Origin of the sequence: Curtobacterium sp. MCPF17_051 (genome assembly GCF_003234595.1) — a bacterium.
Lineage (GTDB): Bacteria > Actinomycetota > Actinomycetes > Actinomycetales > Microbacteriaceae > Curtobacterium > Curtobacterium flaccumfaciens.
Window position 1 is genome coordinate 1 of record NZ_QKSE01000017.1, and the last position, 57,671, is coordinate 57,671.

51 protein-coding genes (1 of these 51 running past the window's edge) are annotated in these 57,671 nt (G+C 71.3%); 44 read left to right on the plus strand and 7 right to left on the minus strand.

The genetic code is table 11. The annotated features are described in order from the left end of the window. From DEJ35_RS13510 to DEJ35_RS13530, 5 genes are all read left to right on the plus strand, one after another. Positions 1-929: NUDIX domain-containing protein (locus tag DEJ35_RS13510; RefSeq protein ID WP_258378487.1), on the plus strand; the 929-nt coding region annotated here is incomplete at its 5' end. A gap of 107 nt (positions 930-1,036) precedes the next feature. Then, entirely contained in the window at positions 1,037-1,783 is a 747-nt protein-coding gene (locus DEJ35_RS13515; protein WP_111192941.1) for a phosphotransferase enzyme family protein, read from the plus strand. Beyond that, a complete protein-coding gene (locus DEJ35_RS13520) occupies positions 1,780-2,856 on the plus strand; it encodes a winged helix DNA-binding domain-containing protein (protein ID WP_110860112.1) in 1,077 nt (358 codons plus the stop codon). The genes DEJ35_RS13515 and DEJ35_RS13520 overlap by 4 nt, the downstream gene beginning before the upstream one ends. 113 nt (positions 2,857-2,969) lie before the next feature. After that, the gene (locus tag DEJ35_RS13525; protein ID WP_111192942.1) at positions 2,970-3,905 is read left to right on the plus strand and encodes a DnaJ domain-containing protein; all 936 of its coding nucleotides are present in this window, start codon (positions 2,970-2,972) and stop codon (positions 3,903-3,905) included. Next, the gene (locus DEJ35_RS13530) at positions 3,905-4,279 is read left to right on the plus strand and encodes a hypothetical protein (protein ID WP_181435587.1); all 375 of its coding nucleotides are present in this window, start codon (positions 3,905-3,907) and stop codon (positions 4,277-4,279) included. The genes DEJ35_RS13525 and DEJ35_RS13530 overlap by 1 nt, the downstream gene beginning before the upstream one ends. Here DEJ35_RS13530 and DEJ35_RS13535 read toward each other — a convergent pair. Continuing rightward, positions 4,273-4,635, minus strand: coding sequence for an RNA-binding S4 domain-containing protein (locus DEJ35_RS13535; protein ID WP_111091075.1), 363 nt, complete (start codon positions 4,633-4,635; stop codon positions 4,273-4,275). The genes DEJ35_RS13530 and DEJ35_RS13535 overlap by 7 nt on opposite strands. 33 nt (positions 4,636-4,668) lie before the next feature. Here DEJ35_RS13535 and DEJ35_RS13540 point away from each other — a divergent pair, with 33 nt between their 5' ends. Further along, the gene (locus DEJ35_RS13540; protein ID WP_258378488.1) at positions 4,669-4,926 is read left to right on the plus strand and encodes a hypothetical protein; all 258 of its coding nucleotides are present in this window, start codon (positions 4,669-4,671) and stop codon (positions 4,924-4,926) included. Between the two features lie 137 nt (positions 4,927-5,063). Next, entirely contained in the window at positions 5,064-6,221 is a 1,158-nt protein-coding gene (locus tag DEJ35_RS13545) for a hypothetical protein (protein WP_111192943.1), read from the plus strand. 19 nt (positions 6,222-6,240) lie between these two features. Here the strand turns inward: DEJ35_RS13545 and DEJ35_RS13550 are convergent, their stop codons facing one another. Beyond that, positions 6,241-7,725 (minus strand): trypsin-like peptidase domain-containing protein, encoded by a 1,485-nt coding sequence (locus tag DEJ35_RS13550; RefSeq protein ID WP_258378489.1) that lies wholly within the window; start codon positions 7,723-7,725, stop codon positions 6,241-6,243. Between the two features lie 159 nt (positions 7,726-7,884). On the opposite strand from DEJ35_RS13550, the gene DEJ35_RS13555 reads away from it, so the two are divergent. From DEJ35_RS13555 to DEJ35_RS13575, 5 genes are all read left to right on the plus strand, one after another. Beyond that, positions 7,885-8,919 carry an iron ABC transporter permease gene (locus DEJ35_RS13555; protein WP_111192944.1) on the plus strand — a complete coding sequence of 345 codons (1,035 nt, stop codon included), beginning with the start codon at positions 7,885-7,887 and terminating at the stop codon, positions 8,917-8,919. Beyond that, a complete protein-coding gene (locus DEJ35_RS13560; RefSeq protein ID WP_258378490.1) occupies positions 8,916-10,019 on the plus strand; it encodes an iron ABC transporter permease in 1,104 nt (367 codons plus the stop codon). The genes DEJ35_RS13555 and DEJ35_RS13560 overlap by 4 nt, the downstream gene beginning before the upstream one ends. Before the next feature lie 135 nt (positions 10,020-10,154). Continuing rightward, complete coding sequence (locus DEJ35_RS13565; RefSeq protein ID WP_051596676.1) at positions 10,155-10,634, plus strand: FHA domain-containing protein; 480 nt, start codon at positions 10,155-10,157, stop codon at positions 10,632-10,634. Next, the gene (locus DEJ35_RS13570; RefSeq protein ID WP_111123942.1) at positions 10,634-11,338 is read left to right on the plus strand and encodes a MerR family transcriptional regulator; all 705 of its coding nucleotides are present in this window, start codon (positions 10,634-10,636) and stop codon (positions 11,336-11,338) included. The genes DEJ35_RS13565 and DEJ35_RS13570 overlap by 1 nt, the downstream gene beginning before the upstream one ends. 184 nt (positions 11,339-11,522) lie before the next feature. Continuing rightward, positions 11,523-12,083: a MerR family transcriptional regulator gene (locus DEJ35_RS13575; protein WP_027465231.1), complete on the plus strand. Its 561-nt coding sequence runs from the start codon at positions 11,523-11,525 to the stop codon at positions 12,081-12,083. Between the two features lie 1,061 nt (positions 12,084-13,144). On the opposite strand, the gene DEJ35_RS13580 is transcribed toward DEJ35_RS13575, so the two are convergent. Further along, on the minus strand, positions 13,145-13,957 hold the full coding sequence (locus tag DEJ35_RS13580; protein WP_027465232.1) for a ParA family protein: 813 nt from the start codon (positions 13,955-13,957) through the stop codon (positions 13,145-13,147). Positions 13,958-14,017: 60 nt separating this feature from the next. On the opposite strand from DEJ35_RS13580, the gene DEJ35_RS13585 reads away from it, so the two are divergent. From DEJ35_RS13585 to DEJ35_RS17600, 3 genes are all read left to right on the plus strand, one after another. Continuing rightward, complete coding sequence (locus tag DEJ35_RS13585; RefSeq protein WP_110860125.1) at positions 14,018-17,428, plus strand: pyruvate carboxylase; 3,411 nt, start codon at positions 14,018-14,020, stop codon at positions 17,426-17,428. Between the two features lies 1 nt (position 17,429). Beyond that, the gene (locus DEJ35_RS13590) at positions 17,430-17,933 is read left to right on the plus strand and encodes a peptide deformylase (RefSeq protein ID WP_110860127.1); all 504 of its coding nucleotides are present in this window, start codon (positions 17,430-17,432) and stop codon (positions 17,931-17,933) included. A 143-nt stretch (positions 17,934-18,076) separates the two neighbouring features. Beyond that, complete coding sequence (locus DEJ35_RS17600) at positions 18,077-18,208, plus strand: hypothetical protein (protein WP_258369867.1); 132 nt, start codon at positions 18,077-18,079, stop codon at positions 18,206-18,208. Positions 18,209-18,395: 187 nt separating this feature from the next. Here DEJ35_RS17600 and DEJ35_RS13595 read toward each other — a convergent pair whose 3' ends face one another. Beyond that, positions 18,396-20,381: a long-chain fatty acid--CoA ligase gene (locus DEJ35_RS13595; RefSeq protein WP_111091077.1), complete on the minus strand. Its 1,986-nt coding sequence runs from the start codon at positions 20,379-20,381 to the stop codon at positions 18,396-18,398. A gap of 121 nt (positions 20,382-20,502) precedes the next feature. On the opposite strand from DEJ35_RS13595, the gene DEJ35_RS13600 reads away from it, so the two are divergent. The 3 genes from DEJ35_RS13600 (at position 20,503) to DEJ35_RS13610 (ending at position 23,724) form a co-directional block, all read left to right on the plus strand. Next, positions 20,503-21,456, plus strand: coding sequence for an ROK family glucokinase (locus tag DEJ35_RS13600; RefSeq protein WP_017886608.1), 954 nt, complete (start codon positions 20,503-20,505; stop codon positions 21,454-21,456). A 50-nt stretch (positions 21,457-21,506) separates the two neighbouring features. Further along, positions 21,507-22,232 carry a 1-acyl-sn-glycerol-3-phosphate acyltransferase gene (locus tag DEJ35_RS13605; protein ID WP_027465236.1) on the plus strand — a complete coding sequence of 242 codons (726 nt, stop codon included), beginning with the start codon at positions 21,507-21,509 and terminating at the stop codon, positions 22,230-22,232. A 106-nt stretch (positions 22,233-22,338) separates the two neighbouring features. Further along, positions 22,339-23,724 carry a class II 3-deoxy-7-phosphoheptulonate synthase gene (locus DEJ35_RS13610; protein WP_110860131.1) on the plus strand — a complete coding sequence of 462 codons (1,386 nt, stop codon included), beginning with the start codon at positions 22,339-22,341 and terminating at the stop codon, positions 23,722-23,724. A gap of 98 nt (positions 23,725-23,822) precedes the next feature. Here DEJ35_RS13610 and pknB read toward each other — a convergent pair whose 3' ends face one another. Both pknB and DEJ35_RS13620 read right to left on the minus strand, forming a co-directional pair. Beyond that, positions 23,823-25,895 carry a Stk1 family PASTA domain-containing Ser/Thr kinase gene (gene pknB, locus DEJ35_RS13615; RefSeq protein WP_111192960.1) on the minus strand — a complete coding sequence of 691 codons (2,073 nt, stop codon included), beginning with the start codon at positions 25,893-25,895 and terminating at the stop codon, positions 23,823-23,825. Positions 25,896-25,977: 82 nt separating this feature from the next. Next, positions 25,978-27,264 (minus strand): LysM peptidoglycan-binding domain-containing protein, encoded by a 1,287-nt coding sequence (locus DEJ35_RS13620; RefSeq protein WP_258378491.1) that lies wholly within the window; start codon positions 27,262-27,264, stop codon positions 25,978-25,980. 172 nt (positions 27,265-27,436) lie between these two features. Between DEJ35_RS13620 and DEJ35_RS13625 the strand changes: the two genes are divergently transcribed. Continuing rightward, positions 27,437-27,793, plus strand: coding sequence for an Rv2175c family DNA-binding protein (locus DEJ35_RS13625; RefSeq protein WP_173033316.1), 357 nt, complete (start codon positions 27,437-27,439; stop codon positions 27,791-27,793). 74 nt (positions 27,794-27,867) lie between these two features. Here DEJ35_RS13625 and DEJ35_RS13630 read toward each other — a convergent pair whose 3' ends face one another. Then, complete coding sequence (locus DEJ35_RS13630; RefSeq protein ID WP_111192945.1) at positions 27,868-28,986, minus strand: polyprenyl synthetase family protein; 1,119 nt, start codon at positions 28,984-28,986, stop codon at positions 27,868-27,870. Positions 28,987-29,082: 96 nt separating this feature from the next. On the opposite strand from DEJ35_RS13630, the gene DEJ35_RS13635 reads away from it, so the two are divergent. The 25 genes from DEJ35_RS13635 to nrdR form a co-directional block, all read left to right on the plus strand. Beyond that, positions 29,083-29,478, plus strand: a complete 396-nt coding sequence (locus tag DEJ35_RS13635) for a DUF3040 domain-containing protein (protein WP_111192946.1) — start codon at positions 29,083-29,085, stop codon at positions 29,476-29,478. Between the two features lie 525 nt (positions 29,479-30,003). After that, positions 30,004-30,435, plus strand: coding sequence for a division/cell wall cluster transcriptional repressor MraZ (gene mraZ, locus DEJ35_RS13640; protein ID WP_017886616.1), 432 nt, complete (start codon positions 30,004-30,006; stop codon positions 30,433-30,435). 106 nt (positions 30,436-30,541) lie between these two features. Then, positions 30,542-31,507: a 16S rRNA (cytosine(1402)-N(4))-methyltransferase RsmH gene (rsmH, locus tag DEJ35_RS13645; RefSeq protein WP_110860137.1), complete on the plus strand. Its 966-nt coding sequence runs from the start codon at positions 30,542-30,544 to the stop codon at positions 31,505-31,507. Position 31,508: 1 nt separating this feature from the next. Further along, positions 31,509-32,222, plus strand: a complete 714-nt coding sequence (locus tag DEJ35_RS13650) for a hypothetical protein (protein WP_111192947.1) — start codon at positions 31,509-31,511, stop codon at positions 32,220-32,222. A 49-nt stretch (positions 32,223-32,271) separates the two neighbouring features. Further along, positions 32,272-34,041: a penicillin-binding protein 2 gene (locus DEJ35_RS13655; protein ID WP_110860141.1), complete on the plus strand. Its 1,770-nt coding sequence runs from the start codon at positions 32,272-32,274 to the stop codon at positions 34,039-34,041. 14 nt (positions 34,042-34,055) lie between these two features. Beyond that, a complete protein-coding gene (locus DEJ35_RS13660) occupies positions 34,056-35,702 on the plus strand; it encodes a Mur ligase family protein (protein WP_111192948.1) in 1,647 nt (548 codons plus the stop codon). Further along, positions 35,699-37,207, plus strand: coding sequence for a UDP-N-acetylmuramoyl-tripeptide--D-alanyl-D-alanine ligase (murF, locus tag DEJ35_RS13665; RefSeq protein ID WP_111192949.1), 1,509 nt, complete (start codon positions 35,699-35,701; stop codon positions 37,205-37,207). The genes DEJ35_RS13660 and murF overlap by 4 nt, the downstream gene beginning before the upstream one ends. Next, on the plus strand, positions 37,204-38,307 hold the full coding sequence (gene mraY, locus DEJ35_RS13670) for a phospho-N-acetylmuramoyl-pentapeptide-transferase (protein WP_110860147.1): 1,104 nt from the start codon (positions 37,204-37,206) through the stop codon (positions 38,305-38,307). The genes murF and mraY overlap by 4 nt, the downstream gene beginning before the upstream one ends. Before the next feature lie 4 nt (positions 38,308-38,311). Further along, positions 38,312-39,847: a UDP-N-acetylmuramoyl-L-alanine--D-glutamate ligase gene (gene murD, locus DEJ35_RS13675; protein ID WP_111192950.1), complete on the plus strand. Its 1,536-nt coding sequence runs from the start codon at positions 38,312-38,314 to the stop codon at positions 39,845-39,847. Beyond that, positions 39,810-41,075, plus strand: a complete 1,266-nt coding sequence (gene ftsW, locus DEJ35_RS13680; RefSeq protein WP_027465248.1) for a putative lipid II flippase FtsW — start codon at positions 39,810-39,812, stop codon at positions 41,073-41,075. The genes murD and ftsW overlap by 38 nt, the downstream gene beginning before the upstream one ends. Continuing rightward, positions 41,072-42,169, plus strand: a complete 1,098-nt coding sequence (gene murG / locus DEJ35_RS13685; RefSeq protein WP_111123949.1) for an undecaprenyldiphospho-muramoylpentapeptide beta-N-acetylglucosaminyltransferase — start codon at positions 41,072-41,074, stop codon at positions 42,167-42,169. The genes ftsW and murG overlap by 4 nt, the downstream gene beginning before the upstream one ends. Continuing rightward, the gene (gene murC, locus DEJ35_RS13690; protein ID WP_111091086.1) at positions 42,166-43,587 is read left to right on the plus strand and encodes a UDP-N-acetylmuramate--L-alanine ligase; all 1,422 of its coding nucleotides are present in this window, start codon (positions 42,166-42,168) and stop codon (positions 43,585-43,587) included. Before murG ends, murC begins: the two co-directional genes overlap by 4 nt. Further along, positions 43,584-44,858, plus strand: a complete 1,275-nt coding sequence (locus DEJ35_RS13695; protein WP_111091087.1) for an FtsQ-type POTRA domain-containing protein — start codon at positions 43,584-43,586, stop codon at positions 44,856-44,858. The genes murC and DEJ35_RS13695 overlap by 4 nt, the downstream gene beginning before the upstream one ends. Positions 44,859-45,004: 146 nt before the next feature. Continuing rightward, positions 45,005-46,165, plus strand: a complete 1,161-nt coding sequence (gene ftsZ / locus DEJ35_RS13700; RefSeq protein ID WP_027465251.1) for a cell division protein FtsZ — start codon at positions 45,005-45,007, stop codon at positions 46,163-46,165. A gap of 7 nt (positions 46,166-46,172) precedes the next feature. After that, on the plus strand, positions 46,173-46,895 hold the full coding sequence (locus tag DEJ35_RS13705) for a YggS family pyridoxal phosphate-dependent enzyme (RefSeq protein ID WP_111091088.1): 723 nt from the start codon (positions 46,173-46,175) through the stop codon (positions 46,893-46,895). Positions 46,896-46,936: 41 nt separating this feature from the next. After that, on the plus strand, positions 46,937-47,521 hold the full coding sequence (locus tag DEJ35_RS13710; RefSeq protein WP_110860160.1) for a cell division protein SepF: 585 nt from the start codon (positions 46,937-46,939) through the stop codon (positions 47,519-47,521). A 68-nt stretch (positions 47,522-47,589) separates the two neighbouring features. Next, on the plus strand, positions 47,590-47,886 hold the full coding sequence (locus tag DEJ35_RS13715; protein WP_017886631.1) for a YggT family protein: 297 nt from the start codon (positions 47,590-47,592) through the stop codon (positions 47,884-47,886). A 185-nt stretch (positions 47,887-48,071) separates the two neighbouring features. Next, positions 48,072-48,749, plus strand: a complete 678-nt coding sequence (locus DEJ35_RS13720; protein WP_181420046.1) for a DivIVA domain-containing protein — start codon at positions 48,072-48,074, stop codon at positions 48,747-48,749. 2 nt (positions 48,750-48,751) lie between these two features. Continuing rightward, positions 48,752-49,420, plus strand: a complete 669-nt coding sequence (lspA, locus tag DEJ35_RS13725; protein WP_258378493.1) for a signal peptidase II — start codon at positions 48,752-48,754, stop codon at positions 49,418-49,420. Next, entirely contained in the window at positions 49,417-50,346 is a 930-nt protein-coding gene (locus DEJ35_RS13730; RefSeq protein WP_111192951.1) for an RluA family pseudouridine synthase, read from the plus strand. Before lspA ends, DEJ35_RS13730 begins: the two co-directional genes overlap by 4 nt. Positions 50,347-51,406: 1,060 nt before the next feature. Then, entirely contained in the window at positions 51,407-54,886 is a 3,480-nt protein-coding gene (gene dnaE, locus DEJ35_RS13735; RefSeq protein WP_375231872.1) for a DNA polymerase III subunit alpha, read from the plus strand. Positions 54,887-54,897: 11 nt separating this feature from the next. Further along, the gene (locus DEJ35_RS13740) at positions 54,898-55,248 is read left to right on the plus strand and encodes a DUF2200 domain-containing protein (protein WP_110860168.1); all 351 of its coding nucleotides are present in this window, start codon (positions 54,898-54,900) and stop codon (positions 55,246-55,248) included. Further along, on the plus strand, positions 55,245-56,099 hold the full coding sequence (locus DEJ35_RS13745; RefSeq protein WP_110860170.1) for a hypothetical protein: 855 nt from the start codon (positions 55,245-55,247) through the stop codon (positions 56,097-56,099). The genes DEJ35_RS13740 and DEJ35_RS13745 overlap by 4 nt, the downstream gene beginning before the upstream one ends. Beyond that, on the plus strand, positions 56,096-57,403 hold the full coding sequence (gene hisD, locus DEJ35_RS13750; protein WP_111192952.1) for a histidinol dehydrogenase: 1,308 nt from the start codon (positions 56,096-56,098) through the stop codon (positions 57,401-57,403). Before DEJ35_RS13745 ends, hisD begins: the two co-directional genes overlap by 4 nt. Before the next feature lie 13 nt (positions 57,404-57,416). Beyond that, on the plus strand, positions 57,417-57,671 hold the 5' portion of the coding sequence (gene nrdR / locus DEJ35_RS13755) for a transcriptional regulator NrdR (RefSeq protein ID WP_110860175.1). It continues 246 nt past the right edge of the window; the window shows 255 of its 501 coding nt (coding positions 1-255); its start codon is at positions 57,417-57,419; the stop codon falls past the right edge of the window.

A 57,671-nucleotide genomic window follows, 5' to 3' on the forward strand; every position in this document is an offset into this window, starting at 1 on the left:
CACCCGGCCCCCGCGACCCCGGCGACGCCTGGGCGGTCGGCCCCGACGGCACCAAGGCATGGGGACGCTTCGGCGCCGCCGGCCTGCTCGTCGACGACGGCGCCGGCCGCGTGCTCCTGCAGCACCGCGTCGAGTGGAGCCACCACGGCGGCACCTGGGGCATCCCCGGCGGCGCACGGCACCAGGGCGAAGCAGCCGTGACCGCCGCCCTCCGCGAATCCGCCGAGGAAGCCGGTGTGCCCGACGACGCGATCGCCCTGCGCCACACGGCACTGCTCGACCTGGGGTTCTGGACCTACACGACCGTCGTGGGGCGCGCCTCCCGACCCTTCGAACCCGTCATCGCCGACCGCGAGAGCCTCGCCCTGTCGTGGATCCCGATCGACCAGGTCGACGACCTGCCCCTGCACCCCGGCTTCGGCAGGTCCTGGCCGGCGCTCCGTGCCACCGTCGCGACCACGCCGCACGTCGTCGTCGACGCGGCGAACGTCGTCGGCAGCGTGCCCGACGGCTGGTGGAAGGACCGAGCCGGCGCTGCGTCACGCCTGCTCGCACAGGTGTCGGCGCTCGCCGCGGGCGGGGTGTCCGCGTCGTTGCTCGACCTGCCGTTCGCGCGGTGGTGGCCGCGGTGGACCGTGGTGCTCGAGGGGGAGGCCCGGGCCGCTGCGGACGGTGGGGGCGCGAGCGTCGAGCGCGGTGCCGACGGAGACGCCGTAGCCGCCGCAGACCGCGGTGCCGCCACCGGCGCTGTCGACGTCGTCCGTGCTCCGGCCTCCGGCGACGACGCGATCGTCGAGTCCGTGCGGGCCGCGGTGCAGGCCGGCGACGGGCCGGTCGTCGTCGTGACGGCCGACCGCGAGCTCCGCGACCGCGTCGAGGCCCTCGGCGCGACCGTCCACGGGCCGTCCTGGTTGCGCGACCAGCTGTAGTCACCGCGCTGGGGCCGATCGTGTTCCGGATGGACTGGGACGCATGCCGGTCCTGATCGGTACGCTGGCCCTTCGTCAACGGAGACGCAACACGCAGGAGGTTCCCCTTGGAGCGCATCACCAGGGCCGACGACCGAGTCCACCGCCCCGCCGGGCCGTGGACCCCCACGGTGCACCGGCTGCTCGCCCACCTGCACGAGCAGGGGTTCGTCGCAGCCCCCGAACCGATCGCCCTCGGTGACACCCTCGAGACGGTCTCGTTCGTCCCGGGCGTCGCTGGGGAGTACCCCTGGACCGAGGACATCGCCAGCGAGGCAGCCCTCGTCACCAGCGCCCGCCTGCTCCGCCAGTTCCACGACGCCGGTGCCAGCTTCCCGCGCAGCGCCGCCGACGACCTCTGGTCGCAGGCCGAACGTGCTCCGGTCGAGACGATCGTGCACGGCGACTTCGCCCCGTACAACTGCGTCTACGACGGCATCGCCGCCGTCGGCCTGATCGACTTCGACACCGCACACCCCGGTCCCCGCGTCTGGGACGTCGCGAGTGCCGTCTACCGGTTCGCGCCGTTCACCACCGGCGCTGTCGAGGGATCGACCACCCCCGACCTCGACGATCGGCTCGCACGTGCCGCCGAGTTCTGCCGCGCCTACGCGCTCGACGACCGCTCCCGCAGCGTCCTGGCCGAGACGATGATCGCGTCCCTCGTCGCGCTCGTCACGACGATCGAGCACGAGGCCGCCGCCGGCAACCCGAAGTTCGTCAGCGACCTGCAGCACGGCCACGCCGACCTGTACCGCGCCGACGTCGCCTACCTGGAGCAGCACGCCGACGCCGTCACCGCCGCCGTCGCGTGACCACCAGCCCCGCGCGGCTCCGCTCGGCGCGGTTCGCGGCGCAGGGCATCGCGGCGCCCGGGCTGCGCCCCACGGAGGTCGTCGAGCGGATGCTGGGGGTGCAGGGGCAGGACCTCGGCCAGGTGCTCTGGGCCATCGGGGTCCGCGCTCCCGGGTCGACGCGGGACGACGTCCGCGGGGCCTTCGACCGCGGGGAACTCGTTCGCTCGTGGTCGATGCGCGGCACCCTGCACGCCCTGCGCCCCGACGACCTGCGCCTGCTGCTCTCGCTCACCGCTGAGCGGACCCTCCGCACGATCGCCCGACGCGCCGCCGAGCTCGGCATCGACGACGCCCTGCTCGGCCGGGCCCGTGAGGCGACGATCGCGGCCCTCGAGGGCGGCCGTGCGCTGGTCCGGGACGACCTGTTCGCGGCGTACCGCGCTGCCGGCATCGACCCGGCCGGAGGTCGCGGCTACCACCTGGTCCTGCAGCTCGCGCAGGAACGCCTCGTCGCCTGGGGTCCCACCGCCCGCGTCGGGCAGGGGCTCGTGCTGCTCGACGAGTGGGCACCCGCCACCGCTGAGCCGCCGGACCGCGACGAGGCCCTCCGCCGGGTCCTGCTCGGGTACCTGCGCGGCCGTGGCCCCGCGACCGAGGCCGACGCCGCGAGCTGGACGAAGCTGCCGCTCAGTGACCTCCGCCGGGCCCGGGCCGTGGCGGGGGACGCGGTCGAGGACCTCGGCGACGGGCTCCTCGCCCTCGCCGACCGGCCGACGGCCGCGCGCGTCCCCACCGGGCACCTTCTCCCCGGCTTCGACGAGTACCTGCTCGGGTACGCCGACCGGTCCGCGCAGCTCGACCCCGCCCACGCCGACCGCGTCGTCCCCGGAGCCAACGGCGTGTTCCTGCCGATGGCCGTCGTGCGGGGTCGCGTCGTCGGCACCTGGAAGCGCACCGAGCGCCGGGCCGAGCACCTCGTCACCGTCGCACCCTTCGGCACCCTCGACGCGTCGTCCGTCCGTGCGCTCGAGGCTGCGGCCGCGCGGTACGCGGCGTTCCTCGGAGCGCCGGTCGTGACCACGGTGGTCTGACGCGACCACCTGCGGACCGTGTGCCGAGGCAGCCCGGCCGCACCGCTCCTCCAGAGTGCACCCAGCAACCATGCGGCGGACTCCGACACTGCCTCCGGTAATGTCGCAGGGCCATGACGGACAGCCCGGCCGACGCCACCCCCTACGAAGTCCTCGGCGTCCCCGCGACGGCTGACGACGACGCGCTCCGCCGCGCCTACCGGCGGGCGGCCCGCGAGACGCACCCCGACCTCGGCGGCGACGCCCAGCGCTTCCGCCAGGTCCAGATCGCATGGGAGCGCATCGGCACGCCGGAAGCCCGGCGCGCGTACGACGTCGGGTCCCGCGCGTCCGGTTCGTTCGGTGCTTCCGGCTCCACCGGCAGGGGTGGCACCGGTCGCGACGCCTACGCACCCCCGGCAGCGCGTCGCGACACGCGCCCCCGGGCGCGGTCCCACGGACACCCCGGCGGTCGGTCGCGCGAGGTCTTCCTGCAGGCCGAGCGCGAGTGGGTCGGCCTCGGCGACCCCATCGAGGACCCCTACGACCCCACGCTCATCCGCTCCGCGCCCCGACACATCCGGCGGCTGCTCGCCGAAGCCCTGGCCGAAGAGGCAACCGCCCTGATCGTCTCCGACATGGGGATCGGCGTCACCGTGTGGCACGATCTCGACGCCGGGGCCGAGGGCAAGCTCGACCACGCCGTCCTGACCCCGAGCGGACTCTGGGCCGTCGAGTCCATCGACTGGGGCGCTCCGGTCCGCGTCGAGCACGGCGAGATCGTCGGCGAGACGCTCGCGCCGGGGGAGCGACCCGTCAAGGAACTCGTCCGCGCCGCCCGCGCCGTGCAGAAGCAGACCCGGGTGCGGTTCTCCGGCCGGCTGCTCGTCGTGCCGGACGCCGCCGTCACCGAGGACGTGCAGCTCGTCGGCTCCCCGAAGAAGCCCACCGCGCTCGTCGTCCGCCGCAGTGCGCTCGCCCAGGTGCTGGGCGGCGTCTGGTCGCCGGCCGGTTCGGTCGACGTGTTCGAGATCCGCGACCGCCTGCAGCAGACCGTCCGTTTCGTCTGATGTCCGCGTCGCACGTCGTGGTCGAGATCGGGGGCTGGGAGCACGAGTGCTGCGGCCCGGCGGTGGAGATCGGCGACGTCGTCGAGTACTGGGTCGTCTCCGCGGACGGAGCACGGCGGTTCGGCGAAGTCCGACACGACTCGGCGCGGACGCAGGCGATCCGTGGACGGGTCGTCGAGCTGTACGCGGTCGGCCGTGACGGACGGGTGGCGATCGAGCGGGTGCCGAGCGGTTCGGCCCTGTGCGGCTCCGACGAGGACGACGACGGTCACCTCGAGGCCCGCTGGACCGGGCAGCCGGTCACCGTCGAGTGGGACGGCGAGGCCGAGTTCGAAGTCGTCATCGACCCCTACGGCAAGCCGAAGCGTCAGTAGCCGCGGAGCTTCTCGAGGTCGCGACGCTCCCGCTTGCTCGGCCGTCCGGCACCGCGCTCGCGCATCGGGACGAACCCGGCCTCTTCCTTCGACAGCCGCGGCGGGGTCTTGTCCTCGAAGTGCTTCGCGGCCTCGGGGGCGCTCGTCCGCTTCAGGATGATGCCGGTCACCACGACGACGCGGTCGAAGCCGTTCTGGCGCACCCGCACCTCGTCACCGGGGCCGATCGGCTGCGCCGGCTTCGCGCGCTCCCCGTTCACCCGGACGTGACCGGCCTTGCACGCGGCAGTCGCGGCCGACCGGGTCTTCGTGATCCGGACGGCCCAGATCCAGCTGTCGACCCGGGCCTTCTCCATGTCGACACTCTAGGCGGCCCGTACCCTGGGGTGGTGCATGCGGACGAACAGGCGGTGATCGCCCGGGCCCGTGCGCTCGGGGTGCTGCACGACGCCGCGCTCGGCGACCGCCTGGTGGTCCGGGCGCACCACGGGGACGGCGCGCAGGACGCCCTCGGTGACCTGGTCGCCCGGACACCCGACGTCGTGACGATCGCGACCCGCCGCGGCCCGGTCGAGGTCCGGCTCGACGACGTCGTCGCCGCGAAGCCCGTCCCGCCGCCCCCGCCCGCGCGGCCTGCTCGGCGCTGACGCACGGTGCGAGCCCAGCACCTCGCACGGTGCGAGCCCAGCACCTCGCGCGGTGCGAACCCAGCACCTCGCACGGTGCGAGCCCAGCCCGGCGAGCCGCGGGCCCACGCGCCCCGCTCCCGACATACGCTCATCCCATGGCAGTCCCCGTCCCGCTCGGCACCGAGGACCGCACCGCCCGCCTCACCCTCCGCCGCCCGGACTCCTGGCGCCGCGAGGACACAGCCCAGGCGGACCTGCGCGTCACCGGCGACGACGTCGTCCTCACCGTCCGATCCCGACCCAGCGACCGCGCGATCGGCGACGAGAACACCGGCCTGCTCGCGCGGCTGCCCGGCTCGGTCGAGGGCCTGCTGCTCGTCGGCTGCGACCCGTGGACCACCGCCGGCGCCCCGGCCCGGCTGGTCGAGTACGTCCGGCCCGACGAACACGGCGACGTCGCCGGCACCCACCTGCTCTTCGTGACCGGTCGGCACCGGGTCGACCTGACGATCGAACGCCCGCTCGCCCGGCTGCTCGAGACCGACGACCTCGTGCTCGCCGTCCTCGAGAGCGTCCGCGCCACCGAGACGGTCCCGGTCCGCCCCGAGCGCGACCTCGAACCCCTGCCGGCCCCCGCCCCGACGACACCGCTCGAGGGCCCCCGGCTGAGCACGGACGCGATCGGCACCCTGCAGAGCCTCGCCGGACGCCGGTGGAACCCCACGCTCCTCCGCACCGCGGCGGGTCGCGAACTCATCGAGGCGGGCCTCGTCGGTCGGCTCGGCACGCTGCCGGAGTCGACCCAGACCCTGCTCGAACCCTGGCAGGGCGATGCCCAGCCGGTCACGCTGGAACAGCACCTGCCCGACGGGGGCGAGTCGCGCCTCCAGGCCTGGTCGCAGACCGTCGTCGACGGGACCGACGCGGCGGGCGCCGTGGTCGCGTCCGTCACGCCCGACCGGGCCGTCGCGTTGATGGCCGGGAGGCTCGGCATCGGTCCGACGTGGACCTTCCCGTTCCGCACGGGGTCGCTCCCAGGGCACCTGCTCGGCCGCAAGCTGGCCGGCGGTCCGGACGCACCGGACCTGCCGGAGGCCCTCGCCGAGGCGGACCCGCGCCTCGCGCGGTTCTGGGCTGCGCCGTGGACCGTCTCGTACCTGCGTCGACCGGGCAAGCCGAAGCCGATCACGATCGTGCGGGCCGAGGGACACGGATTCGCGCGCGTGGGCACGACGAGGGCCGGGGAGACCGCCTTCCGGACGGACTCCCCGGCCAATGTCTACCGGTCGGTGGTGCGGGCGCTGCTGGGCTGAGCGCGCCTGCGGTCTCCCGCTACGCGGCGGGGCCGGCGGTCAGGGTGACGGTGACGGTCTTCGCGGCGCCGGTGCTGTCGGTGTAGCGGACACTCACCTTGTCACCCACCGAGTGCGACTGGACGACCTGCGTCAGCTGGTCCGAGCTCGTCACGGCGGTGCCGTCGATGCTCGTGATCGTGTCCCCGGCGGCCAGGCCGGCGCTCGCGGCGCCGGAGCCCTCGACCGTGCCGGCGACGGCGACGCCGCCCGTGGTGCCGGTGGTGTTGCTGACCTGAACCCCGAGGAACGCGGGCAGCCCGATGGTGATCGTGCCCGACGACTCACCGTCGAGGATCTTCTCGGCGATGGTCTTCGCGGTGGTGATCGGGATGGCGTAGCCGGTGACGTCGGCCGTGCCCGAGGACGCTGCCGTGGCCATGCCGACGACCTCGCCCTCGCTGTCCAGCACCGGTCCGCCGGAGTCACCGGAGACGATGTCCGCCGAGATCTCGATCAGGCCGGTCAGGGACTCGGTGCCGGTGCCGGACTCGCTCTGCACTTGGATGTCCTGGTCGATCGCGGTGACGGTGCCCTCGGCGGCGACGAGGTTGCCGGTGCCCTCGGCGTTGCCGACGTCCTTGACGGTGTCACCGGTGCTCGGCTCACCGTCGTCGTCCAGTGTGACGGTGGACAGCCCCGAGGCGTTCTCGAGCTTCAGCACGGCGACGTCGTTGGTGGCGTCGGCCCCGACCACGTCGGCCTTGTACTCCTTGCCGGTGGTCTCGTCGGTGACGGTGATGCTCGTCGCGCCCTGGATCACGTGGTTGTTCGTCAGGATCGTGCCGTCGGAGGTCAGGACCATGCCGGTGCCGGCCGCCTGCGACGACTCGTCGTAGTTCAGGACGGTGTTGATCGTCACGACGCCCTTCTTGTCGGCGGCCGTCGCCGCGGTGGCGGGGGACTGGGTCGTCCCGGTGCCGCTGTCGCTGTCGCTACCGGTGCCGTCGCCGGGCACCGTGAAGCCGTTCGTGCCGTCGCTGCTGCCGGTGCCGCCGGTGCCGTCGGTGCCGGATCCGGTGCCGGGCAGCGTGGTGGTGCCCTGCGACTGGCTCGACGTCGTGGTCGTCCCCTGCGAGGACAGGCCGAGGGCGGTGCCGCCGGCCGCACCGACGATGGCGAGTGCGGCGATGCCGGAGCCGATCATCAGTCCCAGGCGACGCGGGCGCTTCGTCGTACCGGGGTGGTTCGCGGTCGCCGCCGAGGACGCCCAGGCGTGGTTCGCGCCGGCGAGGGCGGGGCTGCCGATCAGGTACGGGCCGCGGCCGTCCGGCGTGTAGGCGTAGGGGCCGGAGCCGTCGGGACCGTAGAGGTAGGGACCGGAGCCGTCGAACGCGTACGCCGGGCGCAGGGAGGCCGGGTCGGCGTGTGGCGCCTCCCAGTGCATGCCCGGAGCCTGCTGCTGCGCGGCGGGGGTGCCGTTCTCGTCGTGGTCGGCGGCTGCGGGGTTCGGGGTCTCGTTCATCGGTGCTCTCCGGTCGTCCCTCGACGGCCCGGTCGGGCGTCGATGGAGACCAGTACAGAGCGCTTCCCCATGACGAGCCTATGAACGAACCCTGCGCACGCTCCGGGCTTGCTCGGGGGACGCCGAGTGGGGCTCCGGCGTTAGGGTGGCCTTACTTCCATGTCTCCGTCGACGTCCACGCCCCCGGCTCCCAGCTCCGTCCCCCGACTCGTCGGTGCGACCGTGCTGGTGGTCGTCGTCCTCGCCGTGGCGTGTTCGCTGTCGATCGCGTACGGCTCGCGGCCGATCCCGCTCGGCACCGTCCTGGACACCGTCCTGCACCCCGGGCGGAGCGACGAGGTCGGGCTCATCGTGCTCGGCAACCGGGTGCCGCGCACCGTCGTCGGACTGCTCGCCGGGGCGGCGCTCGGGGTCGCCGGGGCGGTCATGCAGGGCGTGACACGGAACCCGCTCGCCGACCCGAGCGTCCTCGGCATCAACTCCGGTGCGACCCTGGCCGTGGTGGCCGGGATCGCGGTCTTCGGCGTGAGCGGCACGGCCGCCTACCTGCCCTTCGCGTTCGTCGGGGCCGCCCTCGCCGCACTGCTCGTGTACGGGATCGCGACCGTCGCCCGTCGCGGCCTCTCACCCGTCGGACTCGCCCTCGCCGGAGCCGTGGTCGCCGCAGCGCTGTCGTCGGTCACCACCGCGGTGCTCGTGACCGACCAGAGCCTGCTCGACCAGCTGCGGTTCTGGCAGGTCGGTGCCCTCGCCGGCAAGGACCTCGGCACGGCGGGGATCATCACGGCGCCGGTGCTCGTCGGGCTGGTGATCGCGTTCGGTCTCGGTCGGTCGCTGAACACCCTCGCGCTCGGGGACGAACTCGCGGCGTCGCTCGGGCAGCGGGTCGTGCTCGTCCGCGCGGTGGGCGGTCTGGTCGCGGTGCTGCTCGCCGGGTCCGCGGTGGCCGCCGCCGGGCCGATCGCCTTCGTCGGACTCGCCGTTCCGCACGCGGTCCGTCGGTTGAGCGGCCCCGACCACCGCTGGACCATCCTGCTGTCGGCGATCGTCGCCCCCGCGCTCCTGCTCGTCGCCGACGTCATCGGCCGCGTCGTGGCGTACCCGGGGGAGCTGCAGGTCGGCATCGTCACGGCGCTCATCGGGGCGCCGGTGTTCATCGCGCTCGTGCGCTCGAGGGTGGTGCGGGGACTGTGAGGCAGCTGTTCGGCTCCTCGCGTCCCCGGTCGGCCGGGCTGGGCCGTTCGGCCGGCATGCGCCGTTCGGCCGGGGTGCGCCGGTTGGCCGGGCCGGGCCGTTCGGCCGGGCTGGGCAGCTCGGCCGGGCTGCGCCGCGAGGTCGCGGTGCTCGTCGCCGTGGTCGTGGTCGTCGTGGTGCTCGTCCTGGTCGGGCTCGGCGCCGGTTCGATCCCGCTCACCCCGGGCCAGGTGCTCGCCTCCCTGTTCGGCCAGGGGGACCGGATCTCGGACTTCGTGATCGGGCAGCTGCGCGGGCCGCGGGTGCTCGGTGCCGTCCTCGTCGGCGCCAGCCTCGGCGTCGCCGGCGCGATCGTGCAGAGCGTCGTGCGGAACCCGATCGCGAGCCCCGACGTCATCGGGATCACCTCGGGGGCCAGTGCCGCCGGACTCACCGCCATCGTGCTGTTCGGTGCCAGCGGTGGCACGCTCTTCTCGGTCGTGCTCGTCGGCGCAGTGGTGGTCTCGCTCGTCATCGCCGGGCTCGCCTGGCGACGGGGGATCACCGGCAACCGGGTCGTCCTCGTCGGCATCGGTGTCGCGGCGATCTGCCTGAGCATCACCGGCTGGATGCTCACGAGCGGCACCGTCACCCAGGCCGGCACCGCGCTGCTCTGGCTCTCCGGCAGCCTGAACGCCGTCGACCGCGACCTGGTCGGGGTGCTCGGCGTCGCGTTCGTCGTGCTCGGCGTGCTCGCGCTGCTGCAGTCCGCCCGCCTGCAGGTGCTGAGCCTCGGGGACGAGGTCGCCGCCGCACTCGGGCTCCGGCCGGACCGGGCGAAGGTGCTCCTGCTCCTCACCGCCGTGTGCCTGACCGCCGCAGCCGTCGCCACGGCGGGGCCGGTCTCGTTCGTGGCGCTGATGGCCGCGCCGATCGCCAGACGCCTGGTCGGCGGCGGACGGGTCGCGCTCGCGCCGGCCGCCGCCGTCGGTGCCGCGATCACGCTCGGCAGCGACCTGCTCGCCCAGTTCGCGATCCCCGGCAACGCGCTGCCGGTGGGGGTCGTGACGGGTGTCGTGGGGGCGCCGTACCTGCTCTGGTTGCTCGCGCGGGGTCGGTGACGCCGGGTCGCACGGGTCGCTGACGCCGCTCCCGCGTTCGCGGATCGCGGAAGTCCCTCCACAGTCCCAGATCGGGGCTGCCGCTCGGGCCTTCGTTTCCGATACGCTGATGGGCCAAGAGGAGGAGGTCCACCGATGCCAGATCCAGTGGTCCCGCAGCCGGGCGGTCAGAAGACCCCGGAGCAGCGGCTGGTCGACACCACGCTGACCTTCAGCATGGACATGGGCGCGGCGCTCACCGCCGAGTCCGGTGTCTCGACCGAAGAACGTGAAGCCGTCAACGCCCTGCCCTCCGGGTCGGCGTTGCTCGTGGTCCGTCGTGGCCCCAACGTGGGTGCGCGGTTCCTCCTCGACTCCGACGTCACGACGGCCGGTCGACACCCCGACGCCGACATCTTCCTCGACGACGTCACCGTGTCGCGCAAGCACGCGCAGTTCCTTCGCCACGGCACGAGCTTCAGCGTCAAGGACAACGGCTCCCTGAACGGCACATACTTCGACGGTGTCCGCATCGACGAAGCGCTGCTCACCGACGGGGCCGAGGTCCAGGTCGGCAAGTTCCGCCTGACGTTCTACGCATCTCGGGTCGACCTGGCGCGCCTGGCGAACGCGTAGTGGCCGCACGGTCCGCTGCGGCCCGGGCGGGGTCCGCGGCACCGGACCTGCTCACCATCGGGCAGGTCCTCGCTCGCCTCAAGCCCGAGTTCCCGGACCTGTCGAGCTCCAAGCTACGGTTCCTCGAAGAGCGCGAGCTCGTCACCCCGATCCGCACGGCCAGTGGGTACCGCAAGTTCTCCGCGGCCGACGTCGAGCGGCTCCGTGTGATCCTCGGGCTGCAGCGTGACCACTACCTGCCGCTCAAGGTCATCAAGGACTACCTGGCCGACCTCGATGCCGGGCGCGAACCCGTCCTGCCCGGCGGTGGAGACGCACCGAAGCCGTCGATCCTCGGACGCGAGCGCCGGTACACCCGCGACGAGACGGTCCGGGCAGCCGGCGCCTCACCGATGCTCCTCGCCGACGCGGTCTCGGCCTCGCTGCTGCCGGCCACCGACACCTACGGCGACGACGGCGTCTCCGTGCTGAAGGCCCTGGTCGAACTGCAGCGCACCGGTATCGAGCCGCGACACCTCCGCACGCTGCGCAGCACTGCCGAGCGCGAGGTCGGTCTCATCGAGTCCGCCCTCATGCCGGTCTCACGCCGGGGCGACGCGACCTCGCGGGCGAAGGCCACCGAGCTCGCGCGCGAGATCGCCGGGCACCTCGAGATCATCCGGTCGAACCTCATCCGCCAGGCCATCGGCCGTCTCGACGCATGACACCGTCCGTTGCTCTGACAGGGCTTGTGTGTCAGTGGCCGAGGCGTATCCTCGACACGCCGGACGCGCCGGGTCGGATGTCCCGCGCGGGAGCGGTCGGAGTCGCTACCGTGGACCTCGGAACAACTCTCAACCCGTCGTTGAAGCTTCGGGTGGGAGCTCGATCGTCGTGGAAGGCAAGCTCATGAGTGGGAACGACACCCCTGGCACCGAGTCTGATGTGACCCGGTACGACCTCGGGCTGCTCTTCACCGATGGTCTGCCCGAGCACGACGAGCAGAACGGCTACCGCGGCACCGTCGCCGCACGGGCAGCCGGCATCTCGTACCGACAGCTCGACTACTGGGCCCGCACCGAACTCGTGCAGCCGACGATCCGTGGGGCGGCCGGCTCCGGTTCTCAGCGCCTGTACGGGTTCCGCGACATCCTCGTGCTCAAGCTCGTGAAGCGGCTGCTCGACACCGGCATCTCGCTGCAGCAGATCCGCACCGCCGTCAACCAGCTCCGCGAGTCCGGCGTCTCCGACCTGGCACAGACCACGCTGATGTCCGACGGCGCCTCGGTGTACCTCTGCACCTCCGACGACGAAGTCATCGACCTCGTGTCCCGCGGCCAGGGTGTCTTCGGCATCGCGGTCGGCAAGGTCCTGCGTGAGGTCGAGAGCTCCCTGGTCGAGCTCGACGCCACCGCGGCGGCCGATCCCTCCGACGAGCTCGCCGCTCGTCGCGCTTCCCGCGCTTCCTGACCATCCGGGTTCGGGTCCAGTGGTCGCGACCCGTCGCCTGCGCGTCGCCGAGTGGTCACGAACTGTTGCCTGCGACGTTGCCGGCCGACAGTTCGTGACCACTCAGCGGACGTGAGCGGCATGTTGTGACCGTTGGGCGAGCCGGAGCCGGGCGTGTCGAGCGGGGCGTGTCGAGCGGGGCCGGGATGAGCCTCCGGCCGGTCGCCGCGTGGTCGTGACCCGTCGCCTGCGCGTCGCCGAGTGGTCACGAACTGTTGCCTGCGACGTTGCCGGCCGACAGTTGGTGACCACTCGGCGGACGTGAGCGGCATGTTGTGACCGCTGGGCGAGCCGGAGCCGGGCGTGTCGAGCGGGGCCGGGATGAGCCTCCCGGCAGTCGCCGCGTGGTCGTGACCCGTCGCCTGCGTCTCGCCGTGTGGTCACGAACTGTCGGCTGCGACGTTGCCGGCAGACAGTTGGTGACCTCTCGGAGGACGTGAGCGGTGCGTTGTGACCGTTGGGCGGGCCGGAGCCGGGCGTGTCGAGCGGGGCCGGGATAAGCCTCCCGGCAGTCGCCGCGTGGTCACGACCTGCCGCCTGCGTCTCGCCGTGTGGTCACGAACTGTCGCATGCGACGCTGCCGGCTGACAGTTGGTGAGCACTCGGCGGATGCGCGCGGTGCGTTGTGACCGTTGGGCGAGCCGGAGCCGGGCGTGTCGAGCGAGGCCGGGGTGGGCCTCCCGGCAGTCGCCGCGTGGTCGTGACCCGTCGCCTGCGCGTCGCCGAGTGGTCACGAACTGTCGGCTGCGACGTTGTCGGCCGACAGTTGGTGAGCACTCGGCGGATGTGAGCGGTGCGTTGTGACCACTGGGCGAGCCGGAGCCGGGCGTATCGAGCGGGGCGTGTCGAGCGAGGCCGGGGTGGGCCTCTCGGCAGTCGCCGCGTAGTCACAAATCGCCGCCTGCGCGTCGCCGAGTGGTCACGAACTGTTGCCTGCGACGCTGCCGGCTGACAGTTGGCGACCTTTCGGGCGACGTGAGCGGCATGTCATGCGACCGCGCCGCGACCGCACGAGCACCGACCTACGCGGCGCCACCCTCGGCGTACGGACCGATCTTGCCGGTGCGCATGATGCGCTCGAGCAGCTGGTCGAAGTTCTTCGCCATCTCCTGCGCGGACTCGCCGGGCCACACGTGCAGCGGCTTCGCCGCACCCTGCGCCTGCTGCAGCGACGTGCGCTCCGGCAGCTGTGGGGAGAGCACGAGCGGGCCGAACATGTCGCGGAGCTCCTTGATGCGGAACTGGTGCTCGAGCGACTGCACGCGGGCACGGTTCACGATGATGCCGAGGGGCTGCAGGCGCGGGGAGAGCCCACGGCGGATCTCCTCGATGGCGCGCAACGCACGATCGGCGGCGGCGACGGAGAACAGGCCGGGCTCGGTGACGACGGTGACGCGATCGGACGCGGCCCACGCGGTGCGCGTCAGGGCGTTCAGCGACGGCGCGCAGTCGATGAGGACGAGTTCGTAGTCCTGCTCGACGTTGGCCAGGGCCTCTTCGAGCTTCCAGATGTCGCGGATCGACGGGTGCGGCCCGTCGAAGTTGATGGCGGAGGGCGACCCGACCATGACGTCGATCTTGCCCTGCGACCCCTTCGTCCAGCCCGAGGGGGCGATCGCCTGACGGACGATCTTCTCCTTCGGGTTCTCGAGGACGTCGGCGACGTTGAGGTGGCCGGCGAGGTTGATGTCGAGGCCCGTGGAGACGTCGGACTGCGGGTCCAGATCCACCACCAGCGTGCGCAGTCCCTTGGCGAACGCGGCCGAGGTCAGGCCGAGCGTCACCGTCGTCTTGCCGACACCACCCTTGAGGGAGCTCACGCTGAGTACATGCACGTTGAGCAACGTTACCGCCACTAGGGTTGTCTCACCTCAACCCGGGCTGAAAGGGACGTCGTGTTCACGAAGATCCTCGTTGCGAACCGTGGCGAGATCGCCATCCGCGCGTTCCGTGCCGCGTACGAGTTGGGGGCCCGTACGGTCGCCGTCTACCCGTACGAAGACCGGAACTCCCTGCATCGTCTCAAGGCCGACGAGGCCTACCTGATCGGGGAGCGGGGCCATCCGGTCCGGGCGTACCTGGACGTCTCCGAGATCATCCGCGTCGCCCGCGAGTCGGGGGCCGACGCGATCTACCCGGGGTACGGGTTCCTGTCCGAGAACCCGGAGCTCGCCGCGGCAGCAGCCGCGAACGGCATCACCTTCATCGGTCCGGGCGAGCACGTGCTCGAGATGGCCGGCAACAAGGTCACCGCGAAGGAGCACGCGATCGCGGCCGGCGTCCCGGTCCTCGCGAGCACCCCGGCGAGCCGCGACATCGACGAACTGATCGCCGGCGCCGATGCGATCGGGTTCCCGGTCTTCGCCAAGGCCGTCGCCGGTGGTGGTGGCCGTGGCATGCGCCGTGTGGAGACGAAGCCCGAGCTGCGCGACGCCCTCGAAGCGGCCATGCGCGAGGCCGACAGTGCGTTCGGCGACCCGACGATGTTCCTCGAGCAGGCCGTCATCCGTCCGCGCCACATCGAGGTGCAGATCCTCGCCGACGCGACCGGCACCGACGCGGGCACGATCCACCTGTTCGAGCGGGACTGCTCGGTCCAGCGGCGCAACCAGAAGGTCGTCGAGATCGCGCCGGCGCCGAACCTCGACCCCGCGGTCGCGCAGGCACTGCACCGCGACGCCGTGGCCTTCGCCCGGTCGATCGGGTACGTCAACGCCGGCACCGTGGAGTTCCTGCTCGACACCGAGGGTGAGCGTGAGGGGCAGCACGTCTTCATCGAGATGAACCCGCGCATCCAGGTCGAGCACACGGTCACCGAAGAGGTCACCGACGTCGACCTGGTGCAGTCGCAGATGCGCATCGCCGCGGGGGAGACCCTCGCCGGCCTCGGCCTGTCGCAGGACACCGTCGCCGTGCACGGCGCCGCGCTGCAGACCCGCATCACGACCGAGGACCCGACGCAGGGCTTCCGTCCGGACACCGGCCGGATCAGCACCTACCGCAGCCCCGGCGGCGCGGGCGTCCGGCTCGACGGCGGCACGGTCGCCACCGGCGCGCAGATCAGCCCGCACTTCGACTCGATGCTCGCGAAGATGACGTGCCGCGGCCGCGACTTCCCGGCGGCGGTGTCCCGGGCCAAGCGTGCCCTCGCCGAGTTCCGCATCCGCGGCGTCAGCACGAACATCCCGTTCCTGCAGGCCGTGCTCGAGGACCCGGACTTCGCCCGCGGCGACGTCTCGACGAAGTTCATCGAGGAACGCCCGCAGCTCTTCGGCGGCCACGTCTCGAAGGACCGCGGCACGAAGGTGCTCACCTGGCTCGCCGACGTCACGGTGAACAAGCCGAACGGTGAGCGGTCGCCGCTGGTCACCGACCCGGCCGACAAGCTCCCGGCCACCGACCTGACTGCGCCGGTGCCCGAGGGGCAGCGCGACCGCCTGCTGGCGATGGGGCCGGCCGAGTGGTCGAAGGCCCTGCGCGCCCAGACGGCCCTCGCCGTGACCGAGACGACGATGCGGGACGCCCACCAGTCGCTCCTCGCCACCCGGGTCCGCACGAAGGACCTCGTCGCCGTCGCACCGCACGTCGCACGGCTCACTCCGCAGCTGCTCAGCGTCGAGGCCTGGGGTGGTGCCACCTACGACGTCGCACTCCGGTTCCTCGGTGAAGATCCTTGGGAGCGCCTGTCCTCGCTGCGCGAAGCCATGCCGAACATCCCGATCCAGATGCTGCTGCGCGGCCGTAACACCGTCGGGTACACGCCGTACCCGACCGAGGTCACCGACGCCTTCGTCGACGAGGCGGCTCGGTCGGGCGTCGACGTCTTCCGCGTGTTCGACGCGCTGAACGACGTCAGCCAGCTGCGTCCCGCCCTGGAGGCCGTGCTCGCGACCGGCACGGCCGTCGCCGAGGCGGCGCTCTGCTACACCGCCGACCTCCTCGACCCCGCCGAGGACCTCTACACGCTCGACTACTACCTCCGCCTGGCGGAGCAGATGGTCGAGGCCGGCGCGCACGTCATCGGCATCAAGGACATGGCGGGGCTGCTCCGTGCCGGTGCGGCCGAGAAGCTCGTCACCGCCCTGCGCGAGCGCTTCGACCAGCCGGTGCACGTGCACACCCACGACACCGCCGGCGGTCAGCTCGCGACCCTGCTCGCCGCCTCGCGCGCCGGGGCCGACGCCGTCGACGTGGCCGCCGCACCCATGGCCGGCACGACCAGCCAGCCGAGCATGTCCGCCCTGGTCGCAGCCCTGGCCCACACCGAGCGCGACACCGGCCTGTCCCTCGACGCCGTCGGGGACCTCGAGCCGTACTGGGAATCGGTCCGTCGCGTGTACGCCCCGTTCGAGTCCGGGCTCGCCGGGCCGACCGGGCGTGTCTACAAGCACGAGATCCCCGGTGGTCAGCTGTCGAACCTCCGGCAGCAGGCGATCGCCCTCGGGCTCGGCGACCGGTTCGAGCAGGTCGAGGACTGGTACGCCGAGGCGAACCGGATCCTCGGTCGGCCGACCAAGGTCACGCCGTCGTCGAAGGTCGTCGGCGACCTCGCGCTGCAGCTCGCCGCGGTCGGTGCCGACCCGGTCGACTTCGAGCAGAACCCCGACAAGTACGACATTCCGGACTCCGTGGTCGGGTTCATGGCCGGCGAGCTGGGCGACCTGCCCGGCGGCTGGCCCGAGCCGTTCCGCTCGAAGGTCCTGGCCGGTCGCGACGTCCGACTCGAGATCACCCCGGTGCCCGCGGACGAACGCGCGCACCTCGAGACCCCCGGACCCGAGCGCCAGCAGGCCCTCAACCGCCTGCTCTTCCCGCAGCCGACGCAGCAGTTCCAGCGCGTGCGGGAGCAGTACGGCGACCTGTCCGTCGTGCCGACCGTCGACTACCTGTACGGGCTGCGACCCGGGCAGGAGCACAGCGTCCCGCTCGGCAAGGGCGTCGACCTGTTCGTCGGGCTCGAGGCGATCGGCGAGGTGGACGCCAAGGGCATCCGCACGGTCATGGCGACGATGAACGGGCAACTCCGCCCGGTCGCCGTCCGCGACCGTTCGGTCGAGGTCGAGACGAAGGCGGCCGAGAAGGCCGACGCGTCCGACCCCAAGCACGTGGCCGCGCCGTTCTCCGGCGTGGTGACGCTCAAGGTCGCCGTCGGTGACGTCGTCGAGGCCGGTACGCCGGTGGCGAGCATCGAGGCGATGAAGATGGAAGCGGCCATCACGGCGCCCGTGGCGGGCACCGTCGGCCGACTCGCGATCCCGGTGACCCAGCAGGTGGACGCCGGCGACCTCCTGGTGGTGCTGCAGTAAATTGACCGTTCGTCCCATCCGCCTGTTCGGCGACCCCGTCCTCCGTTCGCCGGCCGACCCGATCCGCCCCGAACTGCTCGGGAGCGCCGGGGTCCGTGACCTCGTGCAGGACCTCATCGACACCGTCAAGGAACCCGGTCGTGCCGGAGTGGCCGCGCCCCAGATCGGCGTCGGGCTCCGTGCGTTCTCGTACAACGTGGACGGCGAGGTCGGCTACGTCCTCAACCCCGAGATCGTCGAGGTCTCCGGGCAGCCCGAGCTCATGGAGGAAGGGTGCCTCTCCGTCCCGGGGCTCGGCTACCCGACCCGTCGGTACCCGTACGCGAAGGTCCGCGGCGTCGACGTCGACGGCGACGAGGTCGTCCTGGAGGGCACCGGCCTGATGGCCGAGGCGCTCCAGCACGAGTGCGACCACCTCGACGGAACCGTCTACGTGATGACGCTCGACCCCGAGGTCCGCCGTCAGGCCCTGCGCGACATCCGTGCGCAGGCCTGGTTCCACTGAGCGCTTGCACAGGCCCGGGTTCGCGGGCTGTGAACAGTGGTGTGACACCCCCACGGGGGATTGTCGCTTTGTCCTGACGAGGAGGTACCGTGCTGCTGTCGGCCTCCCACCGACGACCATCCCATCCCCCCCAGGACTCCCGCATGACCAGTCAGAACGACGAGCTCAGCTCGCACCGCACCCGCACCAACCGTCGACCTGCCGAGACCACCGTCGCGACCGGTTCGACCGCCGTCCTCGACGCCCCCGCGACGGAGCAGTCGCAGGAGGCCTGAGCCCCGCAGGCGCCCCCGGCGCCCGCTGAACGGCCTGGAGGCCCGGATCGCGTCCGACGGACGTGATCCGGGCCTCCAGGCTGTTGCGTCCACACCCGCGCGCACCTGCCGGAATCGGGCGTACCTGGTCGGAAGAACCGACCTGGTACGCCCGAATCAACCCGGTACGCCCGGAACGACCAGGCGGCTACGCGCGGTTGCGCCGCCGACCCTCGATCACCGGGGTCGCCGTCGTCTGCACCTTCGACCCGGAGTAGATGTGGTCGATGTCCGCGGCGAAGTCCTTCAGGATCACCGACCGCTTGATCGTCAGCTTCGGCGTGAGGTGCCCGGAGGCCTCGGTCAGGTCCGTGTCGAGGATCGTGAACGACCGGACCGACTCGGCGCGGGAGACCCGGCCGTTGGCGGCGTCGATGGCCTCCTGGACGGCGGAGAGCACGCGCTCGTCGTACGCGGCCTCGTGCCCGCTCAGTGCCGGGGTGATCCCGCGGGACTCGCACCAGCCGGGCAGCATCTCGCGGTCGAGCGTCACGAGCGCGGCGACGAACGGCTTGCCCTCACCGACGACCACGACCTGGCCGATGAGCGGGTGCTCGCGGATGCCGTCCTCGAGCGGTGCCGGGGCGACGTTCTTGCCGCTCGCGGTGACGATGAGCTCCTTGGCGCGTCCGGTGACCGTGAGGACCCCGTCGGCGTCGAGCCGGCCGAGGTCACCGGTCCGGAACCAGCCGTCGGCGAAGGCGTGCTCGGTCGCCTCGTCGTTCCGCCAGTACCGGTCGAAGACGTCGACGCCGCGGATCAGGATCTCGCCGTCGTCGGCGATCCGGACCTCGATGCCGGGCAGCGCGCGGCCGACGGTCCCGATGCGGAGTTCGCGGGCGCGGTTGACCGTGGCGGGTGCCGTGGTCTCGGTCAGGCCGTAGCCCTCGAGGATGAGCACTCCGATCGAGCGGAAGAAGTGCGAGAGCCGCGGGGAGAGGGGTGCCGAACCGCTGACGGCGTACCCGACCCGGCCGCCGAGGGCGTCGCGGAGCTTGGCGTACACGAGCCGGTCGAACAGCTTGAACTTCAGGCCGAGCAGGAACGGCACCCTGCCGGCTGCGAGGGCCTCGGAGTGGGCGACCGCGGTGTCTGCGGCCGCGCGGAAGATCCTGCCCTTGCCACCGAGGTCGGCCTTCTGCTCCGCTGAGTTGTAGATCTTCTCGAACACCCGGGGGACCGCGAGCAGGAACGTCGGCTTGAAGGTCGACACCGCGCGCATCAGGTCCTTGGTGTCCGGCTCGTGGCCGACGAGGACGCCGGCGGACACCGACATCGCGGCGATGAACCTGGCGAAGACGTGGGCGAGCGGGATGAACAGCAGGGTCGAGGCGCCGTCGGCGACGACCTCGGGCATCGCCTCGCTCGCGCCCTCCACCGTGGCGGTGAAGTTGTCGTGCCGCAGGACGCAGCCCTTCGGCCGACCGGTGCTGCCCGAGGTGTAGATGATCGTGGCGTCGTCGTGGCCGTGCACGTTCGCGGTCCGGGCATCGAGTTCGTCGTCGGTGACGTCCTCGCCGAGCCGGGTCAGGTCGTCGAGGCCGCCGCCGTCGATCGTCCAGTGCTGGCCCAGGGAGGGCAGGTCGGGTGCGATGGAGGCGACGCGGCGCGCGTGCTCCTCTTGTTCGACGACGATCGCGACCGACTCGGAGTCGGACAGGATCCAGCGCACCTGGTCGGGGGAGCTCGTCTCGTACACGGGCACGGAAACCAGGCCGGCTGTCCACACGGCGAAGTCGACCAGGGTCCACTCGAGCCGCGTGCGCGACAGGATCGCGACGTGCGCGCCCGGTTCGAGCCCGGCGGCGACGAAGCCCTTCGCGATGCCGCGCACCCGGGCGAGCGTCTGGGCCGCGGTGAAGGTCGTCCAGGTGTCGCCGTGGCGCTGGGCCAGGATCGGACGGTCGGGCGTCAGCCGGACGCGGTCGCCGAGGAGCCGCGCCGCCGAGCCGTGGTCCGGGGCGACGGGACCGCCGTGGCCCGCGGAGACCGGGCGGCCCTGGGCCGGAGCGGCCGGGCCGGCGCCGGGCGGTGTGGCGTGCCTGCCGGCCGACGGCGTGGTCCCGGTGGCGGCGCTGCCAGCGGTGGACGTGTCGGTGGAGGCGCTGCTGCGTGCAGGACGCTGATCGTTCACGGTGACTCCCTTGTCTGCCGGTTCGACTCGAGTGCGCCTCAACACCGAGGCGACACCGCCAGCATAGGACGCGTCACCGGGCGTTCCGTGACTTCGCGGCGAACCGGTAGGCTCGTTGCTCGTGCACGCCATCGGAATCGACATCGGGGGCACCAAGATCGCGGGTGCGGTCGTGACGGAACTCGGCGAGATCGTCGCCGAGGACCGCGTGGCCACCAACGCTGCGGACCCGAACGCCATGCTCGACGACGTCGTCTCGATGGTCGAGCGACTCAGCTCGCTCCACCAGGTCGGCGCCGTGGGGGTCGCCGCCCCCGGGTTCATCGACGCCTCGCAGTCGATCGTCTACTACACGCCGAACATCCGGTGGCGGAACGAACCGCTCCGGCAGAAGCTGCAGCAGCGCCTCGGCGACCTGCACATCACGGTGGACAACGACGCGAACGCCGCTGGCTGGGCCGAGTTCCGGTTCGGCGCCGGTCGGCTCGTGTCCGACATGACGATGCTCACCATCGGCACGGGCGTCGGCGGTGCCATCGTGACCGAGGACCGCCTGTTCCGCGGGGGCTTCGGAACCGGCGGCGAGATCGGCCACCTGCGCATCGTCCCGAACGGGCTGCCCTGTGGCTGCGGTGCCCGCGGCTGCATCGAGCAGTACGGCTCGGGTCGTGCCCTGCAGCGCATGGCGAACGACGTCGCCGACGCCGGTGGCATCGGCTCGGCCCTGGCCGACGCCCGCGCCGACAACGGCGGCCAGCTCGACGGCAAGATCGTCGGCGACCTGATCCTGGCCGACGACCCGGGTGCCCTCGCGGCCCTCCGTCGGCTCGGTCGGCACCTCGGCGAGGCGTGCGCGTCGCTGTCCGCGGTGCTCGACCCGCAGCTCTTCGTGTTCGGCGGCGGCGTCGCCAGTGCGGGAGACCGGCTGCTCGATCCGATCAAGCAGGCGTACCTCAACAACCTGCCGGCCCGCGGGTACCACCCCGAGCCGGACTTCGTGATCGCCGAACTCGTCAACGACGCCGGCGTCGTCGGTGCCGCCGACCTCGCCCGCATCCACGCCCGCACGGCGTAGGGTCGGGCCACCCACCCGGGCCAACACCTTCTCACCACCTGGAGTCGTCGATGACCTACTGGCTGCTGAAGAACTTCGTGCTCGGCCCGCTCATCCTCACCCTGTTCCGGCCGTGGGTCGTCGGCCGCGAGCACGTGCCCGCCAAGGGCCCGGTCATCTTCGCGTCGAACCACATCTCGTTCATCGACTCGGTGATCCTGCCGGCGGTGCTCGACCGTCGACTGTCGTTCCTGGCGAAGAGCGACTACTTCACCGGCCGCGGGCTGAAGGGCTGGGCGACGAAGACGTTCTTCAACGCCATCGGCCAGCTGCCGATCGACCGCTCCGGCGGCAAGGCGTCCGAGGCATCGCTGCGCACCGGCCTGCAGGTCCTGGCGCGCGGTGAGCAGCTCGGCATCTACCCCGAGGGCACCCGCAGCCCCGACGGCAAGCTCTACCGCGGCCGCACCGGCATCGCCCGGATGATCCTCGAGGGGCGCGTGCTCGTCGTCCCCGTCGCCATGGTCGGCACGCGCGAGGTGCAGCAGATCGGGCAGCGCTTCCCGAAGATCAAGCGCGTCGGGGTCGTGTTCGGCAAGCCGCTCGACTTCTCGCGGTTCCAGGGGTTCGAGACCGACCGCTTCATCCTGCGCAGCGTCACGGACGAGGTCATGCACGAGCTCGCCGGCCTGAGCCGACAGGAGTACGTGGACGTCTACGCCACCAGCGTGAAGGAGCGGGCGAGCTCCGCGCGCGAGGCCGTCATGCGGGAACGGAAGTCGACGCCTGCACGTTAGGCTCTGATGGTCCCGGCACCCCGCCAGGACGCCCATCGTGCGACGCGCGGCCAGGTGCCGCTAGCGCGTCGGCGGGCCGCCCGCACAGAACACCGAGGTAACGCCCTTGTTCGAGTCGACCGACTTCGTCGCCCTGCAGGATCCGGACGTCATCGAGGGGCTCGACTATTGGCGGACGCTCCCGATCAAGCAGCAGCCGACCTGGCCGGACGCCGCCGCTGCTGAGGCCGCGTCGGCCGAGATCGCCACGCTCCCGCCGCTCGTGTTCGCGGGCGAGGTCGACAAGCTGCGCGAGCGGCTCGCCGCGGCCGCCCAGGGCAAGGCCTTCCTGCTGCAGGGCGGTGACTGCGCCGAGACCTTCGCCGGTGCCACCGCCGACTCCATCCGCGACCGGGTCAAGACGATCCTGCAGATGGCCGTCGTGCTGACCTACGGCGCCTCGATGCCCGTCATCAAGATGGGGCGCATGGCCGGGCAGTTCGCCAAGCCCCGCTCGAGCGACTTCGAGACCCGGGGCGACGTCACGCTGCCCGCCTACCGCGGCGACATCGTGAACGGCTACGACTTCACGCCGGAGAGCCGGACGGCCGACCCGCGCCGCCTGGTGCAGGGGTACCACACCGCTGCTTCGACGCTGAACCTCGTCCGGGCCTTCACGCAGGGGGGCTTCGCCGACCTGCGGCAGGTGCACTCGTGGAACAAGGGCTTCGCCTCGAACCCCGCGAACGCCCGCTACGAGCACCTCGCCAAGGAGATCGACCGCGCGATCCGCTTCATGGACGCCTGCGGCGCCGACTTCGAGGCGCTCAAGCACGTCGAGTTCTACGCCTCGCACGAGGGGCTGCTCATGGACTACGAGCGCCCGATGACCCGCATCGACTCGCGCTCCGGCCTGGCGTACGACACGTCCGGTCACTTCATCTGGATCGGTGAGCGCACGCGCGACATCGACGGCGCCCACGTGGACTTCCTGTCGCGGGTGCGCAACCCGATCGGCGTGAAGCTCGGCCCGACGACGAGCGTCGACGACATGAAGGCGCTCGTCGACAAGCTCGACCCGAACCGTGAGCCGGGTCGCCTGACCTTCATCACGCGGATGGGCGCGGGCAAGATCCGCGACGAGCTGCCCAAGCTGCTCGAGGCGATCAAGGGCATGGACGCCAACCCGCTGTGGGTCACCGACCCGATGCACGGCAACGGCCTGACCACGCCGACGGGCTACAAGACCCGCCGGTTCGACGACGTCGTGGACGAGGTCCTCGGCTTCTTCGAGGCGCACCGCCAGGTCGGCACGTACCCGGGTGGCATGCACGTCGAGCTCACCGGTGACGACGTCACCGAGTGCCTCGGCGGCTCGGAGCACATCGACGAGGCCACGCTCGCCACCCGCTACGAGTCGCTGTGCGACCCGCGCCTCAACCACATGCAGTCCCTCGAGCTCGCCTTCCTGGTGGCCGAGGAACTCGGCGCGCACCAGCCCGACCGCTCGTAACGCAGGAACCCCCGGACAGGAGGCCCGGTGCCAGCTGGCACCGGGCCTCCTGTCCGTCGTGTCCACACGTTCCGGGCCGCGGGAACTGCCCGGCGGAACTACTGGTCGTAGGACAGGGTGACCGTGTCGCCGCGGTGGACCGTTGCGCCGGCACCCGGGTCGGTGCCGGTGACCGGCAGCTTCGACTTCCAGTCGTAGAAGCCGCAGAGGATGTTCGTGCAGTCGGGCACGGAGACCTTCAGCCCGAGGTCCTCGAGGGTCTTCGTCGCCTCGTTGATCGTCGCCCCGACGACGCCGTCCTCCGGCACGGTGATCGGCGTCGGACCCTTCGACACGACGACGTCCACCGCCGACCCGCGCACGGCGGGGGAGTCCTGCACGGCGGCGGAGACGATCTGGCCCGCGGGCACGCTCTCGCTGTACTCCTCGGTCCGGGCGCCGAGGATCAGTCCGACGTCGTCGAGTGCGGCGGAGGCCTCGTCGACCGTCTTGCCGACCACGTCGGGCACGGGGCCGAGCGAGACGGTCAGCGTGACCGGCCCGGTCTCGCCGTAGGCCTTCACCGTCGTGAGGTCGAGCGGCTTGCCGCCGGACACCCGACCGGTCGCCGCGACCACGGTGTCCTTCGGGGCGTCGGCGGAGAACTCGTACCGGTCGTCCTGCAGCTCGAAGTCGTCGTCGAGCGCGGCCGTCACGGTGGAGAGCGGCTGGCCGACGATCGCCGGCAGCGGGATCATCCGGGGGCCGTTCGACACGACGATCTGCACCGCCGTGCCCTTCTGCACCTCGCGCTCCGCGGCCGGCTTCGTCGTGGAGACCTGCCCCTTCGCGACGACGGCGTCGAACCGTGTCCCGGTCTTCGACGCCGCCTGCAGGCCCTGTGCTTCGAGCAGCTGCCGGGCCTGCGAGACCGACTTGCCCGTGACTTCCGGGATCCGCACGTTGCCACCCGGCCCCGGGCCGAAGTACCAGCCGAAGCCGGCTCCGATCAGCGCGAGCACGACGACCACGGACAGCAGGATCCAGCCGCGCTTCCGGCGCTTCGCCGACTGGTCGGCGAGCCGCTGTCCGGCGGGGGAGAGCACGCCCGGCTGTGCCCCGGTCCGACGGGGGCCCGGGGCGTTGCCGCGCGCACGGGCGGGTGCTCGACCGCGGTCGCCGGTGTCCCGGTCGCCGGACCGGTCGATGATGGCGGTCTCGTCGGCGGCTGCTCCGGCGGCCCCGACGGATGCTGCGGCCGCTGCGGCGCCGAGCGTGCCGGCGCCACCGGAGGGCAGGATCGCGGTCCCGTTCTCGGGGCGCAGGACGGCGGTGCGGTACTGGCCGGTCGCACGCTGCTGGTTGCCCGACATGTGGTCGAGCATCTCGCGGGCGTCGCGGGGACGGTCCTCGGGGTCCCGTGCGGTCGACCAGGCGACCAGCTCGTCGAGCTCCGGCGGCACCCCGGACACGGCGGCACTCGGTGCCGGCACGGAGTCGTTGGCGTGCTGGTAGGCGATCTGCATCGGCTGCTCGCCCTTGTAGGGCTGCTCGCCGGTGAGCATCTCGTAGAGCATGATGCCGAGTGCGTAGATGTCGCTGCGCGAGTCGGCGGCGCCGCGGGTCACGAGCTCGGGGGACAGGTAGGCGATCGTGCCGAGCAGGGCCGCGCCGGTCGCCGTGTTCGCGGTCGTGGCACGGGCCAGGCCGAAGTCGCCGAGCTTGATGCGGCCGTCGTCGGCGAGCAGGACGTTCTCGGGCTTCAGGTCGCGGTGCACGATGCCGGCGCGGTGGGCCGAGGCGAGTCCGGCGAGCACGGCGCGCAGGATGTCGGTCGCCTGCTCGGGCGTCAGGGCGTGGTGCTCCTGCAGCAGGTCCCGCAGCGTGATGCCGGGGATGTACTCCATGACGATGTAGGCGATCTCGCCCTCGGCACCCTGGTCGTAGACGCCCACCAGGTTCGGGTGCGACAACCGGGCCGCCGACCGGGCCTCCTGGATGAAGCGCTCACGGAAGGCCTGGTCGTCGGCCAGGTGCCCGTGCATGATCTTGATCGCGACGCGTCGCTCGAGGCGCACGTCGGTCGCGAGGTAGACGGTCGCCATGCCCCCGCGCGCGATGCGGGAGCGGACGCGGTACCGCTGATCGATCATGCGACCGATCATCGGATCCGTGGCGGCGTTGGTGGTCATCGGCGGCATTCTACGAATCGGAACCGCACTCGGGCGCACCGGCGCACCGCCCGTGACCCAATCTCGATCTTCCGGATGAGGCTCAGAGGGTCGCCAGCCAGCCCTGGGCGGCGCTCGCCCAGTTGGCGTAGGCCTTCGGGTAGGCGGAGAGCTGCACGGCCTGGGCCGCGTCGGTGATGCTCATCGAGGACCAGCCGGGCACGTCGAGCAACCCGCGGGTCTTGCCGGCGTTCGGGTTGTTCCGCCCGCCGAAGAACAGCGCGGTGGCGTGCGCCGGGTCCTGCAGCTTCGCCGCGCTGCCCCAACCCTGGCTCGGACGCTGCTGGAACAGGCCGACCGAGTCGCGGTCGCCGTGCGGCAGGTTCCGGAGGCTCGACTCCTGCATCGCGGCGGCGAGGGCCACGACGATGCCGCGGTCGGGGACGCCCAGCGATCGACCGACGGAGACGATCGTCGCCGCGTTCTGGCGCTGCTCGGCGCTCAGGCCGACGGCACCGCTGACCGCCGCACGCGCGGGGACCGCAGGCGCGGCGGTGGCGTTCGATGACGGGATGACGAGCGTCTTGCCGGCGTAGATCGTGCTCGTGTACGACAGGCCGTTCGCCGACAGGAGCGACTTGACGGAGACGTGGTGCGCGGCGGCGATCGAGGCCACGGTGTCGCCGGCGCTGATCTTCACGCTCGTCTTCGTCGACGGGGCCGAGGCGGTGGAGACCGACGGCGTCGAGGACGAGCCGTGCGGCACCCGCAGCGTCTGCCCCGGGTAGATGACGCTCCGCTGCGACAGCTTGTTCGCGCTGAGGAGCGCCGTGGTCGACACGCCGACGCGGGACGCGATGCCGGAGACGGTGTCGCCCTGCTTCACGTGGTAGCTCGAGGTGTCCGAGCCGGAGCCGCCGGTCGACCCGGAGGTCCGCACCGCGGCGGTGGTGACGGCGGGCGTCGATGCCAGGTGGAGCGTCTGCCCGGGGTGGATGATCGTGTTCCAGCCGAGGCCGTTGCGCACGAGGATCTCCTGCGCCGACAGGCCGAAGCGGGCGGCGATGTCCGAGACCGTGTCGCCGTGGTGGACCGTGTAGTTCGTGGGCACAGCCGTGGTGGTGGCCGTCGTGGTGGCGGCGACCGTCCGCACGACGGTCTGCGTCGGCCGCGCGACGGCGGTGCCGAACACCGGACGGTCGGTCACGGCGCGGTCCTGGTCGACGTGGCGCTTGTGGTTCGCGTCGGCGTCGTCGTGCCGCGGCTCGGCGTGGGCGATCGGGCCGGTGAGCCCGGCGGTCACGGCGATCGTGCCCGCGAGGACGATGGGCATGGTGGCGAACCGGGCGGATCGTGCGCGCCGGGCGACTTCGTCTGCAGCGTGGTCCACGGGTTTCTCCTGATCTCGACTGAGCCGTGCGCACGCATGCGCGCACTCACAGGTGCCACAACGCTGGCACGGCCTGATTCCCAAGTCAACCAGAGAGTCGGATGGGGGGGATGTGACGAATGTGACGAACGAGGCGCATTCACTCCGGCGGTCACTCTGGCACCATGGGCGTGTGAGTGCCGCACCCGCCGACGACCTGTCCCTCTCCGAACGCTGGCTGACCGTCCCCGAGCTGGTGGACATGTTCAGCACGAGCCCCGGACGGATCCACCGACTCTTCGAGCAGAAGACCCTGCTGGCAGCCCGCGTCGGCGGTGTGCTGCGCGTGCCGGTCGAGTTCCTCGAGGACGGGGAGCCGATGCCCGAACTGCGTGGCACGCTGATCGTGCTCGGCGACAACGGCTTCACCGACGACGAGGCGGTGCGCTGGATGCTCACCGTCGACGACGCGATGGGCACCACGCCGATCGCGGCGCTGCGCGCCGGTCGCAAGGCCGAGGTGCGTCGCGTCGCCCAATCGCTGCTCTAGACGCGTTCCGGACGGACAGGAGGCCCGTGGCGGTGTCGCCACGGGCCTCCTGGCGCGCCCTGTGTGGAACGCGTCTAGGACGTCCGGCGGCTGACCGTGTCGGCCAGCGACGCGAGCTGCTCGCGGGCCGACGGTGTCAGCGGCGAGGCGTCGAGCGCCGCCTTGGCGCGCTGGACGTGCCGCTCGATCGACCGCTCCACGGCGGCCACGGCGCCCGACTCGGTGAGGGTCGCGCGGAGCATCTGCACCTGCTCCTCGTCGAGGTCGGGGTCTCCGAGGAGCTCGTCCAGGAGCTGCCGCGGGCCGCTCGCCAGCGTCTTGCGCGCCGAGGCGATGAGGACGGTCCGCTTGCCCTCGCGCAGGTCGTCGCCGGCCGGCTTGCCGGTGACCTCGGGATCGCCGAAGACCCCGAGCATGTCGTCGCGCAGCTGGTACGCCACGCCGAGGGGGAGTCCGAAGGCGCGGAGGCCCTCGAGCTGGGAGTCGCTCGCGCCGGCGACGAGGGCACCGATGACCAGCGGGGCCTCGATCGAGTACTTCGCCGACTTGAAGACGATGACGCGCTGGGCACGGAGCAGGTGCTCGGACTCGTCGATGACCGGCCAGGCGGTCTCCTCGTGCACGTCGAGGTACTGCCCCGCCGTGACGTCGAGGCGCATCGCGTGGAACTCCTGACGGACGATGCGGGCCCGCACCGGGTCGAGGAGCGCGAGGCCCTCGTCGAAGACCGAGTCGCTCAGCGAGAGCAGCAGGTCGCCGAGGAGCAGCGCGGAGTTCGTGCCGTACTGCCCGCGGTCGCCGACGAAGCCGGACTCCTCGTGCAGGGACTCGAAGCGGCGGTGCGCGGCCGGACGCCCACGGCGGGTGTCCGAGCGGTCCATGATGTCGTCGTGCACCAGGGCGGCGGCGTGGAAGACCTCGAGCGCGGCGGCGACCGTGACGATCGCCTCGGCGGTGGTCTGCCGGGACCCCTCGGCCAGCGGGTCGAACGAGCCCGAACGGCCCGCCACCGACTGCCATCCCCAGTAGCAGAACAGTGCCCGGAAGCGCTTGCCGCCGGACAGCAGGTCTCGGGCGTACCGGTCGAACGGCGCGAGGTCGGGGCTGATCGCGAGGAGCCGTTCACGCTGCTCGTCGAGTGCCCGGTCGATACGCGCCGATACGAGGTCCACTAATCGCGTACTCTCAGCCACGATCCCTACCCTAGTGGAGTGGTCGAGGCATAGAATCGGTCCACTCAACCCGCGTTTTTCAACCCCGCGTCGATCCCAGGAACAGAGGGAACCAAGATGCCGCTCTCGGAACAGGAGCAGCGCCTTCTCGAAGAGATGGAGCGCAGCCTCTACCAGAACGATTCCGATTTCGTGGCTCGTGTCACACGTCGACAGGGTCGTCCGACGTACACAGCCATCACACTCGGGGTCCTCGGCGCACTCGCCGGGGTCGCCATCGTCATCGTCGGCCTCGTCATCAAGGCGCCGCTGTTGGGCATCCTCGGCTTCGTCGTGATGCTCGCCGGTGTCCTGTTCGCGTTTCGCCCGGGTATGCGTGCCCCGAAGGCGAAGCCCGCTCGGCCGGGCAAGCCCGCATCCGGTGGGTCGGCGCGTCCGTCCACCGGTGGCGGCGGGTCCTTCATGGACCGGATGAACGAGCGCTGGGACAAGCGCAACGACCAGAGTCAGTAGCTGACGGGAGTCATCAGGACTCCCTCCACACTCCTCCACGGGGTCGACCTTCGGGTCGGCCCCGTTTCGTGTTTCCGGGGGCGGGGGCTCTTGTTGCGGCGTCCGGGCGTGGACGTGCCCGCGAGTGGTCACGACATGCCGTGCGGTTGATGCCGAGGGTGCAGGAACTGTCGGCTGGGGCCCGCGCGAGCGACGGTTCGTGACCACTCGGCGTCGCGGCGGCGGCACGTCTTGACCGTGCGCTGACCGGCGGCCGGGCGTGGTGGAGCCGACCGTGATCCCGCGGCGCGCCCTGACGTGCTCCACCGGCTGCGAAAGTCCTCCACTTTCCTCCACGCAGCCCTCGGCGCTGTCGAACCGCATGATTCCGGGCCTGCGAGGTCATCGCTGCGGAGTGCATTCCAGTCTGCATGCCCCCAGTAGGGGTGTCGCGGGCCGAAAAGGGAGTGGAATCCTGGGCGCGGGGAGGGGAGTGGAGTAAAGTGGGGCTCGCAACGGTCCGGTGGAGCGGAGGGGAGGCCCGACGTGCTGCTCGGTACTCATGCCCCGAAGCTCGACGAGAAGGGTCGCGTGATCCTCCCCGCCAAGTTCCGGGACGAACTGTCCGGCGGGCTCGTGATGACCCGCGGCCAGGAACGCTGCGTCGTGGTCTTCAGCGCCCGGACGTTCGAGGAACTCCACGAGCGCATCCGGACCGCCCCGATGACGTCGAAGCGCACCAGGGACTACATGCGTCTGTTCCTCTCGGGGGCCAGCGCCGAACAGCCCGACAAGCAGAACCGCGTGACGATCCCGCAGAACCTCCGCGAGTACGCGGGGCTCGAGCGGGACCTCACGGTCATCGGCAGCGGTGACCGTGCCGAGATCTGGTCCACCCCCGCGTGGGAGGCCTACTACGCCGAAGCCGAAGAGGCATTCGCCGACAACGACGAGGAGGTGATCCCGGGGATCTTCTGATCCGCGGATCGGGACTCCCAGCCGTGAAGCCCTGACGCCACTTCCCCGGTGTCAGGTCGCATGGATGGGGATCCGGACCCACGGCCCAGGAGACGAGGGGCTGCACATGGCCGACAACGACAACGAGACGCCACGCTTCCCGCACACGCCGGTGATGCTCCAGCGCATCGTCGACCTGTTCACGCCGACGCTCGAGGGCCCGGGCAAGGTCGTCGTCGACGCCACGCTCGGCATGGGCGGCCACTCCGAGGGCCTGCTCGAGCGCTTCCCGGAGCTCACGCTCATCGGGCTCGACCGCGACACCGACGCACTCGGCATCGCGGGGGAGCGCCTGGCCCGCTTCGGCGACCGAGTCCGGCTCGTGCACACCGTGTACGACGGCATCGTCGACGCGATCGAGGGCGAGGGCTTCACGAAGGTCGACGGCGTGCTCTTCGACCTCGGCGTGAGCTCGCTGCAGCTCGACCGGGCCGAGCGCGGGTTCGCGTACAGCCAGGACGCCCCGCTCGACATGCGGATGGACCGGACCGAGGGGCAGACCGCCGCCGACGTCCTGGCCACCTACGACGAGGGCGAACTCCGCCGCATCTTCCAGCGCTACGGCGAGGAGAAGCTCGCCGGCCGCTACGCCCGAGCGATCGTCGAGCGGCGGGAAACGAAGCCGTTCGAGATGTCCGGCGACCTGGTCCAGGTGCTGCACGACGCGACCCCGGTCGCCATCCAGCGCCAGGGGCACCCTGCCAAGCGCGTCTTCCAGGCACTCCGCATCGAGGTCAACGCCGAACTGAGCGTGCTCGAGCGAGCCATCCCGGCGGCGCTCGACGCCATCGCGGTCGGCGGTCGGATCGTCGTCGAGTCGTACCAGTCCCTCGAGGACCGCATCGTCAAGCGGGCACTGGTGGAGCGCACGAAGTCGAGCGCTCCCGCCGGCCTGCCGGTGGAGCTGCCCGAGCACGCCCCCACCTTCTCCCTGATCGTCAAGGGCGCCGAGCTGGCCGACGAGGCCGAACGCGCCGCCAACCCCCGAGCAACCCCCGTGCGCCTGCGCGCGGCCGAGCGGATCCGGAACTGACATGAGCACGAACCTCGCACTCGTCGACCCCGCGGTCGTCCCGTCGCGGGCCCCGCGCCCCGACCGTCAGCGCCGCCCCGAGCTGGTCGAGGTCACCCCGACCGCGGCCCAGCGTCGGGCACGCCCCCGCATCGGGTACGCCGTCGTGGCCGTCGCCGCGCTCGGGATCCTGCTGCTGGCCCAGCTCGGCATCAGCATGGTGCTCAGCCAGGGCGCCTACACGCTCAACTCGCTGTCCGCCGAGCAGACGAACCTGTCCCGCACGCAGCAGTCCCTGTCCGAGCAGCTCCGGGTCCTCGACTCGCCGCAGAACCTGGCACGCAACGCCCAGTCGCTCGGCATGATCGCCAACTCGACGCCGGTGTACCTCGACCCGAAGACCGGTCGGGTGTACGGCACGCCGACCCCGGCGAAGCCCGACGAGGCCACGGCGTCCACCGAGAACCAGGTGCCGAACTCACTGCTGAACGACGTGCCGCTGGCCACGAAGCCGGGCGACACGTCGACGAGCAAGGAGACGGGCACGACGGGCACGTCGAGCGCGAAGGACACGTCGGGCACCAAGGACACGTCGGACGCCGCGGGCACCACGGGATCCACCGACGGCACGGCCACGTCTGAGAAGACGAGCGGCGCCAGCGCGTCGGACCAGGGGACGGCGAAGTCGTCCGTAGAGTCCGACGCGAACCCGCTCCAGGCGCCCTCCACCCGGTGACCGGCGGGTCCGCCGCACCCTCAGCACCGCCCGGGAAGGACCGCACCGCGTGACGAAGACGATCCGCAACCGACGCCTGCGCTACAGCATCGTGATGCTCGCCGTGATCGCCCTCGTCGGGGTGTTCGTGGTGCGGCTCGTCGACATCCAGGTCGTCCAGGCGTCGGAGCTGAACAAGGCGTCGGCCCAGAAGCGCAGCATTCCCGTGACCATCTACGGCACCCGCGGGTCGATCGTGGACCGCAACGGCACCGAACTCGCCGACAGCGTCACGCGCTACAACATCACGACCTCCCCGCGCCTGGTGAAGGGCTTCAAGGGCAAGCTCGGCGGCACCCGCATCAAGGACGTCAGTGTCGGCACCGCCCTGAGTGCGCTGGCGAAGGCGTCCGGCGGTGACGTCGCGACCATGCGGAAGAACATCGCCGCGAACCCGAAGTCCGACTTCGCGTACCTGGTCAAGGGCCTCGACGTGCAGCACTACGAGGCCGTGCGTGCACTCGGCATCCCCTGGCTGTACCCGGAGCCACAGGCGGCGCGGGTGTACCCGACGGGTGCGACGACGGGCAACCTGACCGGCTTCATGGGCACCGACGGCGCCCAGGCCGGCCTGGAGTACTCCTACAACCAGTGCCTGGCGGGCACCAACGGCTCGGAGACCTACGAGCGCGGCGAGGACGGCGTGCAGCTCCCGGGCAGCACCGTGACGACGAAGAAGGCCAAGGACGGCGGCACGCTCGAGACGACCATCGACAGCGACCTGCAGTACATGGCGCAGCAGACCATCGCGTCCGCCTCCAAGACCCTGCAGGCGGAGTCCGCGACGGCGACGGTCACGAGCGTCAAGACGGGTGAGCTGCTGGCGGTCGCCGACTACCCGACGGTCGACCCGAACGACGTCGACGCCACGACCGACAAGGGCGCCTTCGGTTCCCGTGCCCTGACGGCGTCGTACGAGCCGGGCTCCACGATCAAGGCCGCCATCGCCGCCGCGCTGCTCGACCAGGGCAAGTCGAGCCCCACCGACCAGGCCGTCGTGCCGTACTCGCGCACGTTCCCCTGGGGCGGCACGATCCACGACTCCGAGTTCCACGCCACCGAGAACCTCACGCTCACCGGCATCCTGCAGAACTCGTCGAACGTCGGCATCACCGAGCTCGGCGCGCGGCTGACATCCCAGCAGCGCTTCGACTACATGAAGAAGTTCGGGCTGTTCGAGCCGGAGACGGCCATCGACTACCCGGGCCAGCCCTCGATGGACTACGGCACCAGCCCGAACTGGGACCAGCAGACGAACATCAACTCGATGTTCGGTCAGGGCATCTCGACGACAGCGGTGCAGGTCGCGAGCGTCTTCCAGACGATCGCGAACGACGGTGTCCGGATCCCGCTGCACTTCGTCAAGGGCTGCACCACGGCGGACGGCAAGACGATCGACGCGCCCGACGTGCAGAAGCAGCGGGTCGTCTCCGCAGCCGCCGCCACGCAGGTCACCGGCATGCTGCAGAGCGTCGTCACGGGTGGCACGCTGGTGGGCATGAAGCCGATCTCCGGCTACAACATCGCCGCGAAGACGGGGACCGCCGAGGTGGCCGAGGGGTCGCAGGGATACGGCGGTCAGCGCATCACGTCGGTGGCCGGAATGGCACCCGCCGAAGACCCCCAGTATGTTGTCACGGTGACGTTCACGAAGCCGCAGACCAACAAGTGGTCCAGCGGAGCGGCTCCGGCGTTCCGCACACTCATGTCCCAGGTGCTCGAGAAGTACCGAGTAGCCCCCTCCGCGTCCGAGGCGAAGCTCTACCCGTCCACGTGGTGAGGAAGAAGGAACACTTGTCCGCACGGATCCCCCCGGTCCTCCGACCCGAACACCCGACCCCGAGGGCCGTCTCCGAACTCGCCAACGCGTTCGGTCTGCGAGTCGTCGGCTCGGTCGACAGCATCGAGACCGCCGGGGTCACCCTGAGCGCCACCGAGGTGCAGCCGGGTGACCTGTTCGTCGGCGTGCACGGTGCGAACCGGCACGGCGCACAGTTCGCGACGGAGGCCGCCGAGCGCGGCGCCGTCGCCGTCCTGACCGACCAGGACGGCGTCGCACTGGTCGAGCCGTCCGGGCTGCCGGTGCTCGTGGTCGACGACCCCCGCGCCGCCCTCGGCGACGTCGCGGCGTGGGTCTACCGCACCCACCCCGACGAGGCCACCGACCTGCCGCAGCTGTTCGCCGTCACCGGCACGAACGGCAAGACGAGCACGTCGTACATCCTCGAGGGCATCCTCAAGCAGCTCGGTCTGGTCACCGGCCTGAGCTCGACCGCGGAGCGCCACATCGGTTCGCTCAGCGTGACGAGCCGCCTGACCACGCCCGAGGCCAGCGAGATGCACGCGCTCCTCGCTCGCATGCGCGAGAGCGAGGTCCGCGCGGTCGCCGTCGAGGTCAGCGCCCAGGCCCTCAGCCGGCACCGCGTCGACGGCATCGTCTTCGACGTCGCAGCCTTCACGAACCTGTCGCACGACCACCTCGACGACTACGCCGACATGGAGGAGTACTACCAGGCGAAGCTCCCGCTGTTCCAGCCCGAGCACGCCCGTCGTGGCGTCGTCTCGCTGGACACCGACTGGGGCCACCGCGTGGTGCAGGACTCCCGCATCCCGGTCACCACGATCACGGTGCACCCCGACGTCGAGGCCGAGTGGCACGTCGACATCGTCGAGGCGCACGCCGCGTACACCGAGTTCCGCCTGACCGGCCCCGAGGGCCGCGAGCTGACCACCCGTGTGCCGCTGATCGGCTGGCACATGGCGGCGAACGCGGCACTCGCGATCGTCATGCTCGTCGAGGGCGGGTTCGAGCTCGGTGCCATCGCGCACGCGCTGGAGAGCAACCACCGCCGCTACCCCGACGAGGACGACGCGAGCGAGCGCGACGGCGAGACGCACCGCGTCTCCGCCATCGAGTGCTACCTGCCCGGCCGCACCGAGCGGGTCTCCGGCGAGCAGGGCCCGAGCGTCTACGTCGACTTCGGCCACAGCGCCGACGCCTTCGAGAACACCCTCGCGGCGGTCCGGCAGTTCACCTCCGGCAAGGTCCTCATGCTGTTCGGCGCCGACGGCGACCGGGACACCACGAAGCGCGGCGACATGGCCCGTGTGGCCGCGGCGGGCAGCGACATCCTCGTCGTCACCGACCACCACCCGCGCTTCGAGGACGCCGCGTCGATCCGGAAGACCCTGGTCGACGCCGCACGTGCCGCCCACCCCGACCACGAGATCCACGAGGTCAGCCCGCCCGAGGCCGCGATCCGCACGGCCGTGGGCCTGGTCGGCGAGGGGGACTCGATCCTCTGGGCCGGTCCGGGGCACCAGGACTACCGCGACATCCAGGGCGTCCGCACCCCGTACTCCGCCCGCGACGAGGCCCGTGCGGCCCTGCGCGAGGCCGGCTGGGAGCCGAACTCCGGTCCGGCGGAGGACGTCCGATGATCGCCATGACCCTCGCCGAGATCGCCGCCGCGATCGGCGGCGAGCTGATCGGCGGCGCCCAGGCCACCGACGTCTCCGAGCCCGGCGACCTGGTCGTCGACGGCTCGGTCGAGACCGACTCGCGCCTGGTCCGCCCCAGCAGCGTCTTCTTCGCCCTGCCCGGCGAGGTCACCGACGGCCGACGCTTCGTGCCCGCGGCCGTCGACGCCGGGGCTGCCCTGGTCATCACGCCCGAGCGTGTGGACACCACCGCGCCGCAGATCGTCGTCACCGACGGGTACGAGGCCCTCGCCGCGCTCGCGCACGAGGTGGTCACGCGCGTCCGGATGAGCACCGCGGACCGCGTCGACGCCGACGGGCGCCCGGCACCCCTGCGGGTCGTCGGCATCACCGGCTCGAACGGCAAGACGAGCACGAAGAACATGCTCCGCACGATCCTCGAGCAGCACGGCGCGACCGTCGCGCCCGAGGGCTCGTTCAACAACCACGTCGGCGCACCGATCTCGATGCTCCGCGTGACGTACGACACCCGGTACCTGGTGGTCGAGATGGGCGCGAGCGGCGTTGGCCACATCGCCAAGCTCGTCTCGATCGCCGAGCCCGACGTCGGCGTCGTCCTCAAGGTGGGCCTCGCGCACGCCGGCGAGTTCGGCGGCATCGAGGCGACGCAGCGCGCGAAGTCCGAGATGGTCACCGACCTCCCCGCCTCCGCGACCGCCCTCCTCAACGTCGACGACGACCGGGTCGCGTCGATGCGCGACCTGACGGCCGCCCACGTGGTCGGCTTCGGCACGTCGGCGGACGCCGACTACCGCATCACCGGCATCGAGACGGACCGCAGCGGCACCCGCTTCACCCTCACCGCGCCTCCCGTCCGCACCGAAGGCGAGCGTCCGACGGACGCGACCCTGTCTGGAGGCCCGGATCACGTCGACGTCCGCCTCGCGATCCTGGGTGAGCACCACGCCATGAACGCGTCCGCCGCGCTCACGGTGGCCCACTTGTGGGGCGTCCCGCTCGCCGACGGCGCCGCGGCGCTCGCGTCGATGACGCGCGCCGAGCGCTGGCGCATGGAGCTGCTCCAGGGCGGCCCCGAGGGCGTCACCGTCATCAACGACGCGTACAACGCGTCGCCCGACTCCACCGCGGCGGCGCTGCGGACCCTGGCGCAGATCGTGCGCCCGGGGGAGCGGACCGTCGCGGTGCTCGGTGAGATGGCCGAGCTCGGTGAGTTCTCCGTCGAGGAGCACGACCGCATCGGTCGGCTCGTCGTCCGCCTCGGCATCGGACAGCTCGTGGTCGTCGGCCGCGGCGCGATGCCCATCCACCAGGCCGCCACCCTCGAGGGATCGTGGGACGGCGAGTCCGTGTACATCGAGGACGTCGACGACGCCGTCCGTGCCATGCAGGAGATGCTCCGCCCCGGCGACGTCGTCCTCGTCAAGTCCTCGAAGTCTGCCGAACTGCGATTCCTCGGCGACCGCCTCGGAGGTGTCACCGAATGATCGCGCTCCTCGTCGCCGGCGCCACGTCGCTGGTGTTCACGTTGCTGCTCACCCCGTTCTTCATCAAGCTCTTCCACCGTCTCGGGTGGGGGCAGTTCATCCGCGACGACGGTCCGCAGTCCCACCACACCAAGCGCGGGACCGCCACCATGGGCGGCATCGTCCTGATCATCGGTGCGGTGATCGGGTACTTCGTCGGCCACCTGGTCGGGCGTGACTCGATCACGCTGTCCGGGCTGCTCGTGCTGTTCCTGATGGTCGGACTCGGGTTCGTCGGCTTCATCGACGACTTCCTCAAGGTGCGGCGTCAGCGGAGCCTCGGGCTCGGCGGCTGGGCCAAGGTCCTCGGTCAGGTCATCGTCGGCGTCATCTTCGCCACGATCGCCCTGGTCGTGCCGACGTCGAACGGCAAGCCGCCGGCATCGACGATGATCTCGGCGATCCGCGACGTGCCGTGGCTCGACTTCATGGCGCTCGGCACGGTCATCGGCACCGTGCTGTTCCTCGCCTGGATCGTCCTGCTGACGGTGTCCACGTCGAACGGTGTGAACGTGGCCGACGGGCTCGACGGCCTGGCCACGGGGTCGAGCATCCTGGCGATCGGCTCGTACGTCATCATCGGGTTCTGGCAGTCGAACCAGATCTGCGGCGGAGCCCGGCTCGACTCGAGCACCGCACACGCCTGCTACACCGTGTCGAACCCGCTCGACCTCGCCGTGGTCGCGGCCGCGGTCTGCGGTGGGCTCATCGGGTTCCTCTGGTACAACACCTCGCCCGCGCAGATCTTCCTCGGCGACACCGGTTCGCTCGGCCTCGGCGGTGCCCTGGCCGGCCTCGCGATCCTCAGCCGCACCGAGCTGCTGCTCATCCTCATCGGTGGCCTGTTCTTCATCGTCACCGGCTCCGTCATCCTGCAGCGTGCTTACTTCAAGATCACCCACGGCAAGCGCATCTTCCTGATGAGTCCGCTGCACCACCACTTCGAACTGAAGGGGTGGGCCGAGGTGACCGTCGTCGTCCGCTTCTGGATCATCGCCGGGCTCTTCGTCGCGGCGGGGGTCGGACTCTTCTACCTCGAATGGATCGCACGCGTTGGTTGACCCGGTGTCCTCGCCGTCCCGCCTGAACTCCCTCGACAGCTGGTACTCCGGGGGGTGGAAGGGGCTCAACGTCGCCGTCCTCGGCCTCGGTGTCACCGGGTTCTCGGTCGCCGACACCCTCGTGGAGCTCGGCAGCGAGGTGACGGTCTACTCGACCGACGCCCCCGCCGACAGCGTCGAGCTGCTCGACGTGATCGGTGCCCGGTTCCTGCAGACACCGCTCGACACCGTCCCGGACGCACTCGTCCAGCAGGCACCCGACGTCGTCATCGTGTCGCCGGGGCTGCCCCCGCACAACGCCACCGTGCGGTGGTCGGCGACGAACAGCACCGTCTGGGGCGACATCGAGCTCGCCTGGCGCGTGCGCGACAAGGTCGTCCGCGGCCCGGTCGCGGCCCCCTGGATCACGATCACGGGCACGAACGGCAAGACCACGACGACACAGCTCACGACCGCGATGTACGAGGCCGGCGGCCTGCGTGCCGTCGCGTGCGGGAACATCGGCGTGCCGGTGCTCGACGTCGTCCGCGACCCGGTCGGCTACGACGTGCTCGTCGTCGAGCTCTCGAGCCACCAGCTGCACTACGCGGCGACGTCCGGCGACGGTGCCGTGGTGCCGCTCGCGAGCGCCTGCCTGAACATCGCCGACGACCACCTGGAGTGGCACGGCTCGGCCGAGGCGTACCGCGCGGCGAAGGCCAAGGTCTACGAGCGAACCGTGATGGCGTGCGTCTACAACACCTCGGACGAGGCCACCCGGCGGATGGTGCAGGAGGCCGACGTGGTGGAGGGCTGCCGCGCGGTCGGCTTCACCCCCGGCGTCCCCGCTCCCGGTGACGTCGGCATCGTCGAGGACGTCCTGTGCGACCGGGCGTTCAACGACGACCGCCGCAACAGCGCGCTCGAGCTGTCGACGCTCGCCGACCTCGAGGCCGCCGGGCTCGCCAGCCCGCACATGACCATGAACGTCCTGGCCGCCGCCGCGCTGGCCCGTGCCGGCACCGTCCAGCCGAGCGCCATCCGGTCAGCCGTCCGGGCGTTCCGCGCCGACCACCACCGCACCGAGCTCGTGGCCCGGGCGGACGGCATCACGTGGGTCGACGACTCCAAGGCCACGAACCCGCATGCCGCCACCGCGTCGCTCGCGTCGTTCGACACCGTCGTGTGGATCGTCGGCGGCCTGTTCAAGGGCGTCGACGTCGACGGTCTGGTCGAGCGCTTCGGCCCCGGCGTCCGCGCCGTCGTGGTGATCGGCACCGACCGGACACCCGTCCTCGAGGCATTCGCGCGACACGCGTCCACGGTCCCGGTGCTCCAGGTGGAGACGACGGACACTGATCAGGTCATGCGCGAGGCGGTCCGGCATGCCGCATCGGTCGCGAGGCCGGGCGACACCGTCCTCCTCGCCCCGGCGGCGGCGTCGTTCGACCAGTTCGGCTCCTACGCCGACCGGGGGCAGCGTTTCGCGGCCGCGGTCAACGAGCACCTGGGAGGAGAAGTCGATGGCGACGACACCGACGGATCTTCCGAACAGCCGTAACGGCCGGACCGCGTCGACCCCACGACGGACGAACGGCGCGATCGTCGCCGTCAAGAACGTCTTCGTCGCGGAGTCCAGCACCTTCTACACGATCCTCGGCGTCACGCTGTTCCTCGTCGTCTTCGGCGTCGTGATGGTGCTGTCCTCGTCGAGCGTCGAGGAGTACGCGGCGACCCACGACTTCTTCGGGGCGGCGTCCCGCCAGGGCCTGTACGCCGTGCTCGGTGTGCCGCTCATGCTCATCGCCAGCCGGGTCCCGACCCGGATCTGGCGGAAGTGGGCGATGCGGCTGCTCGGTGCTGCGCTCGTGCTGCAGCTGCTCGTGTTCACCCCGCTCGGCATCGACATCCAGGGCAACCGGAACTGGATCGAACTCGGGTCGTTCACCGCGCAGCCGTCCGAGGTCGTGAAGCTCGGGCTGGTGCTCGGCATCGGCGCCATCATCTACGTCAAGCGGGACAAGCTCGACGACTGGAAAGAGGTGTTCATCCCGATCGGGATCGCCTCGATGCTCTCGCTCGGGCTCGTCGTCCTCGGTGGTGACCAGGGCACCGCGATGGTCATGCTCATCCTGGTGTTCGGCGCGCTGTACATCGGCGGCGTCCGCGCTCGGCACCTGCTCGTCGGCCTCGGTGCGTTCGCCGTGATGCTGCCCTTCGTGACGATGGCCTCGGCCTCGCGCTCGACCCGCATCAGCGCCTGGCTGTCCGGGTGCACCGACACCAGCCAGTACCAGGACATCTGCTGGCAGCCCGTGCACGGCATGTGGGCGCTCGCGTCCGGCGGCGTGTTCGGCGTCGGCCTCGGCAACTCGAAGGCGAAGTGGTCGTGGCTGCCCGAGGCGGACAACGACTACATCTTCGCGATCATCGGCGAGGAGCTCGGCCTGATCGGCGCCGTCGTGGTGCTCAGCCTGTTCGTGGTGCTCGCCGTCGGCATGATCAAGATCATCCGGCAGTCCCGCGACCCCTTCGTGAAGACGGTCACCGGTGGCATCCTCGCGTGGATCATCGGCCAGGCGCTCATCAACATCGCCGTCGTGCTCGGCCTGCTGCCCGTGCTCGGTGTGCCCCTGCCGCTCATCTCGGCCGGTGGTTCTGCCCTCATCATGACCCTGGTGGCGATCGGCGTCGTGCTCTCCTTCGCGCGTGACCTGCCCGGCAAGAACGACCCCGGCCTGACGAACGCCCCACTCGGCCGGACCTCCACGAACGGATCACTGCGGTGAGCAAGTACCTCTTCGCCGGCGGCGGCACCGCCGGCCACGTCAACCCCCTGCTCGCGGTCGCCGACCGGTTGACCGAGCGGGAGCCGGGCGCCGAGGTGCTCGTGCTGGGCACCGCCGAGGGGCTGGAGTCCCGCCTCGTCCCGATGCGCGGCTACGAGCTGCTGACGATCCCGCGCCTGCCGTTCCCCCGGAAGCTCAACGGCGCGGCCCTGCGCTTCCCGCAGCGCTTCGCGGCGGCGGTCAAGCGGACCGAGCAGATCATCCGCGACCACGAGATCGAGGTGGTCCTCGGCGTCGGTGGCTACGCGGCCGCTCCGGCGTACATCGCCGCGCGCCGCACCGGCACCCCGATCGTCGTGCACGAGCAGAACGCCAAGCCCGGGCTGGCGAACCGCCTCGCAGCGTTCCTCACCGAGCACGTCGGCCTGACCTTCTCGAACACGCGCCTGCGCCACGGCCGCGTTGTCGGCATGCCGCTCCGTCGCGAGATCGAGTCACTCGACCGCCGCGCTGTCCGGGCCGAGGGGCTCGCCGAGTTCGGGCTCGACCCGGACCAACCCGTGCTGCTCGTGACCGGCGGCTCCTCGGGTGCGCGGAGCATCAACCGGACGATCAACAAGTCCGCCGCCGCCATCGTGGGTGCCGGCTGGCAGGTCCTGCACGTCGTGGGTGCCGCGTCGGACATCGGCCCCAGCGACCTGGACGGCTACCACGTGCTGCCCTACTGCGATCGAATGGACCTGGCGTACGCGGCGAGTGACTTCGTCGTGTCGCGCTCCGGCGCCGGCATGGTGTGCGAGCTGACCGCCGTCGGGCTGCCGAGCGTGCTCGTGCCGTACCCGGTGGGCAACGGTGAGCAGCGTCACAACGCGAAGGACGTCGTCGACGCCGGGGGAGCCGTCCTGGTGGCCGACGGGGAATTCGACCAGGACTGGGTGACGTTCCAGCTGCTGAGCATCCTGCAGGACCGCTCCCGCATCGCGGACATGACCGTGCGGGCGGGCAGCGTCGGCCACCGCGACGGCGCCGACCGGATGACCGACCTGGTCCTCGACGCCGCGAAGCAGGCCCCCAGCACCACGGAGGAACGATGACCATCAAGCCGGACCTGACCCAGCCGATCCCGGACGACCTGGGCACGGTGCACTTCGTCGGCATCGGCGGCGCGGGCATGAGCGGGATCGCCCGGATGTTCCTCGCCGCCGGGCACCGCGTGACGGGCAGCGACTCCCGCGAGACGGAGACGACCGGCACGATGCGCGACCTCGGCGCGACCGTGCAGATCGGTCACGACGCGGCGAACGTCGGCCAGGCCGACACCATCGTCGTCACGAGCGCCCTCTGGCCCGACAACCCCGAGCTCCTCGAGGCGCAGCGCCGCGGTCTGCCGGTGCTCCACCGCTCGCAGGCCCTCGCCGCCCTGATCGCCGAGCACCGCCTGGTCGCGGTCGCCGGTGCGCACGGCAAGACCACCTCGACCGGCATGATCGTCACCGCGATGGTCGAGCTCGGCCTCGACCCGAGCTTCGTCAACGGCGGCGTCATCCAGTCCCTCGGCACGAGTTCGGCCCCGGGGTCGAGCGACCTGTTCGTGGTCGAGGCCGACGAGTCCGACGGCTCGTTCCTGCTCTACGACGTCGCCGTGGCCCTGGTCACCAACGTCGACGCCGACCACCTGGACCACTACGGCAGCGAGGAGGCCTTCACCGAGGCCTTCGTCGAGTTCGCCGCGAAGGCGAGCGAGCGCGTCGTGATCTCGAGCGACGACGCCGGTGCGAAGACGGTCACGGCCGGCATCCGCCAGCGCCCGGACGCGCCCGAGATCGTCACGTTCGGCGAGGCGGTCGACGCGGACGTCCGCATCGAGGGCATCACCGAGTCGGCCGGCGTCGAGGTCGACTTCCGTGCCGATGGTGAGGCGTACCACCTGACCCTCCGCGTGCCCGGCCGGCACAACGCGATCAACGCCGTCGGCGCCTTCGCGGTCCTCACCGGTCTCGGCGTCGCCCCGGCCGACGCGATCCGCGGGCTCGAGGCGTTCGGCGGCACCCAGCGCCGCTTCGAGCTGCACGGTGTCGAGCGCGGGGTCTCGGTCTACGACGACTACGCCCACCACCCGACCGAGGTCGCCGCGGCGCTCAAGGCCGCCCGCAACGTCGTCGGCGACGGCCGCATCATCGCGATCCACCAGCCGCACCTGTACTCACGCACCCGTCTGATGGCCGGCGACTTCGCCGAGGTGTACGAGGAACTCGCCGACCACACGGTCGTGCTCGACGTCTACGGCGCCCGCGAGGACCCGGAGCCCGGCGTGACCGGCGCCCTGGTGCAGGAGCGCTTCGCCGACCAGTCGCGCGTCGAGTTCCTGCCCGACTGGGACGAGGCCGCGGCACGCGCGGCCGCGGTCGCCCGTGACGGCGACATCATCATGACGCTCAGCTGCGGCGACGTGTACCGGATCATCCCGCAGGTGCTCGGGGCCCTGGGCGCCGACGGAGCGTCGTCCCGGTGAAGCGCCCCGAGGGGTTCGACGAGGGGGACGCCCGCAGGGACGCCCCGGCCGAGGCCGCGGAAGCGCCCCGGCAGCGTCGTGGTCCCTCGAAGCAGCGGCTGCCGTTCCGCGGACGCGTCGCCGACGACCGGGAGGCCCGTCCCACGTCCGCCCCGGAAGCCCCGGTCGACGGAACGGTCGACCCCACCCCCGCGGACCAGCCCGACGCCGACGCCTCCGGTCCCCAGCGGGACCGCGTCGGCGCCTTCGCCGGTGCGGCCGGACGCCGGTTCGGCGCCGGACTCTCCACCGTGGCTGACCGCCTGCGCGAGTACACGCCGAACGAGGACCACCGGGACCCGGAGGCCGACCGCCGCGACGCGGAACGCCGAGCCGCCACGAGCGGTGCAGCCGACCACGACGTGACCGTGACCGACGTGCTCGACGCGACCGGTGCCTCCCGGACCGACCAGCACGCCGAGGCGCCCATCGGGGCGCGGGTGCGCGCGGCCGAGACCGCGCGTGAGGCACGCATCGCGAAGCGTCGACGCCGGTTGCTCGAGCGTGCCGAGGTCCGCCGGTTCACCCGGCGCAGCCGGCACCGTCGCGCCGCGTGGATCACGGCGGCGAGCGTCGTCCTCGTGCTCGGGGTCTCGATCCTCGTCGCGGTGTTCTCACCGCTGATGGCGCTCCGCACGATCGAGATCAAGGGCACCAACCGCGTCGACGAGTCCGCGCTGCGCCAGGCGCTGTCCGACCAGATCGGCACGCCCCTGGCCCGGCTCGACTTCGACGCGATCAAGCGGGACGTCGCCGGCTTCCCGCTCATCGAGAGCTACGTGACCGAAGAGGCCCCGCCGCACACGCTCGTCGTCACGGTGACCGAGCGCACGCCGGTGGTCGCGGTGCAGTCCGGCAGCACGTTCGACCTCGTCGACCCCGCGGGCATCGTCGTGCAGTCGTCGCCGAAGCGTCCCGCCACGATGCCGCTCGCCGACATCGGCCGGGCGCGCCTCGGTTCGGCGAGCTTCCGCACGATGACCGAGGTCGTGCTGGCGCTGCCGTCGACCGTGCGGTCCCAGGTGACACGTGTCGCCGGGTCGACGGCCGACGACGTCACCCTGACCCTCAAGGACGGCTCGACCGTCGTGTGGGGGAGCCCGGACGACTCGGACGCGAAGGCCGAACTGCTCGCCGCGCTGGTCAAGGACCACGCGGCCCGGAACCCGGGCGTCGTCGTCGAGTACGACGTCTCGGCACCGGACAACGGCGTCATCCGCGCCAAGGACTGAATTGCCGGACCTGATCGGCGACACGCGGCGTGGCGGGGCGACAGTGCGCCGAACGCACCCGTAGCGTCGAAGCCAGCACCACATCTACCAGCATTGCCCCTGAACTTCAAGTAGAGGTTGAGGGTTCGACCGGAGGCCTGACTGACGTGACCACGAACCACAACTACCTCGCCGTCATCAAGGTCGTCGGTGTCGGCGGCGGCGGCGTCAACGCCGTCAACCGCATGATCGAGCTCGGTCTCCGTGGCGTCGAGTTCATCGCAATCAACACTGACGCCCAGGCCCTGCTGCTCAGCGACGCCGACGTCAAGCTCGACGTCGGCCGCGAGATCACCCGCGGCCTCGGTGCCGGCGCCGACCCGGAGGTCGGCCGTCGCGCCGCCGAGGACCACGCCGAGGAGATCGAAGAGGCCCTGGCCGGCGCCGACATGGTGTTCGTCACCGCGGGCGAGGGCGGCGGCACCGGCACCGGTGGCGCACCGGTCGTCGCACGCATCGCGAAGTCCATCGGCGCACTGACCATCGGTGTCGTCACGAAGCCCTTCAGCTTCGAGGGCAAGCGCCGCCAGTCCCAGGCCGAGAACGGCGTCGCGGGCCTCAAGGACGAGGTCGACACGCTCATCGTCGTCCCGAACGACCGCCTGCTCGAGATCAGCGACCGCGGCATCTCCATGGTCGAGGCCTTCGCCACGGCCGACCAGGTGCTCCTGGCCGGTGTGCAGGGCATCACCGACCTCATCACCACCCCGGGCCTGATCAACCTCGACTTCGCCGACGTCAAGAGCGTCATGCAGGGTGCGGGTTCCGCGCTCATGGGCATCGGGTCGTCCCGCGGGGCCGACCGTGCGATCAAGGCGGCCGAACTCGCCGTCGCGTCGCCGCTGCTCGAGGCCTCGATCGACGGTGCGCACGGCGTGCTGCTGTCGATCCAGGGTGGGTCGAACCTCGGCATCTTCGAGATCAACGACGCCGCGCGCCTGGTGCAGGAAGCCGTGCACCCCGAGGCGAACATCATCTTCGGTGCGGTCATCGACGACACCCTGGGCGACGAGGTCCGCGTGACCGTCATCGCCGCGGGCTTCGACGGCGGCGAGCCGGCGCAGCAGCAGAAGGAACGTCGCTCGAGCTACGTCGACCCGGAGTCGAGCGCCGCGGCGCCCGTCGCCGCCTCGACCGGCGCGATCGAGGACTCCACCACGTCGAGCCCGTCCTGGGCCTCGCAGGAGCACCAGCCGCCGGTGCAGCGCGCCGCCGACCCGGCGTTCGACGACGACGACGAGCTCGACGTCCCCGACTTCCTGAAGTAACCCACCCTTGGTAGCCGACACGCGCCTCCAGGCCTCGTCTCACGACGACGGACTGGAGGCGCGCGTTGCGTCCGTCAGGGGCGGCATCGCCGACGCGGCGCGCGCCGCAGGGCGGTCACCGGACGAGCTGACGCTCGTCGTCGTGACGAAGTACCACCCAGCGTCGCTCGTCCGTGAGCTCGCCGCGCTCGGCGTGACCGACGTGGGGGAGAACCGCCACCAGGAGGCGCAGGCGAAGGCCGCGGAACTGGCGGACCTCGGCCTGACCTGGCACTTCGTCGGGCAGCTGCAGTCGAAGAAGGCCCGGCAGGCCCGGCGGTACGCCCACGTCGTGCAGTCGCTCGACCGTGGCTCCGTCGTCGACGCGTTCGCCCCGACCGAGGCCGAACCGGACCCGCCGGTGATCGACGGGTTCGTGCAGGTGAACCTCACCGACGACCCCGGACGTGGCGGGGTGCAGCCGGACGACGTCGACGCCATGGTGTCGCGTGTGCTGGCCACCGGGACGATCCGGCTGCGGGGTGTCATGGCGGTCGCACCCCTGGACGAGGAGCCCCGAGCCGCCTTCGCCCGACTCCGCTCGATCTCCGAACGGGTCGTGGCGCTCGAGCCCGCTGCGACCGACATCTCGGCCGGCATGAGCGGGGACTACGCCGAGGCGATCCTCGAGGGCGCGACACACCTGCGGATCGGCACCGCAATCACGGGAAACCGGCCGCCCGCACCCTAGCCTCGTTGCAGGGCACCACGAGCACGAACCCCGGAGGAACCATGGCCAACCCGCTGAAGAAGACGATGGTCTACCTCGGCCTCGCCGATGAGGAACTCGACTACGAGGACGAGCAGCAGCCCGAGCCCGCGCGCCAGCAGGCAGCCCCTGCCCGCCAGGCCGCAGCGGCTGCTCCGGCGCCCGCCGAACAGCAGGAGACCCCCGCCGCGGCAGCAGCCCCCGCGGCCGCTCCCGCAGCGGCACCGGCTCCCACCAAGACGCACACCCACCAGCGCGGCGCCCAGGTCACTCCGCTCCGCCGCTCGCACACGACCGCACAGAAGGCGACCCCGGTCCAGGAAATGAACGAGATCCTCACCGTCCACCCGCGCGAGTACAAGGACGCCCAGTCCATCGCCGAGAGCTTCCGCGACGGCATCCCCGTCATCATCAACCTCTCGCAGATGACCGAGGGTGACGCCCGACGCATGATCGACTTCGCCTCGGGCCTGTCGCTCGGTCTGTTCGGCAAGATCGAGCGCGTCACGAACAAGGTCTTCCTCCTGTCGCCGGCGCACGTCGCAGTGAGCGGTGAGCCTGCTGAGGTAGAGTCCGACATCGAGGCGAACTTCTTCGCCCAGTCCTGAGCCGTACCCGGCACACCCGCCCCTGAGCGTCGTCTGACGACGCTCGCCCGAGACGAGCGAGCCCCATCGTGTCCGTGATCCTAGGGATCATCTCCCTCGCGTTGCTCCTGTACTTCTTCGTGATGTGGGGGCGTTTCGCGCTCGACCTCGTGCAGAGCTTCAACCGTTCCTGGCGTCCGCGCGGGGGCATGCTCGTGGTGTCCGAGTTCGTCTACACGATCACGGATCCGCCCATCCGAGCGGTGCGACGGGTGCTCCCGCCGCTCCGCCTGGGGCCGGTCGCGCTCGACTTCGGCTGGACGATCGTGATGCTCGTCGTCATCATCGCCCGGTTCGTGGTCGCCGCTCTGGCACGCGGTATCTGAGCGGACTCCCGTCCGCGACACGCGCCACGCCAGGCGCGCGGCACGGTTCCGCCCCATCGTCGGTGTACGGTGGTCGGGATCGATGCCCGCTCCGGTGGCGCATCCGCACCGCACGGTACGACTGGTACATTCGGTCGCACCGCACGCGGTTCCACACGTTCAGCAGTTCTATTGAGGTGACGGCAATGGCTTTGACGCCGGAAGACGTAGTCAACAAGCGGTTCCAGCCGACGAAGTTCCGCGAGGGCTACGACCAGGACGAGGTCGACGACTTCCTCGACGAGGTCGTGGTCGAGCTCCGTCGCCTGACCGCGGAGAACGACGAGCTCCGCCAGCGCCTGCAGGCGGCCGAGTCGGCCCCGCAGCCGGCGCAGGCCGAGCAGCCTGCTCCCGCAGCCGAGCCGGAGCCCACCCCGGCCCCGGTCGAGGCAGCACCGGAGCCCGCTCCGGTCGCCGCGGCGGCACCGACCACCACGGTCCCCGCCGACGAGGACACCGAGGGCACCACGAACCTCCTGACCCTGGCGCGTCGTCTCCACGAGGAGCACGTCCGCGAGGGCATCGAGAAGCGCGACGCGCTCATCGCCGAAGGCACGGCCCAGGCCGCTCGCCTGGTCTCCGAGGCCGAGGCGAAGCAGCGCCAGATCATCGCCGACACCGAGAACACGAACCGTCAGCGTGTCGCGGTGCTCGAGCAGGAGCAGCGCCAGCTCGAGGGCAAGATCGACGAGCTCCGGACCTTCGAGCGCGACTACCGTGCGCAGCTCAAGAGCTACATCCAGGGGCAGCTCTCCGAGCTCGACTCGGGCGAGCAGTCCGGTCTCACCCCGGCGCCGGCTTCGGCGCAGGGCTTCGGCAACTGACGTTGTCGCGACCAGCATCACGAGCGAAGGTCAGTGTCCGCGCGATCGCGGCACTGGCCTTCGCCGCTGTCGTGGTGGTGGCGGTCGACCAGGTCGCCAAGACGCTGGTCGTCGCGAACCTGCCGTACGGCACCCCCGTCCCGGTCCTCGGCGGGGCGTTGCAGTTCCTGTACGTCCGGAACCCCGGGGCAGCGTTCTCGTTCGCGGTGAACATGACCTGGGTGTTCTCGGTCATCTCGGCCGCGGTCGTCGTCGCGATCATCGTGTACTCGCGTCGCATCCGGTCGATGTGGTGGGCCATCGTGCTCGGCATGCTGCTCGGTGGCGCGCTGGGCAACCTGCTCGACCGGCTCTTCCGTGAGCCCGGCTTCGGTCGTGGCCACGTCGTGGACTTCATCTCGACGCCGTGGATGATGCCGGCGATCTACAACGTCGCCGACTCCTTCATCTGCATCAGCATGGTGGTCTTCGTGCTGCTCGTGATCCTCGGGGTGAACCTCGACGGCACCCGCACGCTCTCGGCCAAGCGCCAGGCGCAGCTCGACGCGGCGCAGCCGCTCGACGGTGGGGCCGCGTTCTCGTCGGCTGACGCGGTTGTCGACGAGCCGACCCGCGCCTCCAGGCCCGACGACCGCGACCGTCGCGACACGCTGGGCCACGACGCCACGTGACCGAATCGCGTTCTCTTCCCGTGCCCGACGGGCTCGCCGGTGAGCGCGTCGACGCCGCCATCGCGAAGCTCCTCGGCTTCAGCCGGTCGTTCGCGGCCGACGTCGTCGCCGCCGGGGGCGTCCGCGTCGACGGGGTGCCCGTCGACAAGTCGGACCGGCTCCATGTGGACTCCTGGCTCGAGGTCGAGTGGACGCCGAAGGAGCCGCCGCGCATCGTGCCGGCGGCCGTGCCGGGCATGACGATCGTGCACGACGACGAGGACATCGTCGTCGTCGACAAGCCCGTCGGCGTCGCTGCGCACCCCTCGCCGGGGTGGGACGGGCCGACCGTGCCCGGGGGCCTCGCTGCCGCCGGCTTCACGATCGCGACGTCCGGCGCCGCTGAACGCGCCGGGATCGTGCACCGCCTCGACGTCGGGACCTCGGGACTGATGGTGGTCGCGAAGACCGAGCTTGCGTACACACACCTCAAGCGGGCGTTCAAGGAGCGCACGGTCGAGAAGGTCTACCACGCACTCGCGCAGGGCCACCCGGACCCGACCTCGGGCACGATCGACGCGCCGATCGGCCGGCACCCGTCGAGCGACTGGAAGTTCGCGGTGACGTCGGAGGGCAAGCCGAGCGTCACCCACTACGAGACGCTCGAGGCCTTCCGCGCCGCCACCCTGCTCGAGGTGCACCTGGAGACCGGGCGCACCCACCAGATCCGGGTGCACATGGCGGCGACACGCCACCCGCTCGTCGGGGACACGATGTACGGCGCCGACCCGGTATTGGCGGCCGAGCTCGGGCTCACGCGCCAGTGGCTCGACGCCGTCCGGCTGGGCTTCGACCACCCCCGCACGGGCGAGTGGGTGTCGTTCGAGGCGCAGTACCCGGACGACCTGCAGGCCGCGCTGGAGCAGATCCGGAGCGCGTCGCGCTGACGCGCCCGGCCGCTTGTGCCGAGGGGTCACGAACTGTCCGCTGGGAGGCCGCCAGGCGACGGGTTCTGTACCCGCGGCGGCGCGCGTGCGGCGTGTCCTGCCCGCTCGGTGGCGCGCCCCGCGCGTGTCCCGACCCGCTGCCGGTCCGGAGGCGCGGTGCGGCCCCGCCCGTGCCTCCAGGCCGACGCGCCCCGCATGCGCCGAGAGGTCACCAACTGTTGGCTGCGAGGCCGCCAGGCGACGCTTTCCGCACCCGCGGCGGTCGGCCTGCGGGGTGTCCTGCCCCCTCGGCGGCGCGCCCCGAGCGTGTCGCGACCCGGGGCCGGTCTGGAGGCGCGGTGCGGCCCCGCCCCGCGCCTCCAGTCCGACGCGCCCAGCGGCTTGCGCCGAGGGGTCGCGAACTGTCGGCTGCGAGGCCGCCAGGCGACACTTCCCGCACCCGCGGCGGTCGGCCTGCGGGGTGTCCTGCCCCTCGGCGGCGCGCACCGCGCGTGTCGCGACCCGGTGCCGGTCTGGAGGCGCGGTGCGGCCCCCGCCACGCGCCTCCAGGCTGCCGCGCCCGGCTGCTTGTGCCGAGGGGTCGCGAACTGTCGGCTGCGAGGCCGCCAAGCGACACTTCCCGCACCCGCACCCGCGGCGGTCGGCCTGCGGGGTGTCCCGCCCCCTCGGCGGCGCGCCCCGCGCGTGTCGCGACCCGGTGCCGGTCTGGAGGCGCGGTGGGGCCCGCCCCGCGCCTCCAGGCTGCCGCGCCCGGCCGCTTGTGCCGAGGGGTCGCGAACTGTCGGCTGCGAGGCCGCCAGGCGACACTTTCCGCACCCGCTGCGGCTCGTCTGCGGCGTGTCCTGCCCCCTCCGCGACGCGCCCCGAGCGTGTCGCGACCCGGTGCCGGCCTGGAGGCGCGGTGCGGCCCCGCCACGCGCCTGGCGTCCGCCCCGACGCGCGCGGGAATGTGGGCGGCCGCGGTTAGGCTGTTCCCACCCCGCAGCACACCGTACGAACCGGAGGTTCCGTGTCGGATTCCGACTCCTTCGTCCACCTGCACGTGCACAGCGAGTACTCGATGCTCGACGGTGCCGCCAGGCTCTCCGACCTCGTGGCGGAGACCGCCGCGCAGGGGATGCCCGCCGTGGCGGTGACCGACCACGGCAACATGTTCGGCGCCTTCGAGTTCTGGAAGGCCGCCAAGGCCGGTGGCGTCAAACCGATCATCGGGACCGAGGCGTACATCACGCCCCGCACACACCGCTCGGACAAGACCCGGGTGCGCTGGGGTGACGGTGGTGGCGACGACGTGTCCGGTGCCGGCTCGTACACGCACATGACGATGTTCGCCGAGAACACGACGGGCATGCACAACCTGTTCCGTCTGTCGTCCAAGGCGTCGCTCGAGGGCTACTACTTCAAGCCCCGCATGGACATCGAGCTCCTGCAGGAGTACCACGAGGGCATCATCGCCACGACGGGCTGCCCCTCGGGGGAGATCCAGACGCGCCTGCGTCTCGGCCAGTACGACGAAGCAGTGCAGGCGGCCGCTGACTACCGCGACATCTTCGGCAAGGAGAACTACTTCGCCGAGGTCATGGACCACGGCCTCGAGATCGAACGCCGGATCATGAGCGACCTGATCCGCCTGGCGAAGGACCTCGACATCCCGCTGGTCGGCACGAACGACCTGCACTACACGCACGCCCACGACGCCAAGTCGCACGCGGCACTGCTCTGCGTGCAGTCCGGCTCGACCCTGAACGACCCGAACCGCTTCAAGTTCGACGCCGACGAGTTCTACCTGAAGACCCCGGCGCAGATGCGGCACGTCTTCCGCGACAACCTCGAAGCCTGCGACAACACGCTGCTCATCGCGGAACGCTGCAACGTCGAGTTCGACACCTCGGCCAACTACATGCCGAAGTTCCCCGTGCCCGAGGGCGAGACCGAGCACTCCTGGTTCGAGAAAGAGGTCGCGAAGGGGCTGGACTACCGGTACCCGGACGGCATCTCGAAAGAGGTCCAGGACCGCGCCGACTACGAGGTCGGCATCATCAACCAGATGGGGTTCCCCGGCTACTTCCTGGTGGTCGCGGACTTCATCAACTGGTCCAAGAACAACGGCATCCGCGTCGGTCCGGGGCGTGGCTCCGGTGCCGGCTCGATGGTCGCGTACGCGATGCGCATCACCGACCTCGACCCGATCCGGCACGGCCTGATCTTCGAGCGGTTCCTCAACCCGGACCGCGTCTCGATGCCCGACTTCGACGTCGACTTCGACGACCGGCGCCGCGGTGAGGCGATCAAGTACGTCACCGAGAAGTACGGGTCGGAGCGCGTCGCGCAGATCGTCACGTACGGCACGATCAAGGCGAAGCAGGCACTCAAGGACTCCTCGCGCGTCCTCGGGTTCCCGTTCGGCATGGGCGAGAAGCTCACGAAGGCGATGCCGCCGCCCGTGATGGGCAAGGACATCCCGCTCACCGGGATCTTCGACAAGGACCACCCGCGCTACAAGGAAGCCGTCGACGTCCGCACCGTGGTCGAGACCGACCCCGAGGCGAAGACCGTCTTCGACACCGCACTCGGGCTCGAGGGGCTCAAGCGTCAGTGGGGCGTGCACGCGGCCGGCGTCATCATGTCGAGCGACCCGCTCATCGACATCATCCCGATCATGAAGCGGGAGCAGGACGGCCAGATCGTCACGCAGTTCGACTACCCGGCAGCGGAGTCGCTCGGCCTGATCAAGATGGACTTCCTGGGGCTCCGCAACCTCACGATCATCAGTGACGCCCTCGACAACATCAAGACGAACCGTGGGATCGAGCTCGACCTCGAGAACATGGGTCTGGAAGACCCCGAGGCGTACGCGCTCCTGCAGCGCGGCGACACCCTCGGCGTGTTCCAGCTCGACGGCGGGCCGATGCGCGGCCTGCTGCGCCTGATGAAGCCCGACAACTTCGAGGACATCTCCGCGCTCATCGCCCTGTACCGCCCGGGGCCCATGGGAGCGAACTCGCACACGAACTACGCGCTCCGCAAGAACGGCGAGCAGCCGATCACGCCGATCCACCCGGAGCTCGAAGAGCCCCTCAAGGACATCATCGGCACGACCTACGGCCTGATCATCTACCAGGAGCAGGTCATGGCCATCGCGCAGAAGGTCGCCGGGTTCTCCCTCGGCCAGGCGGACATCCTCCGCCGCGCGATGGGCAAGAAGAAGAAGTCCGAGCTCGACAAGCAGTACGCGGGCTTTCAGCAGGGCATGAAGGACAACGGGTACTCCGACGCGGCGATCAAGACGCTGTGGGACATCCTGCTGCCCTTCTCCGACTACGCGTTCAACAAGGCGCACTCGGCGGCCTACGGCGTGGTGTCCTTCTGGACCGCCTACCTCAAGGCGCACTACCCGGCCGAGTACATGGCCGCCCTGCTGACCTCGGTCGGCGACGCCCGCGACAAGCTCGCCCTGTACCTGAACGAGTGCCGCCGGATGGGCATCAAGGTGATGCCGCCGGACGTCAACGAGTCGATCGGCTTCTTCGCCGCAGTCGGCGACGACATCCGATTCGGCATGGGTGCCATCCGCAACGTCGGGTTCAACGTCGTCGACGACATCGTCAAGGCCCGGACCGAGAAGGGCGCCTTCGAGTCGTTCCACGACTTCCTGCGCAAGATCCCGATCTCGTCGGCGAACAAGCGCACGGTCGAGTCGCTCATCAAGGCCGGTGCCTTCGACGAGTTCGGCGACACCCGACGTGCCCTGGTGGAGATCCACGAGGGCGCGGTCGAAGGTGCGGTCAAGGTCAAGCGCGACGAGGCCCACGGCAACGTCGGGTTCGACTTCGACTCGCTCTTCGCCGAGGCAGCCGAGGACGCCCCGAGCGCCGCGGTGTCGCAGGTGCCGGACCGCCCGGAGTGGTCCAAGCGCGACAAGCTCGCGTTCGAGCGGGACATGCTCGGGCTCTACGTGTCCGACCACCCGCTCGCCGGGCTCGAGATCGAGCTCGCGAAGCACCAGTCGATCACCATCGCCGACCTGCTGACCGCCGACGACTCGATCGAGGGCGAGACGGTGACCGTCGCGGGCCTGCTGACGAGCGTGCAGCACCGGGTGGCGAAGACGAGCGGCAACCCGTACGGCATCGTCGACATCGAGGACTTCGGCGGCCAGATCGGCGTGATGTTCCTGGGCAAGACGTACCAGGAGTTCGGCCCGTCGCTGGTGCCCGACTCGATCGTCGTGCTTCGTGGCCGCGTCAACGTGCGCGACGACGGCAAGGCCCTGCACGCGGTGAGCATGTTCCAGCCGAACGTCGGCGACGCGATGGGGTCCGGCCCGCTCACCCTGTCCCTGCCGGAACGACAGGCCACGACGACCACGGTGACGGAGCTCGCCGCCGTGCTCGGCCGCCACCAGGGTGACACCGAGGTCCGGCTGAAGCTGCTCAAGGACGACGTCGCGCGCACCTTCGAGTTGCCGTTCCCGGTGAACCTGACCCCCGACCTGTTCGGCGAGCTGAAGAGCCTGCTCGGACCCCGCTGCCTGGTGTAGGAGCGTCGACCATGGCCGGTCACCGGATCTTCGGGACGCCCGTCGCGGACGTCTACGGGCACTACCTGGCGAAGGTGGAGCGGAAGGGCCACACGAAGGCGGAACTCGACACCGTCATCGAGTGGCTGACCGGCTTCGACGACCTGGCGCTCGCGCAGCACCTGGCCGACCGGACCACGTTCGAGGACTTCTTCGCCAGCGCGCACCTCAACCCGAACGCCCCGCTCATCACCGGGGTGATCTGCGGGGTGCGGATCGAGGAGCTCGACGACCCGCTCATGCGGCAGATCCGGTACCTCGACAAGCTCGTCGACGAGGTCGCCACGGGCCGGCCGATGGTGAAGATCCTGCGGACCGCGTGACCGACGGCCAGCCGGCACCGCACGTCCTCCGGGCGTTCGGCGTGCACGACCGGCCGCTCGAGCGCCTGGGCGGCGGGCGCGGACTCACGTGGCGCGCCGGGGACGTCGTCCTCCGCCCGTCCGGTGACCGCCTGGAGGCCCGGTGGCGGTCCGCCACACTGGCGCGGCTGGTCCACACGGCCGGGTTCCGGACGCCGCGCCCCGTCGCCGCCACGTCCGGGGACTGGGTCGTGGACGCCCGCGCCGACGCCGGCACCGGCGTCAGCACCGGCGACGACGGTTGGGAGGCCTGGCGGTGGGTCGACGGTCGGACCGACCCGACTCGCGTGGACGACGTGATCGCCGCGGGTGCAGCGTTCCACCGCGCGATCGCCCATCTGCCACGCCCCGACTTCCTCGACCACCGCGGAGAGCCCTGGAGCCGGGCGGACCGCATGGCCTGGGGCGGAACAGCCCTGCCCGATGACCCGACGCTGGATCGCCTGGCCGCGACGTTCCGGCCGGTGACGTCCCCGTCGCAGCTCGTCCACGGCGACCTGCTCGGCAACGTGCTCTTCACGCCGGGGGAGCCGCCGACGGTGTTCGACTGGGCACCCTACTGGCGCCCGCCGGGCCTCGGCGCCGCGATCGCCGCGGTCGACGCCGTGTGCTGGCACGGGGTCGCCGTCGGTCGGCTCGGCGTGCTCGGCACCGGCGTCCCCGAGTGGCCGCAGCTGCTCGTCCGTGCGCTGGCCTTCCGGATCGCCACGCTGCACCTGCTCGACGCGTGGGACGCCGACCAGACCGCCCGCCACCGGCCCGTGGTCGACGCCGTCGTGCAGCACGCCGCCGGTACGCTGGAGGCCTCATGATGCAGCGAATCGACCTCCGCGGCGGCCTCCCCGCCCGTGCCGAACTCCTCCGACTCATGCCCCGTGCCGCGGGTGACGTGTCGCACGCCGTCGATGCCGCGCGCGAGTTGATCGAGGACGTCCGACACCGTGGGGCCGCGGCCCTGCACGACCAGGCCGAGCGCTTCGACGGCGGAGCTCCTGCGAACGTACGGGTGTCCGCTGCCGAGATCACCGCCGCCGTGGCCGGGCTCACCCCCGAGGTCCGAGCAGCACTCGACGAGGCCATCCGCCGCGTCCGGGCCGCGAGTGCCGCGCAGATCCCCGCCCCGGCCGTGACGACCCTGGCCGGCGGCGCCGAGGTCCACCAGCGCTGGCAGCCGATGCGCCGTGTGGGGCTCTACGTGCCCGGTGGCAAGGCCGTCTACCCGTCCAGCGTGGTGATGAACGTCGTCGCGGCCCAGGTCGCAGGCGTGCCCTCGATCGCCCTCGTGTCACCGCCGCAGCGCGACCACGGCGGCGCGGTGCACCCGACGATCCTCGCCGCGGCGGGGCTGCTCGGCATCGACGAGGTCTACGCGATGGGCGGCGCCGGAGCCGTCGGCGCGCTGGCGTACGGCGTCGCCGAGATCGACCTCGAGCCGGTCGACCTGGTCACGGGGCCTGGCAACAACTACGTCGCCGCCGCCAAACGTCTGGTGCGCGGGGCGGTGGGCATCGACTCCGAGGCCGGGGCGACCGAGATCCTCGTGATCGCGGACGACACCGCCGACGCCGGGTTCGTGGCCGCCGACCTCATCAGCCAGGCCGAGCACGACGAGCAGGCCGGCAGCGTGCTGGTGACGACGTCCGCGACGTTCGCCGACGCGGTGGAGGCCGCGATCCCGGAACGCACCGCGGTGCTCGGGACGGCTGCGCGCCTCCAGGCCGCCCTGGACGGACCGCAGTCCGCGATCGTCCTGGTGGACTCGCTGACCGACGCGGCGACCGTGAGCAACGCGTACGGGCCGGAGCACCTCGAGATCCAGACGGTCGACGACGACGCGGTGCTGGCCGACATCGACGCCGCCGGTGCGGTGTTCGTCGGGCCGAGCACGCCGGTGAGCCTGGGGGACTACCTGGCCGGGTCGAACCACGTGCTGCCGACCGGCGGCCAGGCCCGGTTCGGGTCCGGGTTGTCCGCGTCGACGTTCCTGCGGCCCCAGCAGATCGTCCGGTACACGCCGGAGGCCCTGGCCGAGGTCGCGCCGCACATCGTCGCGCTGTCCACCGAGGAGCAGCTCCCCGCGCACGGGGCCGCCGTGACGGAGCGCACGAACCGATAGCCTGGGGAACGACATGTTCTGCCCCTTCTGCCGCCACCCGGACTCCCGCGTCGTCGACTCACGGACGAGCGACGACGGAACCTCCATCCGCCGCCGTCGTCAGTGCCCCAACTGCGGTCGACGGTTCTCGACCACCGAGACCGCATCGCTCAACGTGGTGAAGCGCAACGGTGTCACCGAGCCGTTCAGCCGCGACAAGATCGTCTCAGGCGTGCGCAAGGCGTGCCAGGGACGCCCGGTCACCGACGGCGACCTGGCCGTGCTCGCC

Excerpts from the sequence above, each read along its gene's own strand:
- DEJ35_RS13530 (WP_181435587.1), top strand. The coding sequence starts at position 3,905 with ATGTCCGCGTCGCACGTCGTGGTCGAGATCGGGGGCTGGGAGCACGAG.
- ftsW (WP_027465248.1), top strand. The coding sequence starts at position 39,810 with ATGGCGACGACACCGACGGATCTTCCGAACAGCCGTAACGGCCGGACC.
- dnaE (WP_375231872.1), top strand. The coding sequence starts at position 51,407 with ATGCTCGACGGTGCCGCCAGGCTCTCCGACCTCGTGGCGGAGACCGCC.
- DEJ35_RS13635 (WP_111192946.1), top strand. The coding sequence starts at position 29,083 with ATGCCGCTCTCGGAACAGGAGCAGCGCCTTCTCGAAGAGATGGAGCGC.
- DEJ35_RS13605 (WP_027465236.1), top strand. The coding sequence starts at position 21,507 with ATGACCTACTGGCTGCTGAAGAACTTCGTGCTCGGCCCGCTCATCCTC.
- hisD (WP_111192952.1), top strand. The coding sequence starts at position 56,096 with ATGATGCAGCGAATCGACCTCCGCGGCGGCCTCCCCGCCCGTGCCGAA.
- murC (WP_111091086.1), top strand. The coding sequence starts at position 42,166 with ATGACCATCAAGCCGGACCTGACCCAGCCGATCCCGGACGACCTGGGC.
- DEJ35_RS13535 (WP_111091075.1), bottom strand. The coding sequence starts at position 4,635 with ATGGAGAAGGCCCGGGTCGACAGCTGGATCTGGGCCGTCCGGATCACG.
- DEJ35_RS13525 (WP_111192942.1), top strand. The coding sequence starts at position 2,970 with ATGACGGACAGCCCGGCCGACGCCACCCCCTACGAAGTCCTCGGCGTC.
- pknB (WP_111192960.1), bottom strand. The coding sequence starts at position 25,895 with ATGACCACCAACGCCGCCACGGATCCGATGATCGGTCGCATGATCGAT.
- DEJ35_RS17600 (WP_258369867.1), top strand. The coding sequence starts at position 18,077 with ATGACCAGTCAGAACGACGAGCTCAGCTCGCACCGCACCCGCACCAAC.
- DEJ35_RS13740 (WP_110860168.1), top strand. The coding sequence starts at position 54,898 with ATGGCCGGTCACCGGATCTTCGGGACGCCCGTCGCGGACGTCTACGGG.
- DEJ35_RS13555 (WP_111192944.1), top strand. The coding sequence starts at position 7,885 with ATGTCTCCGTCGACGTCCACGCCCCCGGCTCCCAGCTCCGTCCCCCGA.
- DEJ35_RS13650 (WP_111192947.1), top strand. The coding sequence starts at position 31,509 with ATGAGCACGAACCTCGCACTCGTCGACCCCGCGGTCGTCCCGTCGCGG.
- rsmH (WP_110860137.1), top strand. The coding sequence starts at position 30,542 with ATGGCCGACAACGACAACGAGACGCCACGCTTCCCGCACACGCCGGTG.
- DEJ35_RS13720 (WP_181420046.1), top strand. The coding sequence starts at position 48,072 with ATGGCTTTGACGCCGGAAGACGTAGTCAACAAGCGGTTCCAGCCGACG.
- DEJ35_RS13545 (WP_111192943.1), top strand. The coding sequence starts at position 5,064 with ATGGCAGTCCCCGTCCCGCTCGGCACCGAGGACCGCACCGCCCGCCTC.
- murF (WP_111192949.1), top strand. The coding sequence starts at position 35,699 with ATGATCGCCATGACCCTCGCCGAGATCGCCGCCGCGATCGGCGGCGAG.
- DEJ35_RS13565 (WP_051596676.1), top strand. The coding sequence starts at position 10,155 with ATGCCAGATCCAGTGGTCCCGCAGCCGGGCGGTCAGAAGACCCCGGAG.
- DEJ35_RS13550 (WP_258378489.1), bottom strand. The coding sequence starts at position 7,725 with ATGAACGAGACCCCGAACCCCGCAGCCGCCGACCACGACGAGAACGGC.
- DEJ35_RS13710 (WP_110860160.1), top strand. The coding sequence starts at position 46,937 with ATGGCCAACCCGCTGAAGAAGACGATGGTCTACCTCGGCCTCGCCGAT.
- DEJ35_RS13575 (WP_027465231.1), top strand. The coding sequence starts at position 11,523 with ATGAGTGGGAACGACACCCCTGGCACCGAGTCTGATGTGACCCGGTAC.
- mraY (WP_110860147.1), top strand. The coding sequence starts at position 37,204 with ATGATCGCGCTCCTCGTCGCCGGCGCCACGTCGCTGGTGTTCACGTTG.